Origin of the sequence: Klebsiella sp. Q2, from assembly GCF_009900705.1 — a bacterium.
Taxonomy (GTDB): domain Bacteria; phylum Pseudomonadota; class Gammaproteobacteria; order Enterobacterales; family Enterobacteriaceae; genus Klebsiella; species Klebsiella quasipneumoniae.
On sequence record NZ_JAAABE010000006.1, the window covers coordinates 1 to 57671 of the forward strand.

The 57671-nt window shown below is 57.8% G+C and carries 50 protein-coding genes and 1 pseudogene; 17 read left to right on the forward strand and 34 right to left on the reverse strand.

Features of this window, described 5'->3' with window-relative positions; translation table 11 throughout:
* Window positions 1–425 precede the first annotated feature (425 nt).
* Complete coding sequence (gene gmhB / locus GT756_RS20610) at window positions 426–992, reverse strand: D-glycero-beta-D-manno-heptose 1,7-bisphosphate 7-phosphatase (RefSeq protein WP_004204479.1); 567 nt, start codon at window positions 990–992, stop codon at window positions 426–428.
* A 188-nt stretch (window positions 993–1180) separates the two neighbouring features.
* Here gmhB and metN point away from each other — a divergent pair, with 188 nt between their 5' ends.
* From metN to GT756_RS20645, 7 genes and pseudogenes are all read left to right on the forward strand, one after another.
* On the forward strand, window positions 1181–2212 hold the full coding sequence (gene metN, locus GT756_RS20615; RefSeq protein ID WP_002889450.1) for a methionine ABC transporter ATP-binding protein MetN: 1032 nt from the start codon (window positions 1181–1183) through the stop codon (window positions 2210–2212).
* Window positions 2205–2858, forward strand: coding sequence for a methionine ABC transporter permease MetI (locus GT756_RS20620; protein ID WP_004204478.1), 654 nt, complete (start codon window positions 2205–2207; stop codon window positions 2856–2858). Before metN ends, GT756_RS20620 begins: the two co-directional genes overlap by 8 nt.
* Before the next feature lie 43 nt (window positions 2859–2901).
* Window positions 2902–3717: a methionine ABC transporter substrate-binding lipoprotein MetQ gene (metQ, locus tag GT756_RS20625; RefSeq protein ID WP_002889445.1), complete on the forward strand. Its 816-nt coding sequence runs from the start codon at window positions 2902–2904 to the stop codon at window positions 3715–3717.
* Window positions 3718–3824: 107 nt separating this feature from the next.
* Window positions 3825–4232, forward strand: a complete 408-nt coding sequence (gene rcsF / locus GT756_RS20630) for an Rcs stress response system protein RcsF (RefSeq protein ID WP_004204477.1) — start codon at window positions 3825–3827, stop codon at window positions 4230–4232.
* Window positions 4229–4936, forward strand: a complete 708-nt coding sequence (gene tsaA / locus GT756_RS20635; protein ID WP_017900660.1) for a tRNA (N6-threonylcarbamoyladenosine(37)-N6)-methyltransferase TrmO — start codon at window positions 4229–4231, stop codon at window positions 4934–4936. The genes rcsF and tsaA overlap by 4 nt, the downstream gene beginning before the upstream one ends.
* 112 nt (window positions 4937–5048) lie before the next feature.
* Complete coding sequence (proS, locus tag GT756_RS20640; RefSeq protein WP_004204474.1) at window positions 5049–6767, forward strand: proline--tRNA ligase; 1719 nt, start codon at window positions 5049–5051, stop codon at window positions 6765–6767.
* Window positions 6768–6825: 58 nt separating this feature from the next.
* Window positions 6826–7119: pseudogene (locus GT756_RS20645) on the forward strand (hypothetical protein); the annotation flags it as partial.
* 187 nt (window positions 7120–7306) lie between these two features.
* On the opposite strand, the gene nlpE reads toward GT756_RS20645, so the two are convergent.
* The 3 genes from nlpE to GT756_RS20660 are packed head-to-tail and all read right to left on the reverse strand — an operon-like array spanning window position 7307 to window position 9003.
* The gene (gene nlpE / locus GT756_RS20650; RefSeq protein WP_004204471.1) at window positions 7307–8005 is read right to left on the reverse strand and encodes an envelope stress response activation lipoprotein NlpE; all 699 of its coding nucleotides are present in this window, start codon (window positions 8003–8005) and stop codon (window positions 7307–7309) included.
* A 42-nt stretch (window positions 8006–8047) separates the two neighbouring features.
* Window positions 8048–8461 (reverse strand): alternative ribosome rescue aminoacyl-tRNA hydrolase ArfB, encoded by a 414-nt coding sequence (gene arfB, locus GT756_RS20655; protein ID WP_109938365.1) that lies wholly within the window; start codon window positions 8459–8461, stop codon window positions 8048–8050.
* On the reverse strand, window positions 8458–9003 hold the full coding sequence (locus GT756_RS20660) for a YaeQ family protein (RefSeq protein WP_004204466.1): 546 nt from the start codon (window positions 9001–9003) through the stop codon (window positions 8458–8460). Before GT756_RS20660 ends, arfB begins: the two co-directional genes overlap by 4 nt.
* Window positions 9004–9199: 196 nt before the next feature.
* Between GT756_RS20660 and GT756_RS20665 the strand changes: the two genes are divergently transcribed.
* A complete protein-coding gene (locus GT756_RS20665; protein ID WP_002889429.1) occupies window positions 9200–9400 on the forward strand; it encodes a YaeP family protein in 201 nt (66 codons plus the stop codon).
* On the forward strand, window positions 9387–9647 hold the full coding sequence (rof, locus tag GT756_RS20670; RefSeq protein ID WP_002889424.1) for a Rho-binding antiterminator: 261 nt from the start codon (window positions 9387–9389) through the stop codon (window positions 9645–9647). The genes GT756_RS20665 and rof overlap by 14 nt, the downstream gene beginning before the upstream one ends.
* 12 nt (window positions 9648–9659) lie before the next feature.
* Here rof and tilS read toward each other — a convergent pair whose 3' ends face one another.
* The 20 genes from tilS to rpsB form a co-directional block, all read right to left on the reverse strand.
* On the reverse strand, window positions 9660–10973 hold the full coding sequence (gene tilS / locus GT756_RS20675) for a tRNA lysidine(34) synthetase TilS (RefSeq protein WP_160125040.1): 1314 nt from the start codon (window positions 10971–10973) through the stop codon (window positions 9660–9662).
* A 53-nt stretch (window positions 10974–11026) separates the two neighbouring features.
* Entirely contained in the window at window positions 11027–11416 is a 390-nt protein-coding gene (locus GT756_RS20680) for a VOC family protein (RefSeq protein WP_004204463.1), read from the reverse strand.
* Between the two features lie 46 nt (window positions 11417–11462).
* On the reverse strand, window positions 11463–13616 hold the full coding sequence (locus GT756_RS20685; protein ID WP_160125075.1) for a lysine decarboxylase LdcC: 2154 nt from the start codon (window positions 13614–13616) through the stop codon (window positions 11463–11465).
* A 113-nt stretch (window positions 13617–13729) separates the two neighbouring features.
* Window positions 13730–14689, reverse strand: a complete 960-nt coding sequence (gene accA / locus GT756_RS20690) for an acetyl-CoA carboxylase carboxyl transferase subunit alpha (protein WP_004204460.1) — start codon at window positions 14687–14689, stop codon at window positions 13730–13732.
* A 12-nt stretch (window positions 14690–14701) separates the two neighbouring features.
* Window positions 14702–18184, reverse strand: a complete 3483-nt coding sequence (gene dnaE / locus GT756_RS20695; protein ID WP_017900653.1) for a DNA polymerase III subunit alpha — start codon at window positions 18182–18184, stop codon at window positions 14702–14704.
* 17 nt (window positions 18185–18201) lie between these two features.
* The gene (gene rnhB, locus GT756_RS20700; protein WP_004204458.1) at window positions 18202–18801 is read right to left on the reverse strand and encodes a ribonuclease HII; all 600 of its coding nucleotides are present in this window, start codon (window positions 18799–18801) and stop codon (window positions 18202–18204) included.
* Complete coding sequence (gene lpxB / locus GT756_RS20705; protein ID WP_160125041.1) at window positions 18798–19949, reverse strand: lipid-A-disaccharide synthase; 1152 nt, start codon at window positions 19947–19949, stop codon at window positions 18798–18800. The genes rnhB and lpxB overlap by 4 nt, the downstream gene beginning before the upstream one ends.
* The gene (lpxA, locus tag GT756_RS20710) at window positions 19949–20737 is read right to left on the reverse strand and encodes an acyl-ACP--UDP-N-acetylglucosamine O-acyltransferase (protein ID WP_151629174.1); all 789 of its coding nucleotides are present in this window, start codon (window positions 20735–20737) and stop codon (window positions 19949–19951) included. Before lpxA ends, lpxB begins: the two co-directional genes overlap by 1 nt.
* 3 nt (window positions 20738–20740) lie before the next feature.
* A complete protein-coding gene (gene fabZ / locus GT756_RS20715; protein ID WP_004145858.1) occupies window positions 20741–21196 on the reverse strand; it encodes a 3-hydroxyacyl-ACP dehydratase FabZ in 456 nt (151 codons plus the stop codon).
* Window positions 21197–21301: 105 nt separating this feature from the next.
* Window positions 21302–22327 (reverse strand): UDP-3-O-(3-hydroxymyristoyl)glucosamine N-acyltransferase, encoded by a 1026-nt coding sequence (lpxD, locus tag GT756_RS20720; protein ID WP_032452898.1) that lies wholly within the window; start codon window positions 22325–22327, stop codon window positions 21302–21304.
* Window positions 22328–22330: 3 nt separating this feature from the next.
* Entirely contained in the window at window positions 22331–22816 is a 486-nt protein-coding gene (gene skp / locus GT756_RS20725; protein ID WP_002889325.1) for a molecular chaperone Skp, read from the reverse strand.
* 121 nt (window positions 22817–22937) lie between these two features.
* Complete coding sequence (gene bamA, locus GT756_RS20730; protein ID WP_004204452.1) at window positions 22938–25367, reverse strand: outer membrane protein assembly factor BamA; 2430 nt, start codon at window positions 25365–25367, stop codon at window positions 22938–22940.
* Window positions 25368–25398: 31 nt separating this feature from the next.
* Window positions 25399–26751 carry a sigma E protease regulator RseP gene (rseP, locus tag GT756_RS20735; RefSeq protein ID WP_004204451.1) on the reverse strand — a complete coding sequence of 451 codons (1353 nt, stop codon included), beginning with the start codon at window positions 26749–26751 and terminating at the stop codon, window positions 25399–25401.
* A gap of 11 nt (window positions 26752–26762) precedes the next feature.
* Complete coding sequence (gene cdsA, locus GT756_RS20740) at window positions 26763–27620, reverse strand: phosphatidate cytidylyltransferase (RefSeq protein WP_004204449.1); 858 nt, start codon at window positions 27618–27620, stop codon at window positions 26763–26765.
* A gap of 12 nt (window positions 27621–27632) precedes the next feature.
* Complete coding sequence (gene ispU, locus GT756_RS20745) at window positions 27633–28391, reverse strand: (2E,6E)-farnesyl-diphosphate-specific ditrans,polycis-undecaprenyl-diphosphate synthase (protein ID WP_002889316.1); 759 nt, start codon at window positions 28389–28391, stop codon at window positions 27633–27635.
* A gap of 237 nt (window positions 28392–28628) precedes the next feature.
* Window positions 28629–29831 (reverse strand): 1-deoxy-D-xylulose-5-phosphate reductoisomerase, encoded by a 1203-nt coding sequence (gene ispC, locus GT756_RS20750; protein ID WP_048294195.1) that lies wholly within the window; start codon window positions 29829–29831, stop codon window positions 28629–28631.
* 228 nt (window positions 29832–30059) lie between these two features.
* Entirely contained in the window at window positions 30060–30617 is a 558-nt protein-coding gene (gene frr / locus GT756_RS20755; protein ID WP_002889308.1) for a ribosome recycling factor, read from the reverse strand.
* 150 nt (window positions 30618–30767) lie between these two features.
* On the reverse strand, window positions 30768–31493 hold the full coding sequence (pyrH, locus tag GT756_RS20760; protein WP_002889306.1) for a UMP kinase: 726 nt from the start codon (window positions 31491–31493) through the stop codon (window positions 30768–30770).
* A gap of 147 nt (window positions 31494–31640) precedes the next feature.
* Complete coding sequence (gene tsf, locus GT756_RS20765) at window positions 31641–32492, reverse strand: translation elongation factor Ts (RefSeq protein ID WP_004151930.1); 852 nt, start codon at window positions 32490–32492, stop codon at window positions 31641–31643.
* 119 nt (window positions 32493–32611) lie between these two features.
* Window positions 32612–33337 carry a 30S ribosomal protein S2 gene (gene rpsB / locus GT756_RS20770; RefSeq protein WP_004204447.1) on the reverse strand — a complete coding sequence of 242 codons (726 nt, stop codon included), beginning with the start codon at window positions 33335–33337 and terminating at the stop codon, window positions 32612–32614.
* 321 nt (window positions 33338–33658) lie between these two features.
* On the opposite strand from rpsB, the gene map reads away from it, so the two are divergent.
* From map to GT756_RS20790, 4 genes are all read left to right on the forward strand, one after another.
* Window positions 33659–34453 carry a type I methionyl aminopeptidase gene (gene map / locus GT756_RS20775; RefSeq protein WP_004204446.1) on the forward strand — a complete coding sequence of 265 codons (795 nt, stop codon included), beginning with the start codon at window positions 33659–33661 and terminating at the stop codon, window positions 34451–34453.
* 57 nt (window positions 34454–34510) lie between these two features.
* Window positions 34511–37174 (forward strand): bifunctional uridylyltransferase/uridylyl-removing protein GlnD, encoded by a 2664-nt coding sequence (glnD, locus tag GT756_RS20780; RefSeq protein ID WP_160125042.1) that lies wholly within the window; start codon window positions 34511–34513, stop codon window positions 37172–37174.
* Between the two features lie 30 nt (window positions 37175–37204).
* Complete coding sequence (gene dapD / locus GT756_RS20785; protein ID WP_002889295.1) at window positions 37205–38029, forward strand: 2,3,4,5-tetrahydropyridine-2,6-dicarboxylate N-succinyltransferase; 825 nt, start codon at window positions 37205–37207, stop codon at window positions 38027–38029.
* Between the two features lie 107 nt (window positions 38030–38136).
* On the forward strand, window positions 38137–38523 hold the full coding sequence (locus GT756_RS20790) for a DUF3461 family protein (RefSeq protein WP_002889292.1): 387 nt from the start codon (window positions 38137–38139) through the stop codon (window positions 38521–38523).
* A gap of 120 nt (window positions 38524–38643) precedes the next feature.
* Here the strand turns inward: GT756_RS20790 and cdaR are convergent, their stop codons facing one another.
* From cdaR to dgt, 3 genes are all read right to left on the reverse strand, one after another.
* Window positions 38644–39801: a DNA-binding transcriptional regulator CdaR gene (cdaR, locus tag GT756_RS20795; RefSeq protein ID WP_004204443.1), complete on the reverse strand. Its 1158-nt coding sequence runs from the start codon at window positions 39799–39801 to the stop codon at window positions 38644–38646.
* A gap of 167 nt (window positions 39802–39968) precedes the next feature.
* Complete coding sequence (degP, locus tag GT756_RS20800) at window positions 39969–41402, reverse strand: serine endoprotease DegP (protein ID WP_004145870.1); 1434 nt, start codon at window positions 41400–41402, stop codon at window positions 39969–39971.
* A gap of 134 nt (window positions 41403–41536) precedes the next feature.
* Window positions 41537–43051, reverse strand: coding sequence for a dGTPase (dgt, locus tag GT756_RS20805; RefSeq protein WP_004204441.1), 1515 nt, complete (start codon window positions 43049–43051; stop codon window positions 41537–41539).
* Window positions 43052–43134: 83 nt separating this feature from the next.
* Between dgt and mtnN the strand changes: the two genes are divergently transcribed.
* From mtnN to GT756_RS20820, 3 genes are read left to right on the forward strand one after another with little or no spacing between them, the layout of a single operon-like run.
* Window positions 43135–43833 (forward strand): 5'-methylthioadenosine/S-adenosylhomocysteine nucleosidase, encoded by a 699-nt coding sequence (gene mtnN / locus GT756_RS20810; RefSeq protein ID WP_004204440.1) that lies wholly within the window; start codon window positions 43135–43137, stop codon window positions 43831–43833.
* Window positions 43826–44626 carry a vitamin B12 ABC transporter substrate-binding protein BtuF gene (gene btuF, locus GT756_RS20815; protein WP_151629170.1) on the forward strand — a complete coding sequence of 267 codons (801 nt, stop codon included), beginning with the start codon at window positions 43826–43828 and terminating at the stop codon, window positions 44624–44626. Before mtnN ends, btuF begins: the two co-directional genes overlap by 8 nt.
* Before the next feature lie 36 nt (window positions 44627–44662).
* Window positions 44663–45289 (forward strand): TRIC cation channel family protein, encoded by a 627-nt coding sequence (locus GT756_RS20820; RefSeq protein ID WP_004204437.1) that lies wholly within the window; start codon window positions 44663–44665, stop codon window positions 45287–45289.
* Between the two features lie 81 nt (window positions 45290–45370).
* Here the strand turns inward: GT756_RS20820 and erpA are convergent, their stop codons facing one another.
* Window positions 45371–45715 (reverse strand): iron-sulfur cluster insertion protein ErpA, encoded by a 345-nt coding sequence (gene erpA, locus GT756_RS20825; RefSeq protein ID WP_002889275.1) that lies wholly within the window; start codon window positions 45713–45715, stop codon window positions 45371–45373.
* Window positions 45716–45796: 81 nt separating this feature from the next.
* The gene (gene clcA, locus GT756_RS20830; RefSeq protein WP_004204436.1) at window positions 45797–47215 is read right to left on the reverse strand and encodes a H(+)/Cl(-) exchange transporter ClcA; all 1419 of its coding nucleotides are present in this window, start codon (window positions 47213–47215) and stop codon (window positions 45797–45799) included.
* A gap of 180 nt (window positions 47216–47395) precedes the next feature.
* Between clcA and hemL the strand changes: the two genes are divergently transcribed.
* Window positions 47396–48676: a glutamate-1-semialdehyde 2,1-aminomutase gene (gene hemL, locus GT756_RS20835; RefSeq protein WP_017900647.1), complete on the forward strand. Its 1281-nt coding sequence runs from the start codon at window positions 47396–47398 to the stop codon at window positions 48674–48676.
* 173 nt (window positions 48677–48849) lie between these two features.
* Here the strand turns inward: hemL and fhuB are convergent, their stop codons facing one another.
* The 5 genes from fhuB to mrcB form a co-directional block, all read right to left on the reverse strand.
* The gene (gene fhuB / locus GT756_RS20840; protein WP_160125043.1) at window positions 48850–50832 is read right to left on the reverse strand and encodes a Fe(3+)-hydroxamate ABC transporter permease FhuB; all 1983 of its coding nucleotides are present in this window, start codon (window positions 50830–50832) and stop codon (window positions 48850–48852) included.
* The gene (gene fhuD, locus GT756_RS20845; protein ID WP_004204432.1) at window positions 50829–51719 is read right to left on the reverse strand and encodes a Fe(3+)-hydroxamate ABC transporter substrate-binding protein FhuD; all 891 of its coding nucleotides are present in this window, start codon (window positions 51717–51719) and stop codon (window positions 50829–50831) included. Before fhuD ends, fhuB begins: the two co-directional genes overlap by 4 nt.
* The gene (fhuC, locus tag GT756_RS20850; RefSeq protein WP_004204431.1) at window positions 51719–52516 is read right to left on the reverse strand and encodes a Fe3+-hydroxamate ABC transporter ATP-binding protein FhuC; all 798 of its coding nucleotides are present in this window, start codon (window positions 52514–52516) and stop codon (window positions 51719–51721) included. The genes fhuD and fhuC overlap by 1 nt, the downstream gene beginning before the upstream one ends.
* Window positions 52517–52561: 45 nt before the next feature.
* Window positions 52562–54769, reverse strand: coding sequence for a ferrichrome porin FhuA (gene fhuA, locus GT756_RS20855; RefSeq protein ID WP_160125044.1), 2208 nt, complete (start codon window positions 54767–54769; stop codon window positions 52562–52564).
* A 234-nt stretch (window positions 54770–55003) separates the two neighbouring features.
* Window positions 55004–57559 carry a bifunctional glycosyl transferase/transpeptidase gene (gene mrcB / locus GT756_RS20860; RefSeq protein WP_023319766.1) on the reverse strand — a complete coding sequence of 852 codons (2556 nt, stop codon included), beginning with the start codon at window positions 57557–57559 and terminating at the stop codon, window positions 55004–55006.
* Between the last annotated feature and the right edge of the window lie 112 nt (window positions 57560–57671).

The window sequence follows — 57671 nt, forward strand, 5'->3', positions numbered from 1 at the left end:
CATGTGTTAGGCCTGCCGCCAGCGTTCAATCTGAGCCATGATCAAACTCTTCAATTTAAGTTTGATGCTCAAAGAATTAAACTTCGTAATGAATTACGTGTTCACTCTTGAGACTTGGTATTCATTTTTCGTCCGGGGACGTTAAGAATCCATGTCACTTTGAGTGCCCACACAGATTGTCTGATAAATTGTTAAAGAGCAGTTGCGACGCGCTTTAGCGCTCTGTCGCGAGGTGGCGTATATTACGCTTTCCTCTTTCAGAGTCAACCCGTTTTTCAGGATTTTTCTCTTCAACCGAACCGGCTGTTTGTGTGAAGTGATTCACATCCGCCGTGTCGATGGAGGCGCATTATAGGGAGCCCGCCGGGAATGACAAGCGGAAAAATACAATTTTATTTCAACCGCTCATCTTTTATACGTAACGCTTATTTTTGCTGCTTTTTAATCGCCGCCGGCAGCTCTGTCAGGCTATTTAGCACCCAGTCCGCGGCTTTTTCCGCTTCTTCAGTAACAGGCTTACCGGTACGCACCAGCACTTTAGTACCGACATCAGCAGCCGCTGCAGCCTGCATATCTTCCAGTTTGTCCCCAACCATATAGGAAGCGGCCATATCGATATGCAGATAATCGCGGGCGGAGATCAGCATCCCCGGATGCGGTTTACGGCAATCACAGGTCTGACGGTACTCCTCAACCGCACCCTGCGGGTGATGCGGGCAATAATAGATACCGTCCAGATCGACGCCACGGTCTGCCAGGGACCAGTCCATCCATTCGGTCAGCGTTTCAAACTGGGCTTCGGTAAATTTACCGCGAGCAATACCGGACTGGTTAGTGACCAGCACCAGCGCGTAGCCCATCTCTTTTAGTTCGCGCATTGCGTCAATGACGCCATCGATAAATTCAAAATTGTCGATTTCGTGGACGTAGCCATGATCGACATTAATAGTGCCGTCACGGTCGAGAAAAATTGCGGGTACTGACTTTGCCACCGGTTTGCTCCTGAAAAAGGCTAGTGCCGTTAGTATCGCATGTTTCCGCATGCAAGAAAGTGCTCATTATAAAGAGTCAGATTGATTTAGACGTCTGGATGCCTTAACATCCATTTCATTGCCAGGCATCGCCTGGATACGGCAGAAGAAAATGCCACGGCAAACGGCTAAACGATAATAAATAACTGATGATTAAACTTTCCAATATCACCAAAGTGTTCCAGCAGGGGAATCGCAGCATTCAGGCGCTGAATAACGTCAGCCTGCATGTCCCTGCCGGACAGATTTACGGCGTCATCGGTGCCTCCGGCGCCGGTAAAAGTACGCTGATTCGCTGCGTTAACCTGCTGGAGCGCCCGACCGAGGGCAGCGTACAGGTTGACGGTCAGGAGCTGACTGCGCTGTCGGAAAAAGAGCTAACCCGCGCTCGCCGTCAGATTGGCATGATTTTCCAGCATTTTAACCTGCTGGCATCCCGCACCGTTTTCGGCAACGTGGCGTTACCTCTGGAGCTGGATAACACGCCACAGGCAGAAATCAAACGCCGCGTGACGGAGCTGCTGGATCTTGTCGGCCTGGGTGATAAGCACGACAGCTATCCGGCTAATCTCTCCGGCGGTCAGAAACAGCGTGTCGCCATTGCCCGCGCGCTGGCCAGTAACCCCAAGGTACTGCTGTGCGATGAAGCCACCAGCGCCCTGGATCCGGCCACCACCCGTTCCATTCTCGAACTGCTGAAAGATATTAACCGTCGTCTGGGGCTGACCATCCTGCTGATCACCCACGAAATGGATGTGGTGAAACGCATTTGCGACTGCGTGGCAGTGATTAGCAACGGCCAGTTGATTGAGCAGGACACGGTGAGCGAAGTCTTCTCCCATCCGAAGACGCCGCTGGCCCAGCAGTTTATTCAGTCGACCCTGCACCTGGATATTCCGGATGACTACCAGGCGCGCCTGAAACCTACCGCTACAGCGGATAGCGTACCGATGCTGCGCATGGAATTTACCGGCCACTCCGTCGATGCGCCGCTGCTTTCTGAAACCGCGCGTCGCTTCAACGTGAATAACAACATTATTAGCGCGCAGATGGATTATGCCGGCGGAGTGAAGTTCGGCATCATGCTGACTGAAATGCACGGTACACAGGAAGACACTCAGGCGGCTATCGCCTGGCTGCAGGAACATCATGTAAAAGTAGAGGTATTGGGTTATGTCTGAGGCAATGATGTGGCTGCTGTTGCGCGGCGTATGGGAAACGCTGGCAATGACCTTTGTCTCCGGCTTCTTCGGTTTTGTCCTTGGTCTGCCGGTGGGCGTGCTGCTGTACGTGACCCGTCCGGGGCAAATCGTCGCCAATGCTAAACTGTACCGGACGCTGTCGGCGCTGGTGAACATTTTCCGCTCCATCCCGTTCATTATCCTGTTGGTCTGGATGATCCCGTTTACCCGCGTGATCGTCGGCACCTCAATCGGCCTGCAGGCGGCGATCGTGCCGTTGACAGTGGGCGCCGCGCCGTTTATCGCTCGCATGGTGGAGAACGCGCTGCTGGAGATCCCGACAGGCCTTATTGAAGCCTCCCGGGCAATGGGCGCTACGCCGCTGCAGATCGTGCGTAAGGTTCTGCTGCCTGAAGCGCTGCCGGGTCTGGTCAACGCCGCCACTATCACTCTTATCACCCTGGTGGGCTATTCCGCCATGGGCGGCGCGGTGGGCGCCGGCGGTTTGGGGCAGATTGGTTATCAGTATGGCTATATCGGCTACAACGCCACCGTGATGAATACCGTACTGGTATTGCTGGTTATTCTGGTTTATTTAATTCAATTCTCTGGCGATCGCATCGTCCGGGCTGTGACTCATAAATAACGTTATTGGCAGACAACACTCATTCTTACAGGAAGGAAATAACATGGCCTTTAATTTCAAAACCTTTGCGGCAGTTGGTGCGTTAATCGGTTCTCTGGCGCTGGTGGGTTGCGGTCAGGATGAAAAAGATCCGAATCATATTAAAGTCGGCGTTATCGTCGGGGCGGAGCAGCAGGTCGCTGAAGTCGCGCAGAAAGTGGCAAAAGAGAAGTATGGCCTTGACGTTGAGCTGGTGACCTTCAACGATTACGTTCTGCCGAACGAAGCGCTGAGCAAAGGTGATATCGACGTCAACGCCTTCCAGCATAAACCGTACCTCGACCAGCAGATTAAAGACCGCGGCTACAAGCTGGTGGCTGTCGGCAACACCTTCGTCTACCCGATCGCGGGTTACTCGAAGAAAATCAAATCGCTGGACGAACTGCAGCCGGGCTCGCAGATCGCCGTCCCTAACGATCCGACCAACCTCGGTCGTTCTCTGCTGCTGCTGCAGCAGGTGGGCCTGATCAAACTGAAAGACGGCGTTGGCCTGCTGCCGACCTCGCTGGATATCGTCGAGAACCCGAAAAACCTGAAGATTGTTGAACTGGAAGCGCCGCAGCTGCCGCGTTCTCTCGACGACGCGCAGATTGCGCTGGCCGTTATCAACACCACTTACGCCAGTCAGATTGGCCTGACCCCGGCGAAAGACGGCATCTTTGTTGAAGGGAAAGAGTCGCCGTACGTGAACCTGATCGTGGCGCGTGAAGACAATAAAGATGCTGAGAATGTGAAAAAATTCGTTCAGGCTTACCAGAGCGATGAAGTTTACGAAGCAGCAAACAAGATCTTTAACGGCGGCGCAGTGAAAGGCTGGTAATCTTTTCTCACCGTAATATCATTCAGGACGGGCTTCACGCCCGTCTTGTCATTTATGCAAGCACCTGATTCAATAACGCCCTGTTTTTTATTCATTGAGGAAATATTATGCGTGCTTTACCGGTCTGTTTGATAGCACTCATGTTAAGCGGTTGTTCCATGCTAAGCAGATCTCCCGTCGAGCCTGTTCAAAGCACTGCAACTCCTCCGGTTAAATCGGAGCCGACCAAACCACGCGCAACCCGTCCGGCGCCGGTACGTATTTATACCGATGCGTCAGAGCTGGTAGGTAAACCGTTCCGCGATCTGGGTGAAGTGTCTGGCGAGTCCTGCCAGGCTTCGAATCAGGATTCTCCGCCGAATATCCCTACCGCCCGCAAGCGCCTGCAGATTAATGCCGCACGAATGAAAGCCAATGCTGTCCTGCTGCACCGCTGCGAAGTGACCAGCGGTACCCCAGGCTGCTACCGTCAGGCGGTTTGTCTGGGCTCGGCGCTTAACGTATCGGCGCAATGAGTGCATTTCAGTTCGCGCAGATAGGCGTTATCCGCTCGCCGTATAAAGAGAAGTTTGCCGTGCCTCGCCAGCCGGGTCTGGTCAAGCACGGCGGCGGAGAACTCCATCTGATCGCGCCCTACAACCAGGCCGACGCCGTGCGTGGTCTGGAAAGCTTCAGCCATCTGTGGATCTTGTTTGTGTTTCATCAGACCATGGAAGGCGGCTGGCGTCCGACGGTGCGCCCTCCCCGTCTCGGGGGCAACGCGCGTATGGGCGTCTTCGCCACCCGTTCCACGTTTCGCCCCAATCCCATTGGCATGTCGCTGGTTGAGCTGAAGGGCGTTCGCTGTCAGAAAGAGCAGGTGATACTGGAGCTCGGCAGCCTCGATCTCGTCGACGGTACGCCGGTGGTCGACATCAAACCCTATCTGCCGTTTGCCGAAGCGCTGCCCAACGCGCACGCCAGCTACGCGCAACAGGCACCGCAGGCGGATCAGGTCGTCAGTTTTACCGCCGAGGTCGAAACGCAGCTTTTGCATCTGGAGAAGCGTTATCCGCATCTGAAGGCGTTTATCCGAGAGGTGCTGGCGCAGGATCCGCGCCCGGCCTACCGTAAAGAGGAAGAGGCAGGTAAAAATTACGCTGTCTGGCTGCTGGATTTCAACGTCCGCTGGCGGGTGACTGCCGCCGGTTTTGAAGTCTTTGCCCTCGAAGCGCGCTAATTTTATTTTCCTCTCTTTTGGCATCTTTGCCACACTGGTAAACTAAACCACTTTTTTTGTTTCAGGCTGGGCAACCAGCCTGTTCCGCTCGTTTAACTGGAACCGTTACAACATGCGTACTAGCCAATATCTGCTCTCCACTCTGAAGGAGACACCTGCCGACGCCGAGGTAATCAGCCACCAGCTGATGCTGCGCGCCGGGATGATCCGCAAGCTGGCCTCCGGGTTATACACCTGGCTGCCGACCGGCGTGCGCGTCCTGAAAAAAGTCGAAAACATCGTGCGTGAAGAGATGAACAACGCCGGTGCGATCGAGGTGTTAATGCCGGTCGTTCAGCCATCTGAACTATGGCAGGAGAGCGGTCGCTGGGAGCAGTACGGCCCGGAACTGCTGCGCATTGCCGATCGTGGCGATCGTCCGTTCGTCCTCGGTCCAACCCACGAAGAGGTCATCACCGACCTGATCCGCAACGAGCTGAACTCCTATAAGCAGCTGCCGCTGAACTTCTATCAGATCCAGACCAAATTCCGCGACGAAGTGCGTCCGCGTTTCGGCGTGATGCGCTCCCGCGAATTCCTGATGAAAGATGCGTACTCTTTCCATACTTCGCAGGAATCGCTGCAGGAAACCTACGATGCGATGTACGCCGCTTACAGTAAAATCTTCAGCCGCATGGGGCTGGACTTCCGCGCGGTACAGGCTGATACCGGCTCTATCGGCGGCAGCGCCTCTCATGAATTCCAGGTGCTGGCGCAGAGCGGCGAAGACGATGTGATCTTCTCCGACAGCTCCGACTACGCGGCAAACATCGAGTTTGCGGAAGCCGTTGCGCCGAAAACGCCGCGCGCGGCCGCCACCCAGGAGATGACCCTGGTCGACACGCCGAACGCCAAAACCATCGCCGAGCTGGTTGAGCAGTTCAACCTGCCGATCGAAAAAACCGTGAAAACCCTGCTGGTGAAAGCGGTTGAAGATAGCGCTTCCCCGCTGGTTGCCCTGCTGGTGCGCGGCGATCACGAGCTGAACGAAGTGAAAGCGGAAAAACTGCCGCAGGTCGCCAGCCCGCTGACCTTCGCCACCGAAGAAGAGATCCGCGCCCTGGTGAAAGCCGGTCCGGGCTCCCTGGGTCCGGTGAACCTGCCGGTGCCGGTGATTATCGACCGTACTGTGGCGGTGATGAGCGATTTCGCCGCCGGCGCCAACATCGATGGCAAACACTACTTCGGCATCAACTGGGACCGCGATGTCGCCACGCCGGAAGTCGCGGACATCCGTAACGTCGTCGCCGGCGATCCGAGCCCGGACGGCAAAGGTACCCTGCTTATCAAGCGCGGTATCGAAGTGGGTCATATCTTCCAGCTGGGGACGAAGTACTCCGAGGCGATGAAAGCCGCGGTCCAGGGCGAAGATGGTCGCAACCAGATCCTGACGATGGGTTGCTATGGTATCGGGGTCACTCGCGTAGTGGCGGCGGCGATTGAGCAGAACTTTGACGATCGCGGTATCGTCTGGCCGGATGCGATTGCGCCGTTCCAGGTGGCGATCCTGCCGATGAACATGCACAAATCTTACCGTGTGCAGGAGCTGGCGGAGAAACTGTACGCCGAGCTGAGCGCCCAGGGTATTGAAGTGCTGATGGACGATCGTAAAGAGCGTCCGGGCGTGATGTTCGCCGATATGGAGCTGATCGGTATCCCGCACACCATCGTGCTGGGCGATCGTAACCTCGACAATGACGATATCGAATACAAGTATCGTCGCAACGGTGAGAAGCAGCTGATTAAGACCGGGGATATTGTGGAATATCTGGTTAAAGCGATAAAAGGCTAATCACCCAACCAGGGCCCTGAACGGATGTCAGGGCCTTTTTTTTACAAGGACTGTACCCATGACTGCACCTCTTCTCAGCAGCGGGCTGCTGACCTCCACCCTGCTCCTGCCTACCGCCTGCACTGTAGACGTCGGCCGTAACGCCCCTTCCGCATCCGCGACCGATAGCCGCTCACTGCCATGGGCGGTCCCCCTCCAGCGCCAAAGCTCGATTGCCGGCAGCGGACTGCGCGAAATCGCCGAAAGCGACCTACGTTCCGGCGACCTGCTCTTCTTCTCCAGCCTCGGCGTCACTTCGTTTGGGATCCGCGCCTTCAGTCCCTCTTCCGTGAGCCACGTCGCGCTGTATCTGGTGAACAAACCGAAGGCCGGTGCGGAGTAAAAGAACGATTTGCCCTTTCCCACCCGTCATGAGGCTCATGATTCGTGCGCTATGGTTGGTGGAAAAGGGGGACGGTAAAACCACCATGAACGAAGTCCGCTGGCCGGCTACCGCTGAGGCGTATCTCCTGCCCATTCCCCGGGCAGGAGCCGGACAATCAGTGTCCGCAGTCTTTCCCTGGAATAAATTTGCCGGCCTGATCCGTCATCAGCGTTTTCATCATTTCGCCGGTATCCGGGTTCGCCTCGAGGGTAAAGTGCCCTTCCACCACCAGCAGAACCGGACGTGAATCATTGCCGCGGGCAGCGGCATAATCCCGCTCAAGCTGGGCATTGTTCGCCACCGCGACGCGTTTACCGGTCGCGCAATCAGTAAAGGTTGCCGCATCGGCCATATAGAAGTACATGCCACGCATCGCCATCGGGGTGGTCGGCAGGCTGGCCTTCACCGGCTCCAGGGTATAGTTGAGAGGAGACTGAATGGGACTCCCGTTGCGGTCGAGCATCTCCAGCTTGTCGCCCTTCGCGCGAAAGTACGATTTTTCGCCCTTGCTGTTGGTCAGTACCAGCTTATCCGCTGTACGCGCCCAGGTGCCGTAAGAGGCAAAGGAAGATGGTTCACGACCAGCGCCCTGGTAGTGCTCATTCATCACCCAGGTACCGTCTTTTTCCAGGAACAGCGAGGTGTCGATGCCTTCGCAATCCGCGCAGGGCAGCACCCCACGCCAGCTTTGCTGCATCGGTTTGAGCTCTTCCATCGCTGCCGGCTGAACCGTGTCATTTTCGGCGCGATGGTTACAACCAAACAGCGCGAACAGCGAACAGGCCGCTATCACGGAGAATATGATTTTCTTCACTCTACTTTCCTTATGATCCATTCCACCCGTTCGCCGACGCCTTCACTGGCGAACTTTTCCACGCAGCGCCTTGACTGAGGACTTTTGCGCCTTAGAAGCAAGGCGACGCTCTTTGGATGCCCGAGTCGGTCGCGTCTCCCGGCGACTTTTTTGCACTGCGGTTAATTCTTTGATAAGGGCCACCAGCCGGGCGATCGCCGCTTCGCGGTTCATCTCCTGACTGCGATATTCCTGAGCCTTAATGATAACCACACCGTCAGCAGAAATTAAGTGATGGCTGGCGGCGAGCAGGCGCTCTTTGTAAAACGCCGGCAGGCTCGAGGCTTTAATATCGAAGCGCAGATGGATCGCGGTCGACGCTTTGTTCACGTGCTGGCCCCCGGCCCCCTGGGCGCGAATACCTTCCAGCGTGATCTCGTTGTCAGCAATGGCCACACTGCGGCTGATAGCAATCATGCCGGCGCTTGCCAGGCGGTAAGCTGAATTTCCAGATTATTCTGAGCATCGGATAACCAGATGCTCCCCTCCTGCAAAGTAGCCTGCAGCGTCATCGTGCGGTCGGCAAAAGCGCTAAGCTGCGCCAGCTGGGCATCATCAAGATACCAGATGGTCAGCTTCGGGTACGCCGCAAGCTTGTTCTGATTTTGCTGCCACCAGATTTCAGCCGCCCGGCTGTTATAGGCGAACAACGCCACCGCCTGCGCCCGCGAGCAGGCTTTCTTGATACGTTTTTCGTCCGGCAGCCCCAGCTCGATCCACAGATCAACCCCGAGATGATCGTTAAGCAGCCACAGCTCCGGCTCGTCGTCTGACGAGAGGCCGCGCGTAAACTGCAGCCGTTCATCGGCATATTTGATCCACGCCAGCAGGCGCAGCATCATGCGCTCCTGGGTTTCCGACGGGTGCTGCGCCAGCGTCAGGTTAGCATCCAGAAACTGGTTGCGATCCAGATCGGCTACATTCACCGCGGCTTTATATATCGTCGCTTTCAGCGCCATGAATAAACTCCTGAAAAAAATGGCGTACATTGTAGCGAAACTGGCGGCAAAAGGCTGTCAGCAATCGCAGCAACCTGTTTCATCCTGCTGAAATTGCTTAAATGACTATGATATAGTTCCCTTGCTAAACAGAGTTTATCTTCGTAGGCTTAAACTTGCATCCCACGGTTGAGTCAGAACGCTGACAGGAGGGCATGTGGACCACTATTGTGAGTTAATACGCAAGCGGTATGCGGAAATAGCCAGCGGAGACTTAGGGTATATCCCGGATGCGCTGGGTTGCGTGTTGAAAGTATTGAATGAGATTGCGGCGGATGAGGCCCTTTCGGAGTCAGTCAGGGAAAAGGCCGCTTATGCGGCAGCAAACTTACTGGTGAGCGATTATGTCAATGAATGATACTTATCAACCCATTAACTGCGATGATTACGACAACCTGGAGCTGGCCTGCCAGCATCACCTGGTGCTGACGCTGGCGCTGAAGGATGGCGAACAGCTGCAGGCGAAGGCCAGCGATCTAATCTCGCGTAAAAATATCGAGTATCTGGTGGTCGAACTCGCCGGCAACGTCCGCGAGCTGCGCCTGGATAAAATCGCCAGCTTCAGTCACCCGGAAATCGGCACCGTGGTGGTGAGCGAATCCTGAATCAAAACGGGCTTAACCGCCCGTTTTCCTCCATGTCAGACTGACCCCTTCCCCGTCTTTGACTTCACCTTCGTGGGTCACAAACAGATTGTCCGCTGCGGCAATCGGCGTTTCACCGTAAAACAGCAGCGGCGTGGTGTCTCGTCGCCACGGAGCAACGCCCAGCTCCTGCCAGATCTTCTTTAGCTTACGGCCGCCATGACGCCCGACGATATGCAGATTGCCGCTGGCGCGAAAGCGGACGGTGATCGGCTCATCCGCCGAGGGCGGGCGCAGCCTGCCGCCCGGCTGCAGCATCAGCTCGCCGAGACCGTCCGCCAGCCGCAGCGGCTGGCGCCAGTCGGGCCAGTGCTGGACGCTATCCGCCTGCCCGGGTACATATCTCACCCAGTACAAGCGCTGCTGAAAACGACGGACGGTAAATTCCCCCAACCGCAGGCAGGGGCTGGCATCTTCCCGCGCCAGCGCCACCTCGTGCCAGAGGCGCTCCGGCACCTCGCGGGCCGGCATCGGCGCCCGCTGCCCGGCGAGCCAGCGACGCAGCAGCGCCGCGCGGCGGGGAGAACTCATCGACGTCAGTGGCGCGATAGCCAGCGACCCGTCTTCGGCCGCCAGCGACGCGAGCTCCGCCGCCAGTAACTCGTCCAGCAGTTGCTCCTGCTCGGCGCACAGGCTGGCGCTGCGGGCGACGGCCTCGCTAAAGTGCGGCCAGCGCTCGCGCAGCAGCGGGATCACCCGCAGGCGCAGAAAGTTGCGGTCATAGGTATCGTCCTGATTACTCTCATCTTCAATCCACGACAACTGATGGGCGAGCGCCCACTGGCGTAGCGATTCGCGGGTTTCATTGAGGAGAGGACGCAGTAGTCGGCTCTCGGCAAAGGCAGAGGATGGCGCCATCGCCGACAGACCAGTAGGACCGCTGCCGCGTTTTAACGCCAGCAGCAGCGTTTCGCATTGGTCATCCTGGTGCTGGGCGGTCACTAACACCTCGCCGGCATTGAGCGTATCCTGAAAGGCCTGATAGCGCGCCGCACGGGCATGGGCCTCGACGCCCAGGCCGCCCCGGGCTAACGTCACGCGATGCACCACCAACGGCACCTGCCACTGCTGGCAAATCTGCCGACAGTGCGCCACCCAGTCGTCTGCGTGGGCGCTAAGGCCGTGGTGAACATGCACCGCCCGCAGCGTCAGCGAGGGATCCTGTTCCCGCAGCAGCACCAGCTGATGCAGAAGAACCGTCGAGTCCAGACCGCCGCTGAAGGCCACCAGCAGCTGGCGATGGGGATGAAGCGTATGCGCAATGTCAGCCGTCATAACCACAAACATACCGAGAAGTGATGGCCCGGCACGTTACCGGGCCAGGGTCGCGCTGGCAAGGTTTACTGCTGATATATTTCCAGCGGCAGGTCGTCCGGATCGCTAAAGAAGGTAAAGCGTTTACCGGTAAAGGGATCGACGCGAATCGCTTCGCACTCCACGCCATGCGCAGTCAAATGCGCTACCGCAGCGTCGATATCATCCACGCTAAAGGCCAGATGACGCAGCCCGCAGGCTTCCGGACGACTGGGGCGGGCCGGCGGAAACGGGAACGAGAACAGCTCAATCACATACTCGCCGTTGAGCGCCAGATCGCCTTTCCAGGAGTCACGCTCGGCGCGATAAAACTCGCTTTGCAGCGTAAACCCCAGAGTATCGCAATAGAACGCTTTACTGCGGGCGTAGTCGGTCGCAATGATGGCAATATGGTGAACCCGTTTCAAACCCAGCATGGTCAAACTCCTTCTGTTAAGCCAGCCACGTTACTCGTGCGCGCCGTTAATGCGCAAGCCTTTCGTCATTTTTTAAGACTCGTACCCGATAAACGCCGTCCTCATCGCGCTTCGCGCCGTGAATATCGGTCTCAAACCCCGGGTAATGACGTCCTATGGAGCAGAGCATCAGCAGGAAGTCGAGCACCGCCCGGCTCTCCTCCGTGATCATCTCTCCTGGCATCAGCAGCGGTACCCCCGGCGGATAAGGGAGGATCATGTTGGCCGAAATCCGGCCCACCAGGTTCTCCAGTTCAATGGTTTCCACCTCACCTTTAATCTGGCGCTGCCAGGCATGATGCGGCGTCATTTTCATTTCCGGCAGGACGTCAAAGGCGCTGAGCATCAGCTGCGGCAGCTGGTGCTGGCGGATCAAGCGGTGGATCCCCTGCGCCAGATCCTGGATCCGCATATTGCGGTAGAAGTCGGGATCTTCGGCGTACAGATCCGGCAGCATATTCTTCACCCGCAGATTGAGATCGTAGGCACGCTTAAATTCGGTCAGGCCGCGCAGCAGCCCCATCGCCCGGGTTTTATCGATACCGATGCTAAAGAGGAACAGCAGGTTGTAGGGGCCTGTTTTCTCCACCACCACGCCCCGCTCGTCGAGGAACTTCGCCACCAGCGCCGCCGGGATCCCCTCTTCATCCATATTCCCTTGCTCGTCCATGCCCGGCGTCAGAATGGTGACCTTCACCGGATCGAGATACATATGATCCGCATCGGCATCTTTGAAACCGTGCCAGTCTTCGCCCGGCGCTACCGGCCAGCACTCGGCTTTATCCACCGCTTCCGGCTGCCAGATATCAAAGAACCAGCCGTCCGACTCTTCGCGCAGTCGCTGCACCTCTTTACGGAAGTCCAGCGCCCGCTCAATGGAGCGCTGGATCAGGCGCTTACCGGAGTTACCGCGCAGCATCGCCGCCGCGGTCTCAATCGACGCGACGATGGGGTAGCTCGGCGATGTAGAGGTATGCATCATAAAGGCTTCATTAAAGGTCTCTTCATCATAGTTGCCCTTAATGTGGATCAACGAGGCCTGCGACAGCGCGGCCAGCATCTTATGCGTCGACTGCGTCTCGAAGATGACTTTACCGGGGATCCGCTCACCGCTCATGCCGCTTTTCCCCTGATATATCGGATGGAAATGGGTATACGGCACCCAGGCAGAATCGAAATGGATCGACGGGACGTCGAGCGTCTCTTTAAGCCAGGTGGTGTTGTAGAGCAGGCCATCGTAGGTGGAGTTGGTGATCACCGCATGCACGGGCCACTGCGCCCCGCCCGTGTCGCGCACTTTCTGCTGAATACTGTCGCGGGTAAACTCGCGCCGGGGGATACCGCCGAGGATCCCCAGCGCGTTGCGGGTCGGCTTCAGCCACAGGGGAACCACATCGCTCATCATCAGCAGGTGGGCCAGCGATTTGTGACAGTTACGGTCAATCAGCAGCGTGCTGCCGGCGGGCGCCGAGTACATGCCGACAATTTTATTGGACGTTGAGGTACCGTTGGTCACCATATAGCTTTGCTCGGCGCCAAAGGCGCGAGCGATATACTCCTCCGCCTCCAGATGCGGGCCGGTATGATCCAGCAGGGAGCCCAGCTCGGTGACCGAAATCGAGACATCCGCCTTCAGCGTATTCCCGCCAAAAAAGTCATAGAACAGGCAGCCCACTGGGCTTTTCTGATAGGCGCTGCCGCCCATATGACCCGGCGTACAAAAGGTATATTTACCCTCCTGCACATAGTTAAACAGCGCGCGGGTAAACGGCGGGGTGATATTGTCCAGGTACTCGCGGGTATACTGCCCGATGCGGGTGGCGATCTCTTCGGAGAGTCCCAGCGCATATTCGAAGAACCACAGCGTCATGCGCAGATCCTGACTGCTGACATCCATCGTCGAGTGGGCGTTAATAAAGGCGTACAGAGGAAGGTATTCATTGAGCTGATTGATATCGCTGCACAGATCGACGCTGTATTCATCCCAGTCGAAGATCACCCCGCAGATGCGCGGGTTGTGCTCGATAAACTGCAGCAGGTCGGCGCTGTTTTGCGGCCAGATGGTCTGGAAGCCCTGGCGCTGCAGCGCCGCTTCCAGTTCTTTGATCGGCTCGTCTTTGTGGTAGACGCCGTGAGGCCCCATGATGGCGATGATATTCACGCTTTCCTCCTGGTATTCACCTAAGTCCAGCATCATAGCAATCCCCTGGGCGCATCGCACATAAAAAAAGGGCCGGAAAATCCGGCCCTTAGTCTTTTTCGCTAGCGGAATACTTAGGCGTAACCGTAGCTCATCAGACGTTGATAGCGGCGGTTAAGCAGCTCTTCTTCGCTGAGCAGATCGAGATCGGCCAGGTCTGCCAGCAGCTGCGCTTTCAGGTTTGCCGCCATCGCTTCCGGGTTGCGGTGGGCGCCGCCCAGCGGTTCCGGAACGATAGAATCGATCAGCTTCAGCTCTTTCAGACGCGGGGCGATAATACCCATCGCTTCAGCAGCCAGCGGCGCTTTATCTGCACTCTTCCACAGAATGGAGGCACAGCCTTCCGGCGAAATCACCGAATAGGTGCTGTACTGCAGCATGTTGACCTTGTCACCCACGCCGATAGCCAGCGCGCCGCCGGAGCCGCCTTCGCCGATCACGGTGCAGATCACCGGCACGCTCAGACGCGACATTTCACGTAGATTGCGAGCGATCGCTTCCGACTGGCCGCGCTCTTCCGCGCCAACGCCCGGGTAGGCGCCCGGGGTGTCGATGAAGGTGATGATCGGCATTTTAAACCGCTCAGCCATCTCCATCAGGCGCAGCGCTTTGCGGTAGCCTTCCGGGGCCGGCATACCAAAGTTGCGACGAATTTTTTCTTTGGTTTCGCGACCTTTCTGATGGCCAATGATCATCACCGGACGACCATCAAGACGCGCGATACCGCCGACAATCGCTTTATCGTCAGCGTAGGCACGGTCACCGGCCAGTTCGTCAAACTCGTCGAACGCCAGGCGGACATAATCCAGGGTGTAAGGACGGCGCGGGTGGCGCGCCAGTTGCGCAACCTGCCATGCACCGAGATCGGAGAAGATTTTGCGCGTCAGCTCTACGCTTTTCTCGCGCAGACGATGCACTTCTTCGTCGATGTTAATATCCAGTTTCTCATCCTGACGGCTTACCGCAGTCAGGGAATCGATTTTCGCTTCCAGCTCTGCAATCGGCTGTTCAAAATCTAGGAAATTCAGACTCATAGTATTCCTGTATTAGTCAAACTCCAGTTCCACCTGCTCCGAGCCGATAAGGCCACGCAGATCGTTGAGTAAACGATCGCTCGGAGAGACGCGCCATGTTGCGCCGAAACGCAACCGCGCGCGTGCATCCGCCCTCTGATAGTAGAGGTGCACTGGAATGGTTCCCGAACGGTGGGGTTCCAGAGACTGACGGAGTCGGTTTAAAAGCTGGTCATCAATTTGCCTGTCCGTCAGCGAGATAGCAAGCCCGCGAGCATATTTTTCCCGGGCTTCGTCAATGTCCATGACTTCACGGGCGGTCATTTTAAGCCCCCCGCTAAAGTCATCAAAGCTGACCTGTCCGCTGACGATAAGTATGCGGTCTTTTTCCAGCAACTGCTGATATTTATCCAGCGCGTCGGTGAATAACATCACTTCCAGCCGCCCGGAACGGTCATCCAGGGTACAGATGCCGATACGATTGCCGCGCTTGGTGACCATTACCCGCGCCGCAATCACCAGCCCCGCCGCCGTGGTCACTTTTCCACGATCGGTCGGATGCATGTCTTTGAGCCTCACGCCGCCGACGTAGCGCTCAATCTCTTTCAGATACTGGTTAATCGGGTGCCCGGTCAGGTACAGCCCCAGGGTCTCCCTTTCACCATCCAGCACCACCTGCTCAGGCCACGGCTGGCAGCTGGCGTAGGACTGTTCAATCTGCTCAGGCTCTTCCGCCAGTACGCCGAACATATCAGCCTGGCCGATGGCCTCGGCTTTGGCGTGCTGGTCGGCGGCTTTCAGCGCATCGCCCAGCGAATTCATCAGCGCCGCACGGTGCGGACCGAGACGATCGAACGCCCCGGACATAATCAGCTTTTCCAGCACGCGACGGTTGAGCTTTTTAATATCGGTCCGCGCGCAGAGGTCGAACAGCTCGCGGAAATAACCGCCGTTGTTGCGCGCCTCAATGATCGCTTCGATCGGCCCTTCGCCGACGCCCTTGATGGCGCCGATACCGTAGACGATCTCGCCGTCGTCGTTGACGTGGAAATGGTACAGGCCGGAGTTAATATCCGGCGGCAAAATTTTCAGCCCCATCCGCCAGCACTCGTCCACCAGGCCAACGACCTTCTCGGTGTTGTCCATATCGGCGGTCATTACCGCCGCCATAAACTCAGCCGGATAGTGCGCCTTAAGCCATAGCGTCTGGTAAGAAACCAGCGCGTACGCGGCGGAGTGCGATTTGTTAAACCCGTAACCGGCGAATTTCTCCACCAGGTCAAAGATTTTCATCGCCAGTTCGCCGTCAATGCCGTTTTTCTTCGCCCCATCCTCAAAGATAGAACGCTGCTTGGCCATCTCCTCCGGCTTTTTCTTACCCATCGCGCGACGCAGCATATCCGCGCCGCCGAGGGTATACCCGGACAGCACCTGGGCAATCTGCATGACCTGTTCCTGATACAGGATGATGCCGTAGGTCGGCTCCAGCACCGGTTTCAGGCTTTCATGCTGCCACTGCACATCCGGATACGAGATCTCTTCTCGGCCGTGCTTACGGTCGATAAAGTTATCTACCATCCCCGACTGCAGCGGGCCCGGGCGGAACAGGGCCACCAGAGCGATCATATCTTCGAAGCAGTCCGGCTGCAGGCGTTTAATCAGATCTTTCATGCCGCGCGATTCAAGCTGGAAGACCGCAGTGGTTTCCGAGCGCTGCAGCATGTCGAAGCTTTTCTTGTCATCCAGCGGGATGGCGGCGATATCCAGCGGCCCTTCGCCGTTCTTCTCACGGCGCTTATTAATCATCTCCAGCGCCCAGTTAATGATAGTGAGCGTACGCAGACCGAGGAAGTCGAATTTCACCAGCCCGGCGTATTCCACGTCGTTCTTGTCAAACTGGGTAACCGGATGCAGCCCCTGCTCATCGCAATACAGCGGGGCGAAGTCGGTGATCTTGGTCGGTGCGATAACCACGCCGCCCGCATGCTTACCGGCGTTTCGCGTCACCCCTTCCAGCTTACGCGCCATGTCGATCAGCGCTTTCACTTCTTCGTCCGCCTCGTAGATCTCCGGCAGCTGCGGCTCGGCCTCGAAGGCTTTCGCCAGCGTCATGCCCGGATCGGGCGGCACCAGCTTGGAGATGCGGTCGACAAAGCCGTACGGGTGACCCAGCACGCGGCCCACGTCGCGGATGACCGCTTTCGCCGCCATGGTACCGAAGGTGATGATCTGCGATACCGCGTCGCGGCCATACATATCCGCCACGTGCTCGATAACCTGGTCGCGTTTCTCCATGCAGAAGTCGACGTCAAAGTCGGGCATTGAGACACGTTCCGGGTTAAGGAAACGTTCGAACAGCAGGTCGAACTCCAGCGGGTCAAGATCGGTGATCTTCAGCGCGTAGGCCACCAGCGAGCCGGCGCCGGAACCGCGGCCCGGGCCGACCGGCACGCCGTTATCCTTCGACCACTGGATAAACTCCATCACGATCAGGAAGTAGCCGGGGAAACCCATCTGGTTGATCACCTGCAGCTCGATATCCAGACGCTCGTCGTATTCCGGCCGGCGCTTCGCGCGCACTTCCGGATCCGGGAAGAGGAATTCCAGCCGCTCCTCCAGACCCTCTTTCGATTTCATCACCAGGAAATCTTCCGTGGTCATATCGCCGGTCGGGAACTGCGGCAGGAAATATTCGCCAAGCCGCACGGTGACGTTGCAGCGCTTGGCAATTTCAACGCTGTTTGCCAGCGCTTCCGGAATATCGGCGAACAGCTCGCACATCTCTTCCTCGCTGCGCATATATTGCTGCGGCGAGTAGTTGCGCGGCCGTTTCGGGTCGTCGAGGGTGAAGCCGTCGTGAATAGCGACGCGGATTTCATGGGCGTCAAAATCGCCAGTATCGAGGAAGCGGACATCGTTGGTCGCCACCACCGGCAGACCACGCGCTTCCGCCAGCGCCACGGCGGCATGAAGATAACTCTCTTCATCCTGACGACCGGTGCGGATCAGCTCCAGAAAATAGCGATCCGGGAAATGCTCTTCATAGAAGGCGACGCACTGCTCAACCAGCGGCATGTTGCCGCGGATCAGGCTGACGCCGACGTCGCCTTTACGGCCGCCGGAGAGCAGAATCAGCCCTTCCTGATGTTCCACCAGCCAGTCGCGATCGATCCACGGCCCCAGGGCGCCGTAGCCGCGCTGATAGGCGCGGGAAATCAGCAGAGTCAGGTTCTGGTAGCCGGTGTTATTCGCCGCCAGCACGGTCAGCTCGGTAAATTCGTCGCCGAGCAGGTCGCACTGCACGTGGAAATCGGCGCCGACGATCGGCTTAATCCCCGCGCCGTGTCCCGTCCCGTAGAACTTCACCAGCCCGCAGAGGTTGGTGAAATCGGTGATCGCCAGCGCTGGCATGCCAAGCGAGGCCGCCTTCTTGACCAGCGGCCCGGTCTTTGCCAGCCCATCGATCATGGAATAGTCGCTGTGCACCCGCAGGTGTACGAAACGTGGTTCAGCCATCTTTAGATCCCGGTGACTTAGTTGGACGCCAGGCCCAGGGCACGCTTCACCGGGCCAAAACTGCGCCGGTGATGCTCTGTTGCGCCGTGTTCCTGCAGCTTCTGCAGGTGAACAGCGGTGGGATAGCCTTTATGCTGGGCAAATCCGTAGTGGGGAAATGCGAGGTCCAGCGTGGCCATTTCGGCGTCACGAGTGACTTTTGCCAGAATAGACGCTGCGCTGATTTCTGCCACCCGGCTGTCGCCTTTGACTACTGCCAGGGAGGGCATCGGTAGCGATGGGCAGCGGTTGCCATCGATCAGAACAAACTCGGGTACAATGCTCAGGCCGGCGACGGCGCGCTGCATCGCCAGCATAGTGGCATGCAGGATATTCAGCTCATCGATTTCGTGCGGCTCGGCGCGTCCCAGGCTCCAGCACAGCGCTTTCTCTTTAATCTCATCGAACAGCGCCAGACGACGCTTCTCGCTGAGTTTTTTGGAATCATTCAGACCCACAATCGGCTTCGCCGGATCGAGGATCACCGCCGCGGTCACCACCGCGCCAACCAGGGGGCCACGCCCGACCTCATCGACGCCGGCAACCAGATGGGTATGCGGATAGACGAACTCCATCATTGTTTTGCTAACTCCAGTACGGCATCCGCCGCCTGCTCATCGGCGTTGCAGCGGATCTGCTGATGCAGCGCGCGGAATGTCTCATGCATCTCATGGCTGGTTTTGCCATCGGCCAGCAGCGGCTCCAGAGCGGCAGCCAGCGCCTGAGGCTCGCACTCATCCTGCAGCAGCTCTTTAACCAGCTCGCGCCCGGCAAGCAGGTTCGGCAACGAGACGTAGTCGGTTTTAACCAACCGCTTCGCCAGCCAGAAGGTGAACGGCTTCATGCGATAGCCAACCACCATCGGGCATTTCGCCAGCATACACTCCAGCGCCGCCGTCCCGGAGGCCAGCAGCGCGGCGTCGCTGGCGATCATCGCATCGCGCGCCTGACCGTCCAGCATATGGACGATCATATCCGGCGCCGTCTCAGCTTTAATTCGCTCAAACTGCTCCCGCCGTTTGGCATTAACCAGCGGCACCACCACCTGCAGATCGGGATAGCTAGCCCGCAGAAGCTGAGCGGTTTTCAGAAAGTCCGCGCTGAGCATTTCGACTTCTGCGCCGCGGCTACCGGGCAACAGCGCCAGGCAACGCACGTCGTGCGGGATCCCTAACCGATCGCGCGCGGCGCCTTTGTCAGGATCCAGCGGCATCGCATCCGCCATGGTATGGCCGATAAAACGGCAGGGAACGTTAAATTTGTCATAAAACGCTTTTTCGAAAGGCAGAAAGGCCAGCACCAGATTGGTGGATCTGCCGATTTTGAAAACGCGTTTTTGTCGCCAGGCCCAGACCGACGGGCTGACGTAGTGAATGGTTTTGATGCCCTGCTTTTTCAGATTCCCTTCGAGGGTAATATTGAAATCAGGGGCGTCGATGCCGACGAAGACGTCGGGACGCAGCTCGCCGAAGCGGCGGGTCAAATCGGCGCGAATATGGAGTAAGCGACGCAGGCGACCGAGCACTTCAACAATACCCATCACCGCCAGCTCTTCCATTTCGTACCAGGCTTCACACCCTTCCGCCTGCATCAGCGGTCCCGCCACGCCGACAAAGCGCGCATTCGGGATGCGTGCTTTGAGGGCGCGGATGAGGCCGGCGCCAAGAATATCGCCGGAGGTTTCTCCGGCGACCAGGGCAATCGTCAGGGGACGCTGTTCAGTCATTAACGAATCAAGCCGCGGGTAGAGCGGGCGAAGAAATCGACAAACGGCTGGACTTCAGGATGCTGAGTCGCCAGTTCGGCGATCTCCGGCTTGGCTTCTTCCAGCGTCTTGCCGCTGCGGTACAGCAGTTTATACGCGTTGCGGATCGCGGTAATCGCTTCCCGGCTGAAGCCGCGGCGTTTCAGGCCTTCGATATTGACGCCGAATGGCGTCGCATGGTTGCCCTGGGCAATCACGAACGGCGGAACGTCCTGCGCCACGCCGGAGCAGCCGCCAACCATAACATGTGAGCCAATGACGCAGAACTGGTGCACCGCGGTCATGCCGCCGATAATGACATAATCATCCAGCGAAACATGGCCCGCGAGCGTCGCGTTATTGGCCAGGATGCAGCGATCGCCAAGCGTACAATCGTGCGCCACGTGGGAGTTGATCATCAGCAGGTTATCGTTGCCCACCTTTGTTAATCCACCGCCCTGTACTGTGCCGCGATGAATGGTGACGCTTTCGCGAATGCGGTTGCGATCGCCAATTTCCACCCGGGTCGGTTCGCCAGCATATTTCAGATCCTGGTTAACTTCGCCGATGGAAGCGAACTGATAGATCTCATTGTCACGGCCGATTTTGGTGTGGCCATTAACGACAACGTGAGACTTCAGTACGGTGCCTTCGCCGATTTCGACGTTGGCGCCAACAATACAAAACGGACCAATGTGGACGTTAGCGCCAATCACGGCGCCTTCTTCTACAATGGCGGTAGGATGAACAAAAGCGGTTTTATCAATCACGTATCAGGCCTCCCGGCTACGCGCACACATCATCGTCGCTTCGCAAACCACTTTACCGTCAACCAGCGCAACGCCTTTGAAACGGGTCAGGCCGCGGCGGGTTTTCTCGAAAGTGACTTCCATAATCATCTGATCGCCTGGTACTACCGGGCGTTTGAAACGTGCTTCATCGATGCCCGCGAAGTAATACAGCTCGCCTGGTTCCAGTTTTCCAACGCTTTTGAATGCCAGAATCCCGGTGGCCTGCGCCATTGCTTCCAGAATCAGGACGCCCGGCAAAATCGGCTTACCAGGGAAATGCCCCTGGAAAAACGGCTCGTTTACAGAAACATTTTTTACTGCGCGCAGAAAACGACCTTCTTCAAAATCCAGCACGCGATCTACCAGCAGGAACGGGTAACGGTGAGGCAGAAGTTCCAGAATCTCTTCAATGTGCAGAGTATGAGTGTCAGTAGTCAAAATACTCTTCCTGTCTAAATGTACTAAAAGGCAATAATAACACGGCCTGCGGCAATCTTTTAGCGAATGCAACAGGCCGGAAATGTCATGTGACCAAATGATGAATTAGTCTTGTTGATTAACCTTGCGCTCAATCGCTTTCAGGCGCTTGCTCATCTCGTCAATATTCATCACCAGCGCAGCGGTTTTACGCCACGCCTTGTTCGGCTGCAGCGGAATACCGGAGGAGTATACGCCAGGTTCGCTGATAGGACGCATCACCATCCCCATCCCCGTGACGGTGACCTTATCGCAGATTTCCATATGGCCGTTAATCACGCTGGCGCCGCCAATCATGCAGTAGCGGCCGATTTTCAGGCTGCCTGCCATGATAACGCCGCCGGCAACCGCGGTATTGTCGCCAATCACCACGTTATGTGCAATCTGGCACTGGTTATCGATGATAACCCCGTTGCCAATCACGGTATCGTCCAGCGCGCCGCGGTCAATTGTGGTGCAGGCGCCGATCTCCACGCGATCGCCAATAATGACGCGACCCAGCTGCGGGATCTTCACCCAGTTGCCGCGATCGTTGGCGTAGCCGAAACCATCCGCGCCGATCACCGTGCTGGACTGGATCAGGCAATTCTCGCCGATCTCAATCTCATGGTAAACGGTCACATTGGCCCACAGACGCGAGCCGGCGCCTATTTTCGTATTTTTCCCAACGAAGCAGCCTGCGCCGATGACCACGTTATCGCCCAGCTCTACCCCGGATTCGATAACGGCGTTGGCGCCGATGGCAACGTTGCTACCCAGCTTCGCCGTCGGATCGATAACCGCGCTCGGCGCGATATCCTGTGCCGGCTGCGGCGTGGTATCCAGAATTTGAGCCATGCGCGCATAGGTCAGGTAGGGATTACGCACTACCAGCGCGGCGCTATGGGCAAAAGGCAAATCATCCTGCGTCATCACAACGGCAGAAGCCTGGCAAGCGGCCAGGTGCTCACGGTACTTAGGGTTGACCATGAAAGTGATTTGGCCCGTTTTCGCGCTCTGCATGGACGCAACGCCGGTGATGACGATATCGCCATCACCGTGTAATTCTGCATCCAACTGCTGCGCGAGATCAGCCAGTCGAATTGAAGGCATTACTTATTTAACCTGTTTCAGCACATCAGCGGTGATGTCTTTTACATCGCTGCTGTTGTATGCAACGGCATTCGCGTCAACCACCAGATCGATGCTCTGATCTTTCGCTACGCTCTGTACGGCAGTCTGGATACGGGTCACCAGTTTGCCACGCTCTTCGTTGGAACGACGAGCGCGATCCTGTTCAAACGCCTGCGCTTTCTGGGAGAAGGTCTGGCGCTGAGCCATCACGTCTTTTTCCAGTTTGGTACGATCGGCGCCCGGCTTCATGGACTGCAGACGCTGCATTTTAGACTGCAGGTCGCCTTCCATACGCTGCAGTTCGCTAGCGCGGCCTTTGAACTCGTTTTCCAGCGTGTTGGAAACGCCAGTTTTCTGGGCAACCTGTTGGAACAGGCTGTTCATGTTCACCAGGGCAATTTTATCTGCCGCCTGAGCGGAAGTTACCATTGCCAAACCCAGACCTGCAGCTAATAACCACTTTTTCACAATAAACTCCTTACCATCCCATGAGTACCCAGGGGTACCGTTATTTGCGTGGCGAGGCGATAAACGCGTTATCGCCTACGGTCAGCGCTATACTGCACTTGCATTCCGTTGCCGCCAACAATTACCAGGTTTTACCAATGTTAAACTGGAACTGTTCGGCTTTGTCTCCATCGTACTTTTTGAACGGTTGGGCGTAGGAGAAGACCAACGGCCCCAACGGCGACATCCACTGCACGGCAATACCCGCAGACATACGGATGTTGCTCGGATCGCTGTAATCCGGATATCCAGCGTACGCGTTCGAATCCCAGTGAGTATCCCATACGGTACCCATATCCCAGAAGAAGGAAGTCCGGACCGAGTTCGCATATTTGTCACTAATAAACGGCGTCGGGGTAATCAGCTCCAGGCTGGCCACCGCCATGGCGTTACCGCCCACCGCATCATCGGATTTACACGGTGCGGATTCGGTGCTCTTACAGTCGTTGGTATAGCCGCTGTCGCCATCATGACGGCTGCTCGACGGGAAGTACACCGCCTTCGGACCAATGGTGTTCGACTGGAAGCCACGCACGGTGCTGGAACCACCGGCATAGAAGTTCTCATAGAACGGCATCTCTTTGCCGCCGATACCATCGCCATAGCCAAAGCGGGTACGACCCAGCACCACCCATTCATGATCGTTGTCGATCGGCACATAGGTGGCGGTATCCAACGTCGCTTTGTAGTATTCGTTGTCCGAACCCGGAATGGTCACTTTACCGTTCAGGTTGACGCGCGAACCTTCGGTTGGGAAGAAGCCGCGGTCAAGCTTGTTATAGGTCCAACCGTAGTTGAAGGTGAAGTCATTCGCACTGAACGAGTTCCGGTCGTTGGTGTTGTCCGGATACTGGCCCATCGAGTTCAGGTAACGCCACATCGCCACCTGCGGCTGCATATTGGACAGGGAGTTATGCACATACCCGACGCCCGCGCGCAGCGTGTTGTATTCGTTGACCGGGAAGCCCAGCGTGACGTCTGTACCATAGCTTTTGTTGGTATAGTCAGACAGATCCGCATCGTTCGCGTCAAAGTCATTATAGAAGATACGACCGCCGAGGCTCACACCGTCTACGGTGAAGTACGGGTTGGTCACCGACAGCTCGGTATAGGTCTGGTAGTCGTTTTTGGTGCCGTTGATCCCGACAGCATAGCCAGTACCTAACCAGTTATCCTGCTGAACGCCCGCCTGGAAGCTGACGCCGCTCTCGGTACCGTAACCGATACCGAAGTTGAAGCTACCGGTGTTACGCTCTTTCACCTTGTAGACTACGTCGACCTGGTCCGGGCTGCCTGGTACGCGCTGGGTATCGGTATCGACCGTTTCGAAGAAGCCTAAACGGTTGAGACGGTCTTTACCCTGATCGACGAGGTCGCTGCCCAGCCAAGCGCCTTCCATCTGGCGCATTTCGCGGCGCAGAACGGCGTCTTTGGAGGTGTCATTGCCTTCGAAGCGAATTTTACGCACGTAATAGCGGTTGCCCGCGTCGACGTTGACGTGCAGCTTAACGGTTTTATCGCTGTCGTTGATCTCCGGCTGCGACTGTACCCGCGGGTAGGCGTAACCATAACGACCCAACAGTTTCTTGATGTCGTTTTCCATCTTGGTCACTTTCGCGCCGTTATACAGTTCACCCGGCTCGACTTTGGTCAGCGCTTCGATTTCCGCGGAATGGCCGGCGAGGTTGCCCGTCACCTGTACCCCGGAAAACTTGTACTGATCGCCTTCGGTGATGTTGACGGTGATATAGATCCCTTTCTTATCCGGCGTCAGGCTGACCTGGGTAGAATCGATGTTGAAACGGGCATAGCCGCGATCCAGGTAGTAGCTGCGCAGGGTTTCAAGGTCGCCCGCCAGTTTCTGCTTCTGGTATTTACGGTCGCCGACCACGTTCCACCACGGCACTTCATCGCGCAGCTGGAAGTGGGAGATCAGCTCATCAGTCGAAAACGCATGGTTGCCGACGATGTTGATCTGCTGAATTTTAGCGGAGACGCCTTCCTGGAAGACCAGTTTCAGGTCGACACGGTTACGCGGCAGCGGGGTAACGACCGCTTTGACGCTGGCGCTGTATTTACCGACGCTGTAGTAGAAATCCTCGAGGCCCTTCTCGATATCCGCGATGGTCGTGCGGTCAAGCGACTCGCCCACCCGAACGCCAGAGGCCTCAAGGTTCTGCTTGAGCATGTCATCTTTCACCGACTTGTTGCCGGAGAAGGTGATGCTGGCGATCGTCGGACGCTCTTTCACCTGCACCAGCAGGGTATCACCATCGCGCAGGACGCGGACGTCCTCGAAGTTGCCAGTGGCAAACAGCGCGCGAATAGTGTTACTGATATCATCGTCGGTCACCGTATCGCCAGGACGCACTGGCATACTGAGGAGGGCCGCACCAACAGCGACACGCTGCAAGCCTTCGAAATGAATGTCCTTCACCACGAACCCTTCAGCACCGTATACAGTCGCGCTGCTAAACAGCAGCGACGCTATGAGCAACTTTTTCATCGCCATCGTTATTATGCGTTCTTCCTAACAAACTCTCTTATAACCGAGAGAAATCATTGAAAAGTGCAAGCCCCATTAACAGCACCAGCAGTATTGAGCCAATGCGATAACTAAAGTCTTGAACTCGCTCGGATACCGGCCCGCCCTTCAGCTTTTCAATCGCCAAAAACAGCAGATGTCCCCCATCCAGTACGGGTAGTGGGAACAGGTTGATGATTCCGAGGTTCACGCTAATCAGCGCAAGGAACATCAGATAATAAATCAACCCAAACTCCGCTGACATTCCAGCCCCCTGAGCGATAGAGATCGGCCCACTGAGGTTGTTCAGTTTGACATCACCGGTTATCAATTTACCCAGCATCCTGACCGTCAGTGACATCAGCTGCCAGGTTTTATCCGTGGCTTCAGCGATGGCGGCAAACGGTCCGTACTGACGTACTGTCTTGTATTCTTCAGGCAGCGGGATGACCTTTGGCACCACCCCTGCAAACCCTTCTGCCTTACCTTTCACCGTTTTTGCATCCGGCGTCAGGGTTAACGGCAGCGCACTCCCCTGCCGTTCAATCTCCAGCGCCAGCGCTTTGCCCGGATTATCGCGCACCAGATTAACAAACGTCATCCACTGCGTTAACGGTTGACCATCGACTTTAACGATCCGGTCGCCCGCTTGCAAACCTGCTTTCTGCGCTGCCGAGCCCGCCTGGACCTCCGCCAGCACTGTATCAATCTGCGCGCTGCGCGGCTGGATCCCCAGCGACGTGACGGGATCTTGCTTGTCTGGCTCAAACGCCCAGTGCCGCAGATCGACGATTTTATCCTGGCGCTGATTAGTCCCGAAAGGGGCGACGGTAAGTATTGTTTGCGGGTTGCCGATTTTGGCCACCAGCTGCAGACGCACCGCATCCCAATCAGGCGTTTCGATACCATCTATCGCTTTAAGTTCCGTTCCTTTTGCAATTTGTGCTTGCGCGGCAACCGAATTGGGCGTTATTTCACCCACTACCGGACGGACCCCAGGAACGCCGATGATGAAGACCAGCCAGTAGGCAAAGATAGCGAAAAGGAAGTTAGCGATGGGACCGGCGGCAATCACCGCCGCGCGCTGGCCGACGGTTTTATTATTGAACGCATAGTGGCGCATCTCCGGCGCCACCGCTTCAACACGCTCATCCAGCATCTTGACGTAGCCGCCCAGCGGGATCAGGGCAATGACGAACTCCGTACCCTGCTTATCCATCCGCCGCCACAGCGCTTTGCCGAAGCCGATAGAAAAACGCTCAACCCGGATACCGCAGCGACGCGCTACCCAAAAATGGCCAAACTCATGCACCGTAATCAGTACGCCAAGCGCAATGATAAAAGCTGCCAGATTCCAGAGCACGCTCAGCATATCACCTTCCGTCAAATCGTCCTGAAGACCAACAGTAGCAGACAGGCGAAGACCGGCACCGCCGCCGTCAGGCTGTCGATACGATCGAGAATACCGCCGTGTCCGGGAATCAAGTGCCCGCTGTCCTTAATGCCGGCCTCGCGCTTAAACATACTTTCCGTCAGATCGCCCAGCACCGAAGCCAGGGCGGCTACCACCGAACAGACCAGCAGCACCGTTGGCGTAACGTCAAGATGGGCCCACACCCCGTAGGCCCAGGAGATCACCGCCGCGGTCAGCAAACCGCCAAAAAAGCCCTGCCAGGTTTTTCCCGGCGAAACCTTCGGCGCCAGCTTGTGCTTGCCAAACATTTTGCCAAACATATAGGCGCCGGAATCCGCGCCCCAGACCAGAATCATCACGTACAGGAGCCACAGCGCACCGCTGTAATGGTTATCGGTATAGTGCCAGGCGCGTAGCGCCAGCATGCCCCAGAAAAACGGGACAATGGTCAGGATACCGAAGATGAGGCGCAGCACTTTAGAGTGACGCCAGAATGCCGCCGACGCCGGATAAGAGAGCACCAGCAGCAGCGCGACGATCCACCAGACGAAAGAGGCCCACAGCGAGCCTTCAACCATCGGTTGATGAACGTCATAATGGTATTCCGGCAGCAGAAACAGCATCGCCGCCAGCAGAAGGCCGCACAACACCGCCAGCCAGACCCGCTGCGACGTCGAGGTGAAACCACTCAGTTGCCCCCACTCCCATGCGGCGAGCATACAGACCACCAGGGTCACGATAGCAAATCCCATAGGCGGCAATAAAAACAGCGCCGCAATGACGACGGGGATTAAGACGAAAGCAGATATCAGGCGATACTTCAGCAAAAGTGACCCCCATCAGGCATGACTGCCACCCGGCTCAGTGCCGCCGAAACGACGCTCTCGATTAACAAAGGCATGGAGTGCACCTTCAAAGTCCTGTTCAGCAAAATCGGGCCAAAGAACATCCGTAAAGTAAAGTTCGGCATAGGCAATTTGCCAAATCAGAAAATTACTTATTCGGTGCTCTCCCCCGGTCCTAATAACTAAATCTACGGGAGCCAGTTCATGCATGCAGACCTGCTGACTCAGCATGTCTTCCGTGATCTGCTCAGGCAGCAGCGTCCCGTCCTGTACCTGTTTCGCCAGCAAACGAACGCCCTGGGTAATATCCCAGCGACCGCCATAATTGGCCGCAATATTCAGCGTTAAGCCGGTATTGTTCGCGGTCAGCGCTTCCGCTTTGCGGATACGCTCCTGCAGGCGCGCATTGAAGCGCGTGGTGTCGCCAATAATCCGCAAACGCACATTGTGTCGGTGCAGGCTTTTGACTTCGCTATCCAGCGCCCAGACGAACAGCTCCATCAGCGCACTGACTTCCTGAGCCGGACGGTTCCAGTTTTCGCTGCTGAACGCGTATAACGTTAACGCCTCAATCCCATTATTCGCCGCGAAAGAGACCGCGCGACGCACGGATTTCGCACCGGCCTTGTGCCCGAAAGCGCGAATTTTACCTTGCCGTTTCGCCCAACGGCCGTTGCCATCCATAATAATGGCGACATGACGGCAGCCATGTGTGGGCGATATTTCGCTGACAGTTTGATTAGCAGACAACATCACGCGTTTTAAGTCCATAATAAGGATTAACTAGCCACCAAACAGAGGCCACCGGGCCGCGCTGGATACGCATTTTTATCCGGTGCCGGGGCTGCAGCCAATCGCAGAGAACAACCAAAAGCTTTACGCAAAAAAGCCGTGTTTTGCCACGGCCACCGTAATCTTTAACAACAAAATGCAACGATCGGGTGGCGCAGACTATATCACTGAAGCTTTGCGCCCACAAATATCACCGCGTTACGCCTGGGTGACCAACCGTTTCAGCTGTTGATGAGCAACCGCGCGGGCCTCAGCGTCGATAACCAGAACGTCATCAATGCTTTGCGGCTCCTGCAGGTTCATCTTATCCAGCACAGTCTGGTTAACCGCCGCAATATCGGTAAAGCGGATATCGCCATGCAGAAACGCGGCAACCGACTCTTCATTGGCCGCATTCAGCGTGGTGGTCGCCGCCTGGCCGACGTCAAACGCCTCCATCGCCAGCTTCAGGCACGGATACCGCGTATAGTCTGGCGCGGAGAAGCTCAGATTGCTCAGCTGGCAGAAGTCCAGCGGCTTAGCGCCGGAGTTCAGCCGCTGCGGCCAGCCCATGGTATGGGCGATCGGCGTGCGCATATCCGGCTCCCCAAGCTGCGCCAGCACACTGCCGTCCTGATAGCGAACCATCGAGTGGATCACCGACTGCGGATGGATAAGAACCTCCATCTGCCGGGCCGAGGCGTTAAACAGCCAACGCGCTTCAATATATTCCAGGCCTTTGTTCATCATCGTAGCGGAGTCAACGGAGATCTTGCGTCCCATCGACCAGTTAGGATGACGGCAGGCCTGATCCGGCGTCATCGCCGCCAGTTCAGCTACCGCTGTCTCACGGAAAGGCCCGCCCGAGCCGGTCAGCAGGATGGATGAAACGCCATTCTGCGCCAGGTCAGCGTATCCCAGATGCTGCTGAATTGTCTCCGGCATACTCTGAAAAATCGCGTTATGTTCGCTATCGACCGGCAGCAATCGCGCCCCCGACCGTTGAACCGCCTCCATGAACAAGCGACCGCAGGTCACCAGCGACTCTTTATTCGCTAACAACACCGTTTTCCCGGCGCGGATCGCCGCCAGCGTCGGCACCAGCCCCGCCGCGCCGACGATAGCCGCCATCACCTGATCGACCTCCTCCAGCGCTGCGACCTCTGCCGCCGCCTGCTGGCCGCTCAGCACCTCGGTACGGCAGCCATGTTCCTGCAGACGGGTGCGCAATCGCTCAGCGCTTTGCGCATCGTCCATCACGGCGTAACGGGGGGTAAATTCAAGGCATTGTTCAACCATACGGTCAACGTTTTTCCCCGCGACCAGCGCGGCGACGGAAAAGCGACCGGGATTATGGCGCACCACGTCCAGCGTGCTACAGCCAATGGAGCCGGTCGAACCGAGAACGGTTAATTGCTTCATGAGACGTCCAGAAGAGTGGAAACAGAATAAAAAGCAAAACGCCGCCAGCAAGCCCCTACGCAGCAATTATCAGGGATAAGACGGCGGCATTAGGCCTTCAACTTAGCGCTAAAGGCTACAAGGCCAGCGGTCGCAACGCAATCCCGAGAATTGAGCGTACAGTCTTCTGTACGGCGTTTCGGATTTTACTCAGACCAGACGCTGTCAGGCCCGAGTAAGGGCAGAGCATCAGAACTGCATCAGTTCTGCTTCTTTGTCTGCCAGCGCCGCGTCAACTTTCTTGATGGCGGCGTCAGTCATTTTCTGCACGTCGTCCTGAGAACGGCGATCGTCATCTTCGCTGATCTCTTTCTCTTTCAGCAGCGCTTTGACTTTGTCGTTGGCGTCGCGGCGAACGTTACGTACGGCAACGCGCGCCTGCTCAGCTTCACCACGTACGATCTTGGTCAGATCTTTACGACGCTCTTCGGTCAGCGGCGGCAGCGGAACACGAATATCGCTGCCGGCAGAGCTTGGGTTCAGACCGAGGTCGGACGCCATGATCGCTTTTTCAACGGCCGCGGACATAGAACGGTCAAAGACGTTGATTTTCAGGGTACGGGAGTCTTCGACGGTGACGCTGGCCAGCTGGCGCAGCGGGGTCGGCGTACCGTAGTATTCAACAACAATCCCGTCCAGCAGGCTCGGAGAAGCACGACCCGTGCGAATTTTGCTGATTTGGTTTTTGAATGCTTCGACGCATTTTTCCATGCGGATTTCAGCATCTTTTCTGATATCGCTAATCACGTTACGAATCCTTGAAAGCTTGTCTCAGTCAGACCAGACGGGGCACCCGTCGGAAAATGAGCTAAGTATAGTCAGATTTAATGAAAATCACCGGGTAATATCCCCGCGAAAGTAAAGCGGAATATTACCCGGATTTGGCGCTGACGGGAATTATTCCGTGATCAATGTGCCTTCTTTTTCGCCCATCACCACGCGACGCAGGGCGCCAGGTTTGTTCATGTTGAAGACGCGAATCGGCAATTTATGGTCACGCGCCAGGGTGAAGGCCGCGAGATCCATCACTTTCAGCTCTTTTTCCAGCACTTCGCTGTAGGTCAGCTGATCGTACATCGTGGCGGAAGGATCTTTGGCCGGATCAGCGGTGAATACGCCGTCAACCTTGGTGGCTTTCAGCACCACATCGGCTTCAATTTCAATACCGCGCAGGCAGGCTGCGGAATCGGTGGTAAAGAACGGGTTGCCGGTACCCGCGGAAAGGATCACCACGCGGTTGTTGCGCAGCAGGCTGATCGCCTCTGCCCAGCTGTAGTTGTCGCACACGCCGTTCAGCGGAATGGCGGACATCAGACGAGCGTTCACATAGGCGCGGTGGAGCGCATCGCGCATCGCGAGGCCATTCATAACCGTTGCCAGCATGCCCATGTGGTCGCCCACAACGCGGTTCATACCCGCTTTCGCCAGACCAGCACCACGGAACAGGTTACCGCCACCAATTACTACGCCAACCTGAATACCCAGCTCAACCAGCTCTTTGATCTCCTGAGCCATGCGGTCAAGTATGCTTGCATCAATACCGAAGCCTTCTGAGCCCTGCAGCGCTTCGCCACTTAATTTCAGCAGAATACGTTTGTAGACGGGTTTTGCATTGGTAGCCATGTTTCTTTCCTGAGACTGTCAACGAATGAGATGTGAGAATTCCGGCGACATTGTATGTCGCATTTCAGCGCGGTCACTATAAGCAGTTGGCTGAATTTACAAAATGGGCGCAAAAAGAAGCCGCCCTCAGGCGGCTCCTTGTAAAAATTAAGACTGCTTGGACATCGCAGCAACTTCTGCTGCAAAGTCAGTCTCAACTTTCTCGATGCCTTCGCCCACTTCAAAGCGGATGAAGCCAGTCACGTCAGCGTTGTGCTCTTTCAGCAGCTGACCAACAGATTTGCTCGGCTCCATGACGAAAGGCTGACCAGTCAGAGAAACTTCGCCGGTGAATTTCTTCATGCGGCCTTCAACCATTTTCTCTGCGATTTCTTTCGGCTTACCGGACTGCATCGCGATGTCCAGCTGAACCTGGTACTCTTTCTCTACCACTTCAGCAGACACGTCTTCCGGCTTAACGAATTCCGGCTTGCTTGCAGCAACGTGCATTGCCAGCTGCTTAACCAGCTCTTCGTCAGCGCCTTTAGCGGCAACCAGAACGCCGATGCGCGCACCGTGCTGGTAGCTGCCCAGAACGTCGCCTTCCAGAACAGCGATACGACGGATGTTGATGTTCTCACCGATTTTAGCAACCAGGGCAACACGTTCTTCTTCGAACTGCGCTTTCAGAACTTCAACGTCGGAGATTTTACCCGCAACAGCGGCGTCCAGTACTTTGTCAGCAAATGCCTGGAAACCACCATCTTTAGCAACGAAGTCAGTCTGGCAGTTAACTTCCAGAATGTAACCGTAGTTGCCTTCGATTTTGGTTTTGATCACGCCGTCAGCAGCCACGTTGCCTGCTTTCTTCGCCGCTTTGATCGCGCCGGATTTACGCATGTTTTCGATTGCCAGCTCGATGTCGCCATTCGCTTCAGTCAGCGCTTTTTTGCAATCCATCATGCCTGCGCCAGTACGTTCGCGCAGCTCTTTTACCAGGGAAGCGGTAATTTCAGCCATTCTAAAATCCTCGGGAGATGTGGATACTGCCCGGCCAACGGCCAAACAGCGTAAATTGAAAAAAGGGGCCGATAATGGGCCCCTATTCATACACGGTACTAATAAGGGCTTAAACCTTATTATTCAGCTTCTACGAAGCTTTCTTCCGCCTGAGAAGCCAGGTCCTGAGAGCGACCTTCACGAACGGTAGCAGCAACAGCGCCCAGGTACAGGCTTACTGCGCGGATTGCATCGTCGTTACCCGGGATAACGAAGTCTACGCCGTCCGGATCAGAGTTGGTATCAACGATAGCAAATACCGGGATGCCCAGGTTGTTTGCTTCTTTGATAGCGATGTGCTCGTGGTCAGCGTCGATTACGAACAGTGCGTCCGGCAGGCCGCCCATGTCTTTGATACCGCCCAGGCTGTTTTCCAGCTTGTCCAGCTCACGAGTACGCATCAGCGCTTCTTTCTTGGTCAGCTTGTCGAAAGTACCGTCCTGGGACTGAGTTTCCAGGTCTTTCAGACGTTTGATGGACTGACGAACGGTTTTCCAGTTAGTCAGCATACCGCCCAGCCAGCGATGGTTCACGAAGAACTGGTCGCAGCTCAGAGCAGCGTCTTTTACCGCTTCGCTTGCAGCGCGCTTAGTACCAACGAAAAGGATTTTACCTTTACGAGCAGCGATCTTGTTCAGTTCAGCCAGAGCGTCGTTGAACATCGGTACGGTTTTCTCAAGGTTGATGATGTGAACTTTGTTACGCGCACCGAAGATGAACGGCTTCATTTTCGGGTTCCAGTAACGGGTCTGGTGACCGAAGTGAACACCAGCCTTGAGCATGTCGCGCATGGAAACAGTTGCCATGTTTAAAACCTCTATAGATTAAATTGGGGTTATGCCTCCACGTATCCCATATTACCGACCCCAAAGGGCACCCCGGAATATGTGCCGATACGTGTGTGTTGTTACACAAAGTGAGATTTGTCGCTCCCGTCCATCCTGTGTATCTGAGATGGATCGGAAGTCCGGCGCGCTTTATACCACAAAATCCACCCAGACACCAACTCTTGTTGACGTCGCGTGCTGTTAATGATTCTCAGTTTGGCACCAGCCTGCCCGGACTGTTACCATTGACAGGACTTACTCTATTATTGTCGAAAATATCGACACTGCTGGACATACTCCATGGCTATCTCTATTAAGACATCTGAAGATATTGAAAAAATGCGCGTTGCCGGTCGCCTGGCCGCTGAAGTGCTGGAAATGATCGAACCCTGGGTTAAGCCGGGCGTCAGCACTGGCGAACTGGACCGTATCTGTAACGACTATATCGTTAACGAGCAGAAGGCCATTTCCGCCTGTCTCGGCTATCACGGCTATCCGAAATCCGTCTGCATTTCGGTCAACGAAGTGGTCTGTCACGGTATCCCTGACGACGGCAAACTGCTGAAAGATGGCGATATCGTGAATATCGACGTGACCGTCATTAAAGATGATTTCCATGGCGATACCTCCAAAATGTTTATCGTCGGCAAACCGACGATTCTCGGCGAGCGCCTGTGCCGCATCACTCAGGAAAGCCTGTACCTGGCGCTGAAGATGGTGAAGCCGGGCATCAATCTGCGCACCATCGGCGCGGCGATCCAGAAATATGTGGAAGCGGAAGGATTCTCCGTGGTTCGCGAATACTGCGGTCATGGCATCGGCCGCGGCTTCCATGAAGAGCCGCAGGTGCTGCACTACGACTCGCCGGAAACCAACGTCGTGCTCAAACCAGGCATGACCTTTACCATCGAGCCGATGGTCAACGCCGGTAAAAAAGAGATCCGCAGCATGAAAGACGGCTGGACGGTGAAAACTAAAGACCGGAGCTTGTCTGCACAGTATGAGCATACTATTGTGGTGACAGACAACGGCTGCGAAATTCTGACGCTACGTAAGGATGACACCATCCCGGCGATAATCTCGCACGATGAATGATGAAAAGCCGGCGCCCGCCGGCTTTTTTATTAGATAGTTTTTTCTTATGGTGACGCGATGAGCAACTCATTACCTGACACAGCCTCCCCTCTTCTGCCCATCCCGCCGGAACATCCGGTGAGCTGGCCGCAGGGCGATCTGAACTGTGCTGCAATAAAGGCGCACATCGATACCTTTCAGCACTGGCTGGGCGAGGCGTTTGACGCCGGTATCGCCGCGGAGCTGCTCATTGCGGCGCGCACCGAATTTATCGACCAGCTGCTGCAGCGGTTGTGGATCGCCAGTGGATTCGAATCCGTCTGCGACCTGGCGCTGGTGGCCGTCGGCGGCTATGGCCGCGGCGAGCTGCATCCGCTTTCTGACGTCGATCTGCTGATCCTCAGCCGCAAAAAGCTGCCGGACGACCAGGCGCAAAAGGTCGGCGAACTGCTGACGCTGCTGTGGGACGTCAAACTGGAGGTAGGCCATAGCGTACGCACTCTCGAAGAGTGTTTACTGGAAGGGCTTTCAGATCTCACCGTCGCCACGAACTTAATCGAATCGCGCCTGCTGATCGGCGACGTCGCGCTGTTCCTTGAGCTGCAAAAACATATTTTTAGCGACGGCTTCTGGCCATCAGAAAAGTTCTTCGCCGCCAAGGTCGAAGAGCAGAACGTCCGTCATCAGCGTTATCACGGCACCAGCTATAACCTCGAGCCGGACGTGAAAAGCAGCCCCGGCGGCCTGCGCGATATCCATACGCTACAGTGGGTGGCTCGCCGCCATTTCGGCGCCACCTCAATGGATGAGATGGTCGGCTTCGGTTTTCTGACCGAAGCCGAGCGCAATGAGCTCAACGAGTGTCTGCATCAACTGTGGCGTATCCGCTTCGCGCTGCATCTCGAACTCACTCGCTATGACAACCGCCTGCTTTTCGACCGCCAGCTCAGCGTCGCCCGCCGGCTCGGCTATGAAGGCGACGGCAACCAGCCGATTGAGCATATGATGAAGGACTTCTTCCGCGTCACCCGCCGGGTGAGCGAGCTGAATCAGATGCTGCTGCAGCTGTTTGAAGAGGCCATCCTTGCGCTGACCGAGGATGAAAAACCGCGCCCGATCGATGATGACTTCCAGCTGCGCGGCACGCTGATCGATCTGCGTGACGATACGCTGTTTATTCGCGAGCCGCAGGCCATTCTGCGCATGTTTTATATTATGGTGCGCAACAGCACCATCACCGGCATCTACTCCACGACGTTGCGCCATCTGCGTCACGCCCGCCGCCATCTGACCCAGCCGCTGTGCTATATCCCGGAGGCGCGCACGCTCTTTCTCAGCATGCTGCGCCATCAGGGAGCAGTGAGTCGCGGACTGCTGCCGATGCATCGTCACAGCGTGCTGTGGGCCTATATGCCGCAGTGGTCCCATATCGTCGGCCAGATGCAGTTCGACCTGTTTCACGCCTATACCGTCGATGAACACACCATCCGCGTGATGCTCAAGCTGGAGAGTTTTGCTAAAGAAGAGACTCGTAGCCGCCACCCGCTGTGCGTGGAGCTATGGCCGCGCTTAACGCACCCGGAGCTGATTTTAATCGCCGCCCTGTTCCACGACATCGCCAAAGGGCGCGGCGGCGACCACTCGATCCTCGGCGCGCAGGATGTGCTGAAGTTTGCCGAGCTGCACGGGCTGAACTCCCGGGAAACGCAGCTGGTCGCCTGGCTGGTGCGTCACCACTTGCTGATGTCGGTCACCGCCCAGCGGCGCGATATTCAGGATCCGGAGGTGATTAAGCAGTTCGCCGAGGAGGTGCAAACGGAAAATCGCCTGCGCTATCTGGTGTGTCTGACCGTCGCCGATATCTGCGCCACCAACGAAACCCTGTGGAACAGCTGGAAGCAGAGCCTGCTGCGCGAACTCTATTTCGCCACTGAAAAACAGCTGCGTCGCGGCATGCAAAGCACCCCGGACATGCGCGAACGCGTGCGTCACCATCAGTTGCAGGCGCTGGCCCTGCTGCGGATGGACAATATTAATGAAGAGGCGCTGCATCAGATCTGGAACCGCTGCCGCGCCAACTATTTCGTGCGACATACGCCGACGCAGCTCGCCTGGCACGCCCGCAACCTGCTGCGCCACAATCTGAATAAGCCGATGATCCTCCTGAGCTCGCAGGCCACCCGCGGCGGAACGGAGATTTTTATCTGGAGCCCGGATCGCCCTTACCTGTTCGCCGCGGTGTGTGGCGAACTGGACCGTCGCAACCTCAGCGTCCACGATGCGCAGATCTTCACCACCCGCGACGGCATGGCGATGGACACCTTTATTGTCCTCGAACCCGACGGCAGTCCGCTGTCCGCCGATCGCCACGAAGCGATCCGCCAGGGTCTGGAACAGACTATCACGCAGCGCAGTTGGGAACCCCCGGCGCCCCGTCGTCAGGCGGCAAAACTGCGTCATTTCTCGGTGGACACCGAGGTAAATTTCCTGCCGACCCATACCGATCGGAAATCGTTTCTCGAGCTGATAGCCCTTGACCAGCCCGGGCTGCTCGCCCGTGTCGGTCAGGTATTCGCCGACCTCGGAATTTCGCTTCACGGGGCGCGAATTACGACAATTGGTGAGCGAGTAGAAGATTTATTTATAATCGCTACCGCCGACCGGCGTGCCCTTAATAATGAGCTGCAACAAGAAGTGCAACAACGGTTGACAGCGGCCCTCAATCCAAACGATAAAGGGTGACGTATTTTTTTTAGTGAATGGAAAGAAACAATGCAGCAGTTACAGAACGTTATTGAGTCCGCTTTCGAGCGTCGCGCCGACATCACGCCGGCTAATGTGGACACCGTGACCCGCGAAGCGGTTAACCAGGTTATCGCCCTTCTGGATTCCGGCGCGCTGCGCGTCGCTGAGAAGATCGACGGTCAGTGGGTGACGCATCAGTGGCTGAAGAAGGCGGTACTGCTCTCTTTCCGTATTAACGATAACCAGGTTATCGATGGTGCGGAAAGCCGCTACTTCGATAAAGTCCCGATGAAATTCGCTGACTATGACGAAGCGCGTTTCCAGAAAGAAGGTTTCCGCGTGGTGCCGCCGGCAGCGGTTCGTCAGGGCGCGTTCATCGCCCGCAACACCGTGCTGATGCCGTCCTATGTGAACATCGGCGCCTACGTTGACGAAGGCACCATGGTTGACACCTGGGCCACCGTCGGCTCCTGCGCGCAGATCGGTAAAAACGTTCACCTGTCCGGCGGCGTCGGCATTGGTGGCGTACTGGAGCCGCTGCAGGCGAACCCGACCATCATCGAAGATAACTGCTTCATCGGCGCGCGCTCTGAAGTGGTTGAAGGGGTGATTGTCGAAGAAGGCTCCGTGATCTCCATGGGCGTTTACCTCGGTCAGAGCACCAAAATCTACGATCGCGAAACCGGCGAAGTCTTCTACGGCCGCGTGCCGGCTGGCTCGGTAGTGGTATCAGGCAACCTGCCGTCGAAAGATGGTAAATACAGCCTGTACTGCGCGGTGATCGTGAAGAAAGTCGATGCCAAAACCCGCGGCAAGGTCGGCATTAACGAACTGCTGCGCACCATCGACTAAAGCAAATAAAAAGCGGGAGATATCCCGCTTTTTTTATATTTGATGCTGGCGAAAATGGATTTTTTCGTTAATTATTCAATGGTTATGATGCTATCAAAGGTACCGTTATGTACGATAATCTGAAAAGTCTTGGCATTACCAACCCTGATGAGATCGATCGCTATAGCCTGCGGCAGGAAGCTAACAACGACATTCTGAAAATTTACTTTCAGAAAGACAAAGGCGAATTCTTCGCCAAGAGCGTGAAGTTCAAATATCCGCGTCAGCGCAAAACCGTCGTCGCCGACGGCGTCGGCCAGGGCTACAAAGAGGTCCAGGAGATCAGCCCGAACCTGCGCTACGTTATCGATGAGCTGGATCAGATCTGCCAGCGCGATCGCACTGAAATCGATCTCAAGCGTAAAATCCTCGACGATTTACGCCATCTGGAAAGTGTGGTCACCAACAAGATCAGCGAAATCGAAGCCGATCTGGAAAAGCTCACCCGTAAGTAAGCGCATCCCCGGCGGCGCGTCGCCTGACCGGGCTGGCGGTATCAAGCCGCTACCGACAGTATACATCCTCCAAGGCCGGGTATGGCGAGTCGCTACCCGGCATTTTTTTACCTCCACGCCTTAGCGTTGTTCATCCAGCTGCAGCGCAATATACAGCAGCAGCCGGTCGTCAAAGCTGCCAAGATCCAGCCCCGTCAGCTCCGAGATACGATTCAAACGGTACTCCAGGGTATTGCGATGAATAAACAGCGCCTTTGACGTCGCCAGCGGCTGCACGTTATGGCGAAACCACGCCTGCAGCGTCCGCCGCAGCAGCCCGTTGTTGTCCATCGCCTTGAGACGTGCCAGCGGACGGGCCAGCTCATTGGCCTGCCAGCCGCCGCGCAGGCTGTCAAGCAGCACCGGCAGCATCAGATCCTGATAGAAGTAGCAGCGGCTCTCCGGCATCCGCTGCTTGCCCACCATCATCGTCGTGCGTGCGGTACGGTAAGAGCGGGCGATACTCCCGGGGCCGGTGAAGAAGTTGCCCAGCGCCACGCGGAAGCGGAGCTGCCCATTCTCTTTCATCCTGGCGATAAGCTGCTCGACGCGGCGGACGTGATCGTCTGCGTCCCAGCGGCCAAAGCTGTTCAGCGCCGGTTTCAACACCACCATTTCCGTGAGCGAGACAATGGCCACCAGATTATTGCGATCGGGGGTGGTCAGCGCGTTCTGCAACTGCTGTAGCTCCGCCATCGCGCTGTCCACGCCGAGCTGGCCGCTGTCCACCTCAATCATCGCCACCACGCGCGGCTGATTCAGATCAATTCCTAAACGCTGCGCCCATTCGTTCAGCGCCGGGGTATGCTCTTCCGCCTGAATCAGGTTCATCACCAGCTCTTCGCGCAGACGGCTGTCCTGCGCCAGGAGATGCATCAGTCGCGACTGCTCAAGCATCATCTCAGCCGTCATGCACACCAGCTCGCCATATTTTCGCAGCGACTCCGGCTCGCCGGTCAGGCCGATCACCCCGACAATCTCCCCCTCCAGGCGCAGCGGCAGGTTAATGCCCTGGCGCACCCCGTGGAGATGGCGAGCCACCGCATCGTCGATATCCACCACCCGCCCCTGGGAAAGCACCAGCAGCGCGCCTTCGTGCAATTCACCAATCCTTTCCCGATCGCCGCTGCCGATAATCCGCCCGCGGGCATCCATCACGTTGATGTTGGTATCGATGATGCGCATCGTCCGCGCCACAATATCCTGCGCCATTTTGGTATCAAGATGCCAGCCAGCCATGTAATCCTCCCCTTTGCAGGGCACCAGCATAAAAGAGTCGTTGCTCTGCTGCATTGTGCATATGCCCGAAGCCCGGGTGAGATATGTGGAGTTGTGGAAGCGGTCACAGAACGAAAAAAAGCCCCTGCCCTCGGCGAGGGAAGGGGCTGGAGAGCGAGCGCTGACTGTTACTGCAACAGCAGATAGATAGAGGCGTCGCCGCGCTGAATGTTCAGCGCCAGCACGGACGGTTTGGCGTCGAAGATTTTCCGCAGATCGGCGATGTTTTTCACCGGCTGCTGGTTCGCCCCGACGATGACGTCGCCTTTCTTGAGGCCAATCTGCGCCGCCGGGGTACCGGCTTTCACATTATTGACCACCACACCTTTGTCCTGACCCTTGTTGCTCATTTCCGCCCCTTCAATCCCGTTGAAGATGGTGCTGGAGTCAACCTGGGTCTGGTTGCTCTGCTGCAGTTCGACGGTCACGGTCACCGGTTTGCCGTCGCGCAGCAGACCAAGCTCAACTTTGCTGCCGATAGGCATGGTGCCGACCTGGGCACGCAGCGCGGCGAAGCTGCTGATCGCCTTCCCGTTGAGAGAGGTGATCACGTCGCCGGCTTTAATGCCCGCTTTCGCGGCCGCCGACCCCGGCATCACCTGGCTGACAAAGGCGCCGCGCTGGGCGTCGACTTTCATCGCTTTCGCCAGCTCAGAGTTCAGTTCGGTCCCCATGATGCCGAGCTCGCCGCGTTTCACCTGGCCATATTTCACCATCTGCTCGGTCAGGTTTTTCACCATGTTGCTTGGGATAGCAAAACCGATACCGATGTTGCCGCCGTCCGGCGCCAGAATGGCGGTGTTGATGCCGATCAGCTCGCCGTTGAGGTTCACCAGGGCGCCGCCGGAGTTCCCGCGGTTAATCGCCGCATCGGTCTGGATAAAGTTTTCGTAGTTTTCCACGTTCAGGCCGCTACGACCCAGCGCGGAAACAATCCCGGAGGTCACGGTTTCGCCCAGACCGAACGGGTTACCGATAGCCACGGTGTAGTCGCCAACGCGCAGCGCGTCAGAGTCGGCGAGCTTAATCGCCGTCAGGTTTTTCGGATCCTGAATCTGAATCAGCGCGATATCAGAGCGCGGATCTTTGCCAACCACTTTGGCATCAAACTTACGGCCATCGCTCAGTTGAACCTTAATTGTGGTGGCGTTGTCCACGACGTGGTTGTTGGTCACCACATACCCCTTGGCCGCATCAATGATCACGCCGGAGCCCAGCGCCATAAATTTCTGCTGCTGGCCGCCGTCAGGCTGACCGCCCTGTCCGCCGCCCTGGCAAAACGGCGAACTCTGGAAAGGAGAACCGTCCTGGCAGAACGGCGAGTTATCGCCAAAGAACTGCTGGAAGTTACGTGGCATCCGTGGGGTATTAACGGTGGTGCTACCTTCAACGTTAATGCTCACCACCGACGGCATCACCTTCTCCAGCATCGGGGCCAGGCTTGGCATCTGCTGTGCATTAGTGGCCGAAGATGCCGTTTCTGCCGCGCTCGCAGAGAGCGGGGACAACGCCAGACCTAAACTCAGAGCCAGTGCACTCATTGCTAACGTGGTTTTTTTCATCAGTTTCAATCTCAATATCAGAAAACGAAAGTTGCTGTGTACGTGACTATCAGAGTCATTTTATAGCGCTAAGTTCCGGAATTAAGTTTCTGGAAAAAGTAAAAATTTATTGTCCATCTTTACAAAACTCCAGCTTATTCCACCGCCATTAGCCGCCGATATTCATCCCACGCATACAAATCCGTCATCCCGCTGATATAATCCTGAATCAGACGGCAGCGATAATAGTATTCCATCAGCGCAAATTCAGGCGCCGTGCGCGCCAGCTTATTTACCGCTTCCACATAGGCCAGCCGGTGGCGGGTTGATAGTTTCTGATACAGCCGGGAGGCAATGGGTAAACGCCGTACCCGCTCCTGCGCCACTAATTCGCTGAAATCCTCGAGCGATAATTTCAGCAGCGGCTGATAGATATCCAGCAGGCCACTGATCACCCGGTAGCCCTGCAATTCCAGCTGCTCGACATCCGGATGGCTAAACACCTGTTTCATCGCCACATTTTTATAAAGCTCCAGCAGCTGACTGCAATCGCTGTCGTCCTCGAGCAGCGCATGATTAAAGTCGCCCGTAAAGATGGCCGGCAGGTTGTCAATAAATCGGCGCGCCGCGTAGGGCACCAGCTTATTCAGCGTGTTCACCCGCAAATACATAAAAAACTGATCTTCCGCGCTCTGTTTCAGGGAATTGGCTCGTGATTTCTCCCAGGCATTTTCCACTACCTGTGAGAATAACGATCCTTTTTCATGGCAGCCCCAGGCGTCGTAAAGATGCTGATAAAGCTGCTCAGCGCTGAAAATACGTTTTTCCACCGCGTCCTCAAGATCCGCGACGCAATATGAGATGTCATCCGCGGCTTCCATAATCCAGGTTAATGGGAACCGATTGTAAGGCGCCAGATCCAGTTCTTTACGCAGGCGCGCCACATACTCCTCTTCGGCTAAATAGTAGCCAGGCTTTTTCATTAAATAGCTGTGGCTGGCTGGCGTCGCCTCAGACCACCACGCCGGCCGAGTATATTTCAGAATACAGCCGACCTGCGCCCAGGTCAGATTCATGCGCATCAGCGTATGGACCAGACGAATGCCCTGGGCGTTGCCCTCAAAGCTGCAGAGATCCTGGCGCACTTTGCGGCGCAGCGCGTTAAGCGACGTTTCCCCTTCATGCAAGCGTAATGCCTGCACTTCACAGCGATCGTCGGTCAGCGGCTGCCCGAGCGCATCGCCGGGCGCCAGACGCTGGCGGAACCAGTCGTTAATCGCCGCCTCGCCAAAATGGCCAAACGGGGGATTGCCGATATCGTGCATCAGGCAGGCCATCTCCACCACGCTCTCGAATGGCCCGGTCAGCTCTTCCAGGCCATACTCTTCCAGCAGCCTCAGCTCTTTCAGCCGGCTCAACACCTCTTTGGCGATATAGCGTCCCACCTGCTGCACCTCCAGCGAGTGGGTCAGGCGGGTACGCACCGCCGCGTTGCGCTCCAGCGGGAAGACCTGAGTTTTTTGCTGTAAGCGACGGATTGCCGGCGAGTTGACGATCCGTCCCCGATCGCTTTCGAAGATCCGCAGGATGTCGCGCTCCGTCTCGACACGCGGCGGCGAACGGAAGCGTCGACGCCAGTTTATCTTGTTGCGAAAATCAATCTTTGCCATAGCCTCTCCCGCGCGAGCAATACGCTTCCCCTTAAGCGCATGATAGACTATGCAACTAAACCTGACACATCGCGAGTAAATCTATGAAAATTGGCATTATTGGCGCTATGGAAGAGGAAGTTACCCTTCTGCGCGACAAAATCGAAAACCGCCAGACTATCACTATTGGCGGGAGCGAAATCTATACCGGCCAACTTCACGGCGTTGACGTCGCGCTGCTGAAGTCTGGTATCGGGAAAGTGGCGGCGGCGATGGGCGCGACCCTGCTGCTGGAGCGCTGCCAGCCTGACGTGATCATTAATACCGGCTCTGCCGGCGGCCTGGCGCCGACGCTGAAGGTCGGCGATATCGTCGTCTCCGATGAAGCGCGCTACCACGACGCCGACGTCACCGCCTTCGGCTATGAGTACGGCCAGTTGCCTGGCTGCCCGGCCGGCTTTAAAGCGGACGAAAAACTGGTGGCCGCGGCGGAGAGCTGCATTAACGCGTTAGATCTCAATGCCGTTCGCGGCCTGATCGTCAGCGGTGATGCCTTCATTAACGGCTCTGTCGGTCTGGCGAAGATCCGCCATAATTTCCCGCAGGCGATCGCTGTGGAAATGGAAGCGACTGCCATCGCTCACGTCTGCCATAACTTTAAGGTTCCTTTCGTGGTGGTTCGCGCCATCTCCGATGTGGCCGACCAGCAGTCCCACCTCAGCTTTGAGGAGTTCCTTGCGGTCGCCGCCAGACAGTCCACCCTGATGGTGGAGAATCTGGTACAGAACCTGGCACGTGGCTAAGTCGCTCTCCTTCGCGCTTGCCGCGCTGCTGTTACTCGCCCCGGCGTGGCTGCTGGCCGCGCCGCGGGTGATCACCCTCTCCCCCGCCAATACCGAACTGGCCTTTGCCGCCGGGATCACGCCGGTCGGCGTCAGCAGTTATTCCGATTATCCGCCGCAGGCCAAAACGATTGAGCAAGTTGCCAGCTGGCAGGGAATGAACCTGGAGCGCATCGTAGCGCTCAAGCCAGACCTGGTGCTGGCCTGGCGCGGGGGTAATGCTGAACGTCAGGTTAACCAGCTGCAGTCGCTGGGGATCCACGTCCTGTGGGTACAGACTTCGACCATCGAAGAGATCATCGCCACCCTGCGTCAGCTGGCGCAGTGGAGCCCACAGCCGGAAAAAGCACAGCAGGCGGCGCAGTCGATGCAGCAGGAATACGATGCGCTGAAAGCGCGCTATGCCAGCGCGCCGAAGAAACGCGTCTTCCTGCAGTTCGGTTCCGCACCGCTATTCACCAGCGGCCCCGGCTCAATTCAGGATCAGGTGCTGAGGCTGTGCGGCGGCGAGAATATCTTTGCCGCCAGCCGCGTTCCCTGGCCGCAGGTGAGCCGCGAACAGGTGCTGGCCCGTCAGCCGCAGGCGATTGTGGTGACCGGCGACGCCAGCCGCATCGCCGAAGCGCAGCGCTTTTGGCAACATCAGCTCACCATTTCGTTGATTGCGTTACACAGCGACTGGTTTGAACGCGCAAGCCCACGTATTATCCTCGCCGCCAAACAACTTTGTGCGGCGCTCGACCAGGTAAAATAACCATCCGGCATACCGGATGTTCAGTGGGAATCAACGATGCTTGTCTATTGGCTGGATATTATTGGCACAGCTGTCTTCGCGATCTCCGGCGTTCTGCTGGCGGGGAAATTGCGTATGGACCCATTCGGCGTGCTGGTGTTAGGCGTGGTGACGGCGGTGGGCGGCGGTACCATCCGCGATATGGCGCTGGCGAATGGCCCGGTATTCTGGGTCAAAGATCCCACCGATCTGGTGGTGGCAATGGTCACCAGCATGCTGACCATCCTGCTGGTCCGCCAGCCGCGCCGGCTGCCGAAATGGATCCTGCCCGTTCTTGATGCCGTCGGTCTGGCGGTGTTTGTCGGCATCGGGGTGAATAAAGCGTTTCTCGCCGGCAGCGGCCCGCTGGTCGCGGTGTGCATGGGCGTGGTGACCGGCGTTGGCGGCGGGATAATCCGCGACGTGCTGGCGCGCGAAATTCCTATGATTCTGCGCACCGAGATCTACGCCACCGCCTGTATTGTGGGCGGCATTGTCCACGCCACCGCGCACGACACCTTTCATCTCCCGCTGGAGAATTCGGCGATGATGGGGATGGTGGTGACCCTGGTGATTCGTCTGGCGGCGATCCGCTGGCACCTGAAGCTGCCGACGTTTGCGCTGGACGATAACGGACGGTCATAAAAGCAAAACGGTAACCTGAGGTTACCGTTTTTAACGTTGGCACCCTCTCGCAGAAGGGGAAGACGCCCGGTCGCACTCGCTTTACACGCTGAACGAGGATCCGCAGCCGCAGGTGCTTTTCGCGTTCGGGTTGGTCACGATAAAGCGCGAACCTTCCAGCCCTTCGGTATAGTCGACAGAGCCGCCGACCAGATACTGCAGGCTCATTGGGTCAACCACCAGGCCGACACCCTGTTTCTCAATGGTCATATCCCCTTCGTTCACCTGATCGTCGAAGGTGAAGCCATACTGGAAACCGCTGCAACCGCCGCCGGTAATATACACGCGCAGTTTCAGGTTCGGATTATCTTCATCCGCAATCAGGTGTTTTACTTTATTGGCTGCGGCTTCGGTAAACTCCAGCGGCAACGCTACGTCATCACTCATTTTTTGCTCCCATTGATACTTCCGGCCGGTTAAAGAATAACCGGGCCTTTTGAGCCATTATCTAATACCCTGGTAAATCGTTCAAGTATTCTCCCGGGGCGCCTGCTGCGCTTTTGCCGCCTGCTCGGCCTCCTGCTTCGCCAGAGTACGTTGCAGAATGGTCGAATACAAAGGCTTACCGCCGAGGAATTGCGCCAGTAGTGTTGCGCCAAGGCAGGTAATAATCATTGGCAAAATGAGCTGATAGTTATCGGTCATCTCCAGCACCAGCACAATCCCGGTCAGCGGCGCGCGCACCGAGGCGGCGAGCAGCGCGCCCATGCCGGCGATAGCGAAGGTGCCGGCATCGAGATGGTAGGACGGAAACAGCGGGATAGCCGCCATGCCGAACGCCGTGCCCAGCAGCGTGCCGAGCGCCAGCATCGGGGCGAAGATGCCCCCCGGCGCGCCGGAGGAGAAGCAGATCAGCGTGGTCACCACGCGGGCAATAAAGATAAACAGCAGCAAACCGACGGAGAAGTTACCGGCGGCGGCGATGGGGATCAGGTTAAAGCCACCGCCCACCGCGGAGGGCTGCATCAGCCCCAGCAGACCGCAAAGCCCGCCGATGATCCCGCCCATTAACACCCATTTTTTGATGTTGCCGCCGTGAATGCGCTGGAACAGATCCTGGGTGCGCAGCACCAGAAAATTAAACAGCGGGCCGAAGCAGCCAAACAGCATCCCCAGCACCAGGTACAGCCACAGAGTGTTCACCGGGGCATTGCTCAGCTTGCCCACCTCTATAATTGCCGCCTCGCCGTTAAAAATGCGAAACACAATGCTCGACATGATCACGCCGGTAAATACCGCTTTAATGGAGATCAGGTTGTAGCGGAACTGCGGGCGCATCTCTTCGATGATAAACAGGATACCAGCCAGCGGCGCGTTAAAAGCCGCTGAGAGACCCGATGCCGCGCCGGTCGCCAGCAGCGTGTGCCGCGCTTCCGGACTGCGCATGCGGAAAATATCCAGCACCATGCGCCCAATGTTGCCGCCAAGCTGCACCATCGGCCCTTCGCGTCCCAGCACCATTCCGGCGCCCAGGGTCCCCATGCCGCCGATGAATTTTACCGGCAGCACGCGCCACCAGCGCACCGGCCGCAGCTCCTCCAGCGCCCCTTCGATCTCCGGGATCCCCGATCCGCCAGCCTCCGGCGCAAAGCGGCGCACGAGGAAATAGCCGACCATCGCCAGCAGCGCCGACAAGATAAACGCCAGCGGCCAGACCAGATACCAGTGGTCCGCTACCTGCGCCAGCGCGCCGATCCGCTGGTTCTGCACCCAGTTCACGCTCTTTTCAAACGCCACGCCCACCAGCCCGGCCAGCGTGCCGACCACCGCCGCCATAAACAGCACCGCCAGCGGCGTTTTATCGCGCTGAATTAAGCGGCGCACCGCATCGCCGCGACGCACCCGCACGAACTGATGTGCTTCAAAAGAGGGAGTTTCTGCTTTCATGCCGTTATCAATTATTGGTAATACAAATGAAGAGAGAGGCATTTTAGCCGCCCCGGCGCGCTGCGTCGTCAAAAAAATGCCCTTGCGGCACATTGTTTCAATTGGGCAAAACTTTCATAACCATCCTGGAATAACTTAGAATAGCCGATAAAACATTTTTCACGAACCAGGACCCTGGCCATGAGCAAATCTGAAAATCTGTACCATGCTGCGCGCGAACTGATCCCCGGCGGCGTTAACTCGCCGGTGCGCGCCTTTACCGGCGTCGGCGGCACCCCGCTGTTTATCGAACGCGCGGATGGCGCTTACCTCTATGACGTGGATGGAAAGGCCTATATCGATTATGTCGGCTCGTGGGGTCCGATGGTGCTGGGCCACAACCATCCGGCGATCCGCAACGCGGTGATCGAGGCGGCGTCACGCGGCCTGAGCTTTGGCGCGCCGACCGAAATGGAAGTGAAAATGGCGGCGCTGGTGACCGAGCTGGTACCGACCATGGATATGGTGCGGATGGTGAACTCCGGTACCGAAGCCACCATGAGCGCGATTCGCCTGGCGCGCGGCTTCACCGGCCGCGACAAGATCATCAAGTTCGAAGGCTGCTACCACGGCCATGCCGACTGCCTGCTGGTGAAAGCCGGTTCCGGCGCGCTGACCCTCGGCCAGCCGAACTCGCCGGGCGTGCCGGCTGATTTCGCCAAACACACCCTGACCTGCACCTATAACGACCTCGCCTCGGTGCGCGCGGCGTTCGAGCAATATCCACAGGATATCGCCTGCATCATCGTCGAGCCGGTCGCCGGTAATATGAACTGTATTCCACCGCAGCCGGAGTTCCTGCCGGGCCTGCGCGCGCTGTGCGACGAATTTGGCGCCCTGCTGATCATCGACGAAGTGATGACCGGCTTCCGCGTGGCGCTGGCGGGCGCGCAGGCTTATTACGGCGTGGAGCCGGATCTGACCTGTCTCGGGAAAATCATCGGCGGCGGGATGCCGGTAGGCGCTTTCGGCGGCCGTCGCGAGGTGATGGACGCTCTGGCCCCCACCGGCCCGGTTTATCAGGCCGGTACCCTCTCCGGTAACCCGATCGCCATGGCCGCCGGCTTCGCCTGCTTAAGCGAAGTGGCGCAGCCGGGCGTGCATGAAACCCTCACCGAGCTGACCAACCAGCTGGCGCAAGGTCTGCTTGATGCGGCGCGTGACGCCGGGATCCCGCTGGTGGTCAATAACGTCGGCGGCATGTTCGGCATCTTCTTTACCGATGCCGAAACTGTCACCTGCTATCAGGATGTGGTGAAGTGCGATGTCGAACGCTTCAAGCGCTTCTTCCATCTGATGCTGGAGGAAGGCGTGTACCTGGCGCCGTCAGCATTTGAGGCTGGGTTTATGTCCGTGGCCCACAGCGAAGAAGATATCGACAATACCATCGACGCCGCGCGTCGGGTGTTTGCCAAACTGTAAGCTCCCTGCATGCCGGGTGACGCTCCGCTTACCCGGCCTACCAAACCCGCAATGGCACGGACCGTAGGTCGGATAAGGCGTTAGCCGCTACCCGAAAAAAAACGGCACCGTACGGTAGCCCGGATAAAGCGCAACGCGCCGCTATCCGGGATCTTTCGCGCTAACGCCACGCGTTAGCGGCTCTGCTTTCTCAGCAAATAGATAAAGTACGGCGCGCCGATAAAGGTTGATAACAGCCCCGCCGGGATCTGGTAGGGAAACATGATCATTCGTCCGCACCAGTCGGCGAAGACCAGCAGCAGCCCGCCAGTCAGCCCGGAGATCACCATATGCGGCAGCGTGCGCCGGAAGCCAATCATCCGTGCGATATGCGGCGCCATCAGCCCGACGAAGCTCAGCGGGCCGATGGTCAGCGTCGCCGCCGCCGTCAGGCAGGCCGCCAGCAGCAGCAGAACAATCCGCGATGAGGTCAGCGCCATGCCCACCGCTCGCGCCGCCTCCCCGCCCAGCGGCAGGATGGTCAGCCAACGGCGACAGAGCGGCGCCAGCGCCAGCAGGAGCAGCATCACCGCGCCGCTGCGGACCACCCTCTCCGGCGTCGCGCTGTAGGTCGACCCTGAGATCCACGTCAGGATCTGCGCCATGCGCGGATCGCCGCTGGCCTGCAGCATCATCAGCAGCATGGTGAAGGCGGTACTGAGCGCCATCCCCGCCAGCAGCATCCGATGCGGCGAAAAGCCGCCGCGCCCGGCGGCCAGCATAATGATCAGCAAGGTGCCGGCCGCGCCAAGGCTCCCGGCCGGCAGCAGCCAGCCAAAGGCGTCGCCAGGGACGAAGAACAGCATCAGCACCACGCCAAAGGCGGCGCCGGAGCTGATGCCCAGCACTTCCGGACTGGCCATCGGGTTGCCGGTCAGGCGCTGGATAATACAGCCGGCGACCGCCAGCATCACCCCGGCGAACAGCGCCGACAGCACTCGCGGCCAGCGCCAGGGCAGCAGTTGCTCCAGCAGATCGCCGTGAGCCCACAGCCAACCGTGGGCATCGCGACCAAAGGCCAGCGCCACGCTCACCGCCAGCAGCAGCAACGCGACGCCCCCGAGAACAAACCCTTGCACGTGATAGCGCTCAGGCTGCACGTTATCGCCGCCGTTCATCACCGGGGCGCTGATGCTGCGAAGCCGCGGCAGCAGCCACAGCAGCAGCGGCGCGCCAATCAGGGCGGTGACCGAGCCGGTGGAGACTTCCCGCCATACCCTGCTCAGCCAGAGGATCACCTGATCTGAAAGCCACAGGAGCAGCGCGCCGATCAGCGCCGCCAGCAGCAGCCGGGCCAGCAGTCGACGGGCGCCGAGCATTTTCGCCAGCAGCGGCGCGAACAGGCCGATAAAGCCGATAATCCCGACCGCGTTGACCAGCAGCGCGCTCATTACGATCGCCAGCGTCAGGGCGCCGAGGCGCGCCAGAGACAGCGCCAGCCCAAGGTTGCGCGCCACTCCGTCATCGAGCCCCATCAGGGTCAGCGGACGCAGCAGCAGCAGCGTGAGTACTGCGCCGCCCAGCAGCTGCGGCCACAGGCGCTGCGCCACGCTCCAGTCGGTTTGCGTCAGCGTCCCGGTGCTCCACAGGAACATGCTCTGCAGCTGGTCGTGATGGAAAATCACCATCAGCTGGTTAAGCGCCCCGCAGTAGAGGCTGACCACCAGGCCCGCCAGGATCAGCGTTACCGGCGACAGGCGCTTGCCCCAGGAGACGCCAAACACCAGCGCTCCCACCAGACAGGCTCCGGCCAGCGCGGCAAACTGCGACGCCAGCACGCCGGGGATGGCCCACAGCGTAGTGACTGTGATCCCCAGTTGCGCGCCGGTGGCGACGCCAAGGGTGGTTGGCTCCGCCAGCGGATTGCGCAGCACCTGCTGGAACAGTACGCCGACCAGTCCCAGCCCGGCCCCCACCAGCAGTGAAATGGTCACCCGCGGCAGCAGGCTGTAATGAAACAGCATCTGGGCAATCCGATCGCTATCCGGCTGCCACAGCGCCTGCCGCCATTGCGCATAGGGCAAGGCGACGTTGAGATTGACGATGCTCAACGCGAAGGCGGCAACCAGCAGCCCGGCCAGCAGGATAATGGCTAACGGTGAAATACGCCTATTCATGCCGGATTCCCCTGGGCCTCGGCCAGCACGCGGGCAAAATGCATCGCCGACAGCGTCGCGCCATAGAACCACACCGCCGGAACGCGCTGGAAGCGCCCCGCGCGCACGAACGGCATCGCCTGCCACAGCGGGGTCGCCAGCAGTTGGGTCATCTCCCGCTCGTTACCATGATCGAAACAGATCACATCGGCCTCGTTAAACGCCGCCAGCCGGTCGATGCCAACGCTGACGCTGCCCCAGAACGCCGCTTCGCCGCGCCAGGCGTTTTTGATGCCAAAGCGATCGAGCACTTCCTGGAACAGGCAGTTTTCGCCAAAAACCAGTACATGGCGCGGATCGAGCAAGGAGATCATCAACAGCGGACGGTCGCCGCGCCCGGCAAAACGCGGCTTCAGGCTCGCCATCAGCGCCTCAAACTCCGCCAGGTGGTGCTGAGCCTGTTGTGTTTTGCCCAGCAGGTCAGCCATCTCCAGCAGCGAGCGCTGAGCCATCGCCAGCGGACGTTTGCCATCGCTGAAGGTAAATCCGCGGCCGGGGGCGATACGCGCCAGCTTCTCCGGCGACGGGCCGTAGCCTGCCGACCAGACGATAAATGACGGTTTCATCTGCGTCAGCAGTTCAAGATTGGGTTCGGTACGCAAACCGACATCGATCACCGAGTCGGGCAGCGCGGGTTCGTTCACCCACAGGCGATAGTTGGGGATATCGGCCACGCCGTAAGGCGTGACGCCCAGCGCCAGCAGCAGCTCCGCCGGCAGCCACTCCAGGGCGACCACGCGCTGCGGGTCAACGTTCGCCGCCTGCGCGCCGCGCATCTGCCACAGCAGCGGCGAGAGCGCCATCGCGGTCAGCAGGCGGCGTCGGGTTATCTGAGTCGGGGTCATCATCAATAGACAAAGCTTACCGGCGCCGCGCCGGCCGGGTGCGGCAGGATCCCCATCGGGATGCCGTAGATTTGTTCCAGGGTGTCGCTGCGCATCAGTTCCGCCGGCGTCCCCTGGGCGATCATTTCTCCGCCGCGCAGGGCCACCAGATAGTCGCAGTAGCGGGCCGCCATATTAATGTCGTGCAGGACGGCGATCACCGTCAGGCCGCGCTGCTGGCTGAGACGATGCACCAGCGCGAGGACATCAACCTGATGGGCGATATCCAGCGCCGAGGTGGGTTCATCGAGCAGCAGACAGCGGCTATCCTGCGCCACCAGCATGGCGATCCACGCCCGCTGGCGTTCGCCGCCGGAGAGGCTGTCCACCAGGCGATGGGCGAGCGGCTTCAGCCCCACCAGCGCAATCGCCTCTTCCACTTTCTCGCGGTCCGCCGCGCCAAAGCGACCCAGCGCGCCGTGCCACGGGTAGCGGCCGATGGCCACCAGCTCACGCACCGTCATACCTTCGGCCGGCGGCAGCTGCTGCGGCAGATAGGCCACTTTGCGGGCAAAGGCTTTGCTGCCCCAGCTCTCCAGCGGCTGCCCGTCCAGCAGCACATCGCCTGCGGAAGGCGGCTGATGACGGCCAAGCATTTTCAGTAACGTCGACTTGCCGGAGCCATTATGACCGATCAGGCCTGTGACTTTTCCAGCCGGGAAGGTGAGCGAGAGCGGATGGAGCAACGTGCGGCCAGGCACACGGAAAGTGACGCGATCCAACGCGAAGGTGGTTTCTGCGTGCGGAGTCTGTTCCTGCATAGCGATAACCTGATAAAGGGCGCGGCGAACCGCGCCCGTAGGTGGTTAGAAACGGAAGGTGGCGGTGGCGACGACCTGACGTCCGGCCCCCCAGTAGCAAGCGTATTCGCTGTAGCAACTGGAGACATATTCGCGGTCGAACAGGTTGTTGACGTTGACGCCGACCGACGATCCCGGCAGGCCAAAGCGCGCCAGATCGTATTTCACCGTCGCATCCATCAGCGCATAACCGGCCACACTAAAGGAGTCATTTTTCTTACCGGTGCTGGTGTCATTTTTGTAGTAGCTGACCGTTGAACCGATATAGCGCGCCCCGGCCCCAATCGTCAGACCGCTGAGCGCGGTTTCGTGGAAGGTATAATCCGCCCACAGGGAGGCCATATTACGCGGCACTTCCGCCGGACGTTTGCCGTTGAACACCGTATCGTGAGTGTATTCCGCATCGGTATAGCTGTAGGCTGCGGTCAGGTTGATATTGGCGTTAACTGCCGCTTTCGCCTCCAGCTCAAGGCCGCGGGAGCGGATCTCGCCGGTCTGGATGCTGAACGCCTGGTTAGCCGGATCCGCCGTCAGGTTCTTATCTTTGGTCAGCTGATAGACCGCCGCGGTGACCACCACCGGCATATCTTTCGGCACATATTTCACGCCGGCTTCATACTGCTTACCGCGCGACGGATCGAACGGCTTGCCGCTGCTGCTGGAGCCCGATACCGGTTCAAACGATTCGCTGTAGCTGAAGTACGGAGAGATACCGTTATCTAACAGGTAGTTGATGCCGCCGCGCCAGCTGAACTGCTGGTCGTGGTTCTCCGCCAGGCTGTTGGTGGCGCGGGTTAACGTTGAGGTGGTGGCGTAGTCGTAACGACCGCCCAGGGTCATGACCCACTTATCCCACTCCATCTGATCCTGCGCGTACAGGCCGGTCTGTTCCATCCGGTTGAGCACCGCGTACGGGAAGGTAACCTGAATATTCGGGTTGCCGTACTGCGGATTATTCATGCTGATAGGATCCGCCGTCCCGTAGTCGGCATCCACATCATTACGCATCCGCGAGTAGTCCACGCCGGTCAGCAGCGTATGGCTGACCGCGCCGGTGGCGAAATCAGACTGCAGCTGGGTATCGACGGTAAAGGTGTTCAGGTGCTCGTCGGAGCGCACATAGGCGCGATTCATGTAGCCCGGCGCGACATAGCCATTGCCGTACACCGAGCGATACAGGGTATCGACCTCGGCATAGCGCAGGTTCTGCCGCACGGTAAAGGTGTCATCGAACTGATGGGAGAAGCTGTAGCCCACCATCTTCTGGCGGCGGGAGATTTTATTATCCGCTTCGCCTTCATTGAAATCGGTTGGCAGCTTGTGCGCCTTACCATTGGCGTCGTAATACGGCACCACGGTGCCTTCACGCGGCAGCCAGCCGTAGTAGCCCGCATCCGGGTCATTCTGGAAGTTGCTCAGGAATGTGAAGTCGGTTTTATCGTCCGGACGCCAGCTAAAGGAGGGCGCCACCGCGTAGCGGGTCGATTTCGCCATCTGCTGCTGGGCATCCTGGCTGCGGCCCAGGCCGGTCAGGCGGTAAGACCAGACGCCGGCATCATCAATGGCGTCGCTGAAGTCAAACCCGGTCTGCCACAGATTGTCGGTGCCCATTTTAAACTGCACTTCTTTCAGCGGCTCGGTGGTCGGGCGTTTGCTGACCATGCTGACGATACCGCCCGGGTTGCTGTTGCCGTACAGCACCGAAGTTGGCCCGCGCATCACTTCCACGCGCTCCAGGAAGTAAGGATCCATGGAGACTTCAGAGTAGTTATTCCCCTGCAGCTTCATGCCGTCCAGATACTGGTTGGTGTTGACGGTCGTCGAGGTGGTGAAGCCGCGAATGGTGACCACGTCATAGGTGGTCGAACTGCCGCGGGTGGAGAAGACGCTTGGCGTATAGGAGAGCGCCTCTTTTACCGTCGTCGGCTGGCGCATCTCCATCTCCTGGCGCGTCACCACCGACACAGACTGCGGCGTTTTTTCAATCGGGGTATCGGTTTTCGTCGCCGTAGCGGAGCGTTTCGCCGCGATGGTCGGCGCCGGTCCCCAGGCGCTTTCCTGGGCGGCCGGGGCGGCAACGACGGTAATGGTTTCTTCTTGCTTCGGTTGTTCTGCTGCCTGTGCGTAGACAGACATGCCGCTAACCGCCGTGGCTACTACAGCTGCGACTTTACGCAGCGAGTGGTTTGGCTGAGCAGTTTTTGGACGCGCCATGGGTATATCTCTGATGAAAGTGAATGATAACGTAAACGAGAATTATTATTATGACGGGCGATATAATAGGCGAAACGTCGAAGGCAAGGCAAGCGATATGCCTGTCGCTGCGGGTTGAAGGCTGAATTAATAACCAGATAGTTATTATGGAGTTAAAGAGCCGTTAACTTTTTTACAGGCATAAAAAAACCCCTTAATACTTTCGTCTTAAGGGGTCTGGTCTTAGGGCTTAAATCAGTTACTGCCGAACATATCCTTGATCCAGCCCGCGACGCCGTCGCTCTTCTCCTGCTGCTTCGGCGGCTGTTGCTGCGGTTGTTGTTGCTGCTGAGGCTGCTGCTGCCCGGACTGATTGAACGGGTTGTTCGCTTCCTGCTGCTGCAACTGCTGCTGCTGCATCATCTCGCCCTGGCGGCACAGCGCATCCGGCTGCGTCGTCCACACCGGCAGCGAACGCATCCCGCCGCTGCAGACGAAGTTGCCGTTGCTGTCCACGCCCATGTCGACCACATCTTCCGGCGGCGTCAGCACCAGCGGCGTTGGCGTCTGGTTCGCCAGATAACGCTGATAAATCGACATCGCACCGCTGGCGCCGTACAGTTTGGTTGGCTGGTTATTGTCGCGACCCACCCAGGTGATGGTCACCTGGCTACCGTCGATCCCGGCAAACCAGGTATCGACGTTATTGTTGGTGGTCCCGGTTTTCCCCGCCAGATGGAGGCCCGGATACTTCGCCCCCAGCTGACGCCCCGTCCCGCGCTGCACTACCTGCTGCATGGTCCACAGCGTCATGTAGGCCGCCTGGGCAGGCACCGCGCGCTCCGCCTGCGGGTAGCTCTGATACAGCACCGTGCCATCTTCCGCAATCACTGACCGCAGGGCGGAGAGTGGTGCACGGTTGCCGCCGCTGGCGATGGTCTGGAAGGCCTGGGCCACTTCAATCGGCGTCAGGTTCAGCGCGCCAAGCAGCATCGCCGGCACGGCGTTGAGCTGATTCTTCGGCGCCCCCAGTTTGGTCCAGGTATCGACCACCGCCGGCAAGCCCAGCGCCATCCCGAGGTTAACCGTCGGCACGTTCATCGAACGAGTCAGGGCATCTACCAGCATCACCTGGCCGCTGAAGCGACGATCGTCGTTCTGCGGCGACCAGGTCTGGCCATTGGACAGGCGAATGGTCACTGGCGCATCGGCGATCCACGTATTCAGGCGATACTGATTCGGCTGGCTCAGCGCGGTCAGATAGGTCGCCGGCTTGGCCAGAGAACCAATCGACCGGCGGGCCTGCATCGCGCGGTTGTAGCCGGCGAACTGCGGCTCCGCGCCGCCGACCATCGCCCGCACTTCACCGGTAAAGCGGTCCACCACCACCATGGCAGTTTCCAGATCTGCCAGCTTGCGCTGTTTCTTCAGTACCGGGATCCCTTCAGTAGCCGCTTTTTCCGCGGCATCCTGCGCCACCGAGTCGAAGGTAGTGAAGATCTTCACGCCGGAGAGATCTTTTACTTTATCGCCCAGCTTCGCCTGCAGCTCCTGACGCACCATCTGCATGAACGCCGGCTGTGGTGAAATGACCCCGCCGCGCGGCTGCACGCCCAGCGGACGCGCGCTCAGCATGTCGTACAGCTCCTGGTCGATGACCTGCTGCTGCTGCAGCAGACGCAGCACCAGATTGCGTCGCTCAAGGGCCAGCTTCGGGTTGCGCCACGGGTTATACACCGAGGCCCCTTTCACCATCCCCACCAGCAGCGCCTGCTGGTCGAGGCTCAGCTCTTCCACCGGACGGCCAAAGTAGTACAGGCTGGCCAGCGGGAAGCCGCGAATTTCGTTATCGCCGCTCTGACCGAGGTACACCTCGTTCATGTACAGCTCAAGGATGCGATCCTTGCTGTAGCGGGCGTCGACGATCAGCGCCATGTACGCTTCGTTGGCTTTACGCCAGTAGGAGCGCTCGCTGGAGAGGAACAGGTTTTTCACCAACTGCTGGGTCAGGGTACTTGCCCCTTGCACCGTCCGGCCTGCCGTCAGGTTCGCCAGCACCGCACGGCCGATGGAATAGAGGCTGATGCCATCGTGCTCGTAGAAGTGGCGGTCTTCGGTCGCCAGCAGTGTATCCACCAGCAGGTCAGGGAAGCCGCTGCGCTTCACGAACAGACGCTGCTCGCCGTTCGGCGACTGCAGCATGGTAATAAGCCGCGGATCGAGGCGGAAGAAACCGAACTGGCGGTTGTTATCCATATTCTCGATGGTTTCCAGATGGTCGCCGTCGAAGGTCAGACGCGCGCGCACCTGCCCTTCTTTACTGTCCGGGAAATCGAACGGACGGCGGATCATCTCGATGCTGTTGGCCTGCACCGTGTATTCGCCGGGACGCGTCATCGCGCTAACCTGACGATACTGGGTGGCGTTCAGCAGACGCACCATCTCGTTTTTGCTGATCTGCATGTCCGGCTCAAGGTTCACCATCCGTCCATAGACCGCAGCCGGCAGCTCCCAAACTTTACCGTCGATGCGGCTGCGGATTTTCTGGTCGAGGTAGACGCCATAGGCGGCAATCAGCACCGCGAAGACAATCCCCAGCTTGACCAGCAGCCACAGCCAGCTGCGCTTACGACGAGGCTTGCCACCTTTGCCTTTGGCTTTTCTCGGCACCGGTTTCTCATCCTCATAATCATCGTCATCATACTCGTCGTCGTAGTCCTCTTCCCGGACCCGGCGACGGGTGACTTTCTGTTTTGTCGGACGTGAGGGTCTTCCCTTACGTCCGATAGGCTCGCGGTCATCTCCCGCCATGCTTTTTCTCCGCAACGTTCAGGCGCAAAGGCCTGATTCTCAATACTTCCTCCGTTCAGAGGAAGAAGAAATCTCTCAAATTAACGTTCAGGCTGCTCATCCTCAGGACGAC

Excerpts from the sequence above, each read along its gene's own strand:
- bamA (WP_004204452.1), bottom strand. The coding sequence starts at position 25,367 with ATGGCGATGAAAAAGTTGCTCATAGCGTCGCTGCTGTTTAGCAGCGCG.
- glnD (WP_160125042.1), top strand. The coding sequence starts at position 34,511 with ATGAGCAACTCATTACCTGACACAGCCTCCCCTCTTCTGCCCATCCCG.
- metN (WP_002889450.1), top strand. The coding sequence starts at position 1,181 with ATGATTAAACTTTCCAATATCACCAAAGTGTTCCAGCAGGGGAATCGC.
- tsaA (WP_017900660.1), top strand. The coding sequence starts at position 4,229 with ATGAGTGCATTTCAGTTCGCGCAGATAGGCGTTATCCGCTCGCCGTAT.
- lpxB (WP_160125041.1), bottom strand. The coding sequence starts at position 19,949 with ATGACTGAACAGCGTCCCCTGACGATTGCCCTGGTCGCCGGAGAAACC.
- map (WP_004204446.1), top strand. The coding sequence starts at position 33,659 with ATGGCTATCTCTATTAAGACATCTGAAGATATTGAAAAAATGCGCGTT.
- pyrH (WP_002889306.1), bottom strand. The coding sequence starts at position 31,493 with ATGGCTACCAATGCAAAACCCGTCTACAAACGTATTCTGCTGAAATTA.
- mrcB (WP_023319766.1), bottom strand. The coding sequence starts at position 57,559 with ATGGCGGGAGATGACCGCGAGCCTATCGGACGTAAGGGAAGACCCTCA.
- clcA (WP_004204436.1), bottom strand. The coding sequence starts at position 47,215 with ATGAAAGCAGAAACTCCCTCTTTTGAAGCACATCAGTTCGTGCGGGTG.
- dgt (WP_004204441.1), bottom strand. The coding sequence starts at position 43,051 with ATGGCAAAGATTGATTTTCGCAACAAGATAAACTGGCGTCGACGCTTC.
- GT756_RS20680 (WP_004204463.1), bottom strand. The coding sequence starts at position 11,416 with ATGCTGGGTTTGAAACGGGTTCACCATATTGCCATCATTGCGACCGAC.
- fhuD (WP_004204432.1), bottom strand. The coding sequence starts at position 51,719 with ATGATGACCCCGACTCAGATAACCCGACGCCGCCTGCTGACCGCGATG.
- fhuA (WP_160125044.1), bottom strand. The coding sequence starts at position 54,769 with ATGGCGCGTCCAAAAACTGCTCAGCCAAACCACTCGCTGCGTAAAGTC.
- accA (WP_004204460.1), bottom strand. The coding sequence starts at position 14,689 with ATGAGTCTGAATTTCCTAGATTTTGAACAGCCGATTGCAGAGCTGGAA.
- proS (WP_004204474.1), top strand. The coding sequence starts at position 5,049 with ATGCGTACTAGCCAATATCTGCTCTCCACTCTGAAGGAGACACCTGCC.
- dnaE (WP_017900653.1), bottom strand. The coding sequence starts at position 18,184 with ATGGCTGAACCACGTTTCGTACACCTGCGGGTGCACAGCGACTATTCC.
- arfB (WP_109938365.1), bottom strand. The coding sequence starts at position 8,461 with ATGATTGCTATCAGCCGCAGTGTGGCCATTGCTGACAACGAGATCACG.
- rcsF (WP_004204477.1), top strand. The coding sequence starts at position 3,825 with ATGCGTGCTTTACCGGTCTGTTTGATAGCACTCATGTTAAGCGGTTGT.
- metQ (WP_002889445.1), top strand. The coding sequence starts at position 2,902 with ATGGCCTTTAATTTCAAAACCTTTGCGGCAGTTGGTGCGTTAATCGGT.
- rof (WP_002889424.1), top strand. The coding sequence starts at position 9,387 with ATGTCAATGAATGATACTTATCAACCCATTAACTGCGATGATTACGAC.
- lpxD (WP_032452898.1), bottom strand. The coding sequence starts at position 22,327 with ATGCCTTCAATTCGACTGGCTGATCTCGCGCAGCAGTTGGATGCAGAA.
- ispU (WP_002889316.1), bottom strand. The coding sequence starts at position 28,391 with ATGTTGTCTGCTAATCAAACTGTCAGCGAAATATCGCCCACACATGGC.
- degP (WP_004145870.1), bottom strand. The coding sequence starts at position 41,402 with ATGAAAAAAACCACGTTAGCAATGAGTGCACTGGCTCTGAGTTTAGGT.
- tilS (WP_160125040.1), bottom strand. The coding sequence starts at position 10,973 with ATGTTTGTGGTTATGACGGCTGACATTGCGCATACGCTTCATCCCCAT.
- mtnN (WP_004204440.1), top strand. The coding sequence starts at position 43,135 with ATGAAAATTGGCATTATTGGCGCTATGGAAGAGGAAGTTACCCTTCTG.
- erpA (WP_002889275.1), bottom strand. The coding sequence starts at position 45,715 with ATGAGTGATGACGTAGCGTTGCCGCTGGAGTTTACCGAAGCCGCAGCC.
- tsf (WP_004151930.1), bottom strand. The coding sequence starts at position 32,492 with ATGGCTGAAATTACCGCTTCCCTGGTAAAAGAGCTGCGCGAACGTACT.
- rnhB (WP_004204458.1), bottom strand. The coding sequence starts at position 18,801 with ATGATGGAGTTCGTCTATCCGCATACCCATCTGGTTGCCGGCGTCGAT.
- cdaR (WP_004204443.1), bottom strand. The coding sequence starts at position 39,801 with ATGGCTGGCTGGCATCTTGATACCAAAATGGCGCAGGATATTGTGGCG.
- GT756_RS20620 (WP_004204478.1), top strand. The coding sequence starts at position 2,205 with ATGTCTGAGGCAATGATGTGGCTGCTGTTGCGCGGCGTATGGGAAACG.
- fhuB (WP_160125043.1), bottom strand. The coding sequence starts at position 50,832 with ATGAATAGGCGTATTTCACCGTTAGCCATTATCCTGCTGGCCGGGCTG.
- rpsB (WP_004204447.1), bottom strand. The coding sequence starts at position 33,337 with ATGGCAACTGTTTCCATGCGCGACATGCTCAAGGCTGGTGTTCACTTC.
- fhuC (WP_004204431.1), bottom strand. The coding sequence starts at position 52,516 with ATGCAGGAACAGACTCCGCACGCAGAAACCACCTTCGCGTTGGATCGC.
- GT756_RS20660 (WP_004204466.1), bottom strand. The coding sequence starts at position 9,003 with ATGGCGCTGAAAGCGACGATATATAAAGCCGCGGTGAATGTAGCCGAT.
- GT756_RS20820 (WP_004204437.1), top strand. The coding sequence starts at position 44,663 with ATGCTTGTCTATTGGCTGGATATTATTGGCACAGCTGTCTTCGCGATC.
- dapD (WP_002889295.1), top strand. The coding sequence starts at position 37,205 with ATGCAGCAGTTACAGAACGTTATTGAGTCCGCTTTCGAGCGTCGCGCC.
- hemL (WP_017900647.1), top strand. The coding sequence starts at position 47,396 with ATGAGCAAATCTGAAAATCTGTACCATGCTGCGCGCGAACTGATCCCC.
- rseP (WP_004204451.1), bottom strand. The coding sequence starts at position 26,751 with ATGCTGAGCGTGCTCTGGAATCTGGCAGCTTTTATCATTGCGCTTGGC.
- GT756_RS20790 (WP_002889292.1), top strand. The coding sequence starts at position 38,137 with ATGTACGATAATCTGAAAAGTCTTGGCATTACCAACCCTGATGAGATC.
- ispC (WP_048294195.1), bottom strand. The coding sequence starts at position 29,831 with ATGAAGCAATTAACCGTTCTCGGTTCGACCGGCTCCATTGGCTGTAGC.